General features: G+C 72.4%; 49 protein-coding genes, 1 tRNA gene and 1 pseudogene (2 of these 51 only partly in view). 13 read left to right on the top strand and 38 right to left on the bottom strand.

The features are described 5' to 3' along the window. Positions 1–434, bottom strand: the beginning of a protein-coding gene (gene dacB / locus ACFWYM_RS14015) for a D-alanyl-D-alanine carboxypeptidase/D-alanyl-D-alanine-endopeptidase (protein WP_384835066.1). The gene continues 1063 nt to the left of window position 1, outside the view; 434 of the gene's 1497 nt are visible here — the first part of the coding sequence; the start codon lies at positions 432–434; the stop codon falls past the left edge of the window. Between the two features lie 112 nt (positions 435–546). Between dacB and ACFWYM_RS14010 the strand changes: the two genes are divergently transcribed. Further along, entirely contained in the window at positions 547–1038 is a 492-nt protein-coding gene (locus tag ACFWYM_RS14010) for an inorganic diphosphatase (protein WP_055568469.1), read from the top strand. Positions 1039–1172: 134 nt separating this feature from the next. Next, entirely contained in the window at positions 1173–2846 is a 1674-nt protein-coding gene (locus ACFWYM_RS14005; protein WP_384835063.1) for a threonine/serine exporter ThrE family protein, read from the top strand. A gap of 127 nt (positions 2847–2973) precedes the next feature. Here ACFWYM_RS14005 and ACFWYM_RS14000 read toward each other — a convergent pair. Further along, a pseudogene (locus ACFWYM_RS14000) lies at positions 2974–3636 on the bottom strand (DedA family protein); the annotation flags it as partial. Positions 3637–3788: 152 nt separating this feature from the next. Between ACFWYM_RS14000 and ACFWYM_RS13995 the strand changes: the two are divergent. Beyond that, positions 3789–4157 carry a YbjQ family protein gene (locus ACFWYM_RS13995; protein ID WP_384835060.1) on the top strand — a complete coding sequence of 123 codons (369 nt, stop codon included), beginning with the start codon at positions 3789–3791 and terminating at the stop codon, positions 4155–4157. Between the two features lie 42 nt (positions 4158–4199). Here ACFWYM_RS13995 and ACFWYM_RS13990 read toward each other — a convergent pair whose 3' ends face one another. The 6 genes from ACFWYM_RS13990 to ACFWYM_RS13965 form a co-directional block, all read right to left on the bottom strand. Continuing rightward, positions 4200–4367, bottom strand: coding sequence for a hypothetical protein (locus tag ACFWYM_RS13990; RefSeq protein WP_384835057.1), 168 nt, complete (start codon positions 4365–4367; stop codon positions 4200–4202). Between the two features lie 82 nt (positions 4368–4449). Next, positions 4450–5208, bottom strand: coding sequence for a MerR family transcriptional regulator (locus tag ACFWYM_RS13985; RefSeq protein WP_384835054.1), 759 nt, complete (start codon positions 5206–5208; stop codon positions 4450–4452). Between the two features lie 94 nt (positions 5209–5302). Next, complete coding sequence (locus tag ACFWYM_RS13980) at positions 5303–5944, bottom strand: PadR family transcriptional regulator (protein ID WP_384835051.1); 642 nt, start codon at positions 5942–5944, stop codon at positions 5303–5305. Between the two features lie 53 nt (positions 5945–5997). Next, positions 5998–6543, bottom strand: coding sequence for a DinB family protein (locus ACFWYM_RS13975; protein WP_384835048.1), 546 nt, complete (start codon positions 6541–6543; stop codon positions 5998–6000). Positions 6544–6659: 116 nt separating this feature from the next. Then, positions 6660–8117: an aldehyde dehydrogenase family protein gene (locus ACFWYM_RS13970; protein ID WP_384835045.1), complete on the bottom strand. Its 1458-nt coding sequence runs from the start codon at positions 8115–8117 to the stop codon at positions 6660–6662. 68 nt (positions 8118–8185) lie between these two features. Further along, positions 8186–9043, bottom strand: coding sequence for a helix-turn-helix domain-containing protein (locus ACFWYM_RS13965; RefSeq protein WP_384835042.1), 858 nt, complete (start codon positions 9041–9043; stop codon positions 8186–8188). A 342-nt stretch (positions 9044–9385) separates the two neighbouring features. Between ACFWYM_RS13965 and ACFWYM_RS13960 the strand changes: the two genes are divergently transcribed. Next, on the top strand, positions 9386–9871 hold the full coding sequence (locus ACFWYM_RS13960) for an ATP-binding protein (protein ID WP_384835039.1): 486 nt from the start codon (positions 9386–9388) through the stop codon (positions 9869–9871). A gap of 92 nt (positions 9872–9963) precedes the next feature. Here the strand turns inward: ACFWYM_RS13960 and ACFWYM_RS13955 are convergent, their stop codons facing one another. The 4 genes from ACFWYM_RS13955 to ACFWYM_RS13940 all read right to left on the bottom strand — a co-directional run bounded on the left by ACFWYM_RS13955 (position 9964) and on the right by ACFWYM_RS13940 (position 11614). Next, positions 9964–10203, bottom strand: a complete 240-nt coding sequence (locus ACFWYM_RS13955) for a DUF397 domain-containing protein (RefSeq protein ID WP_384835036.1) — start codon at positions 10201–10203, stop codon at positions 9964–9966. A gap of 140 nt (positions 10204–10343) precedes the next feature. Further along, positions 10344–10826 carry an SRPBCC domain-containing protein gene (locus tag ACFWYM_RS13950; protein WP_384835227.1) on the bottom strand — a complete coding sequence of 161 codons (483 nt, stop codon included), beginning with the start codon at positions 10824–10826 and terminating at the stop codon, positions 10344–10346. A gap of 59 nt (positions 10827–10885) precedes the next feature. Beyond that, positions 10886–11230: an ArsR/SmtB family transcription factor gene (locus tag ACFWYM_RS13945; RefSeq protein WP_384835033.1), complete on the bottom strand. Its 345-nt coding sequence runs from the start codon at positions 11228–11230 to the stop codon at positions 10886–10888. Positions 11231–11236: 6 nt separating this feature from the next. Further along, positions 11237–11614, bottom strand: a complete 378-nt coding sequence (locus ACFWYM_RS13940; protein ID WP_384835030.1) for a VOC family protein — start codon at positions 11612–11614, stop codon at positions 11237–11239. 179 nt (positions 11615–11793) lie between these two features. Here ACFWYM_RS13940 and ACFWYM_RS13935 point away from each other — a divergent pair, with 179 nt between their 5' ends. After that, positions 11794–12315, top strand: a complete 522-nt coding sequence (locus ACFWYM_RS13935) for a hypothetical protein (RefSeq protein WP_384835027.1) — start codon at positions 11794–11796, stop codon at positions 12313–12315. A gap of 47 nt (positions 12316–12362) precedes the next feature. Here the strand turns inward: ACFWYM_RS13935 and ACFWYM_RS13930 are convergent, their stop codons facing one another. Both ACFWYM_RS13930 and ACFWYM_RS13925 read right to left on the bottom strand, forming a co-directional pair. Continuing rightward, complete coding sequence (locus tag ACFWYM_RS13930) at positions 12363–14636, bottom strand: FUSC family protein (RefSeq protein WP_384835024.1); 2274 nt, start codon at positions 14634–14636, stop codon at positions 12363–12365. Between the two features lie 36 nt (positions 14637–14672). Continuing rightward, complete coding sequence (locus ACFWYM_RS13925; RefSeq protein WP_384835021.1) at positions 14673–15929, bottom strand: DUF2786 domain-containing protein; 1257 nt, start codon at positions 15927–15929, stop codon at positions 14673–14675. Positions 15930–16072: 143 nt separating this feature from the next. On the opposite strand from ACFWYM_RS13925, the gene ACFWYM_RS13920 reads away from it, so the two are divergent. Next, positions 16073–16897, top strand: coding sequence for an ABC transporter ATP-binding protein (locus ACFWYM_RS13920; protein WP_384835018.1), 825 nt, complete (start codon positions 16073–16075; stop codon positions 16895–16897). Next, entirely contained in the window at positions 16897–19155 is a 2259-nt protein-coding gene (locus ACFWYM_RS13915; protein WP_384835223.1) for an FtsX-like permease family protein, read from the top strand. The genes ACFWYM_RS13920 and ACFWYM_RS13915 overlap by 1 nt, the downstream gene beginning before the upstream one ends. A gap of 31 nt (positions 19156–19186) precedes the next feature. Here the strand turns inward: ACFWYM_RS13915 and ACFWYM_RS13910 are convergent, their stop codons facing one another. After that, the gene (locus ACFWYM_RS13910) at positions 19187–19678 is read right to left on the bottom strand and encodes a hemerythrin domain-containing protein (RefSeq protein WP_384835015.1); all 492 of its coding nucleotides are present in this window, start codon (positions 19676–19678) and stop codon (positions 19187–19189) included. Between the two features lie 375 nt (positions 19679–20053). Next, positions 20054–20893, bottom strand: coding sequence for a nitrilase-related carbon-nitrogen hydrolase (locus tag ACFWYM_RS13905; protein ID WP_384835012.1), 840 nt, complete (start codon positions 20891–20893; stop codon positions 20054–20056). Between the two features lie 142 nt (positions 20894–21035). Between ACFWYM_RS13905 and ACFWYM_RS13900 the strand changes: the two genes are divergently transcribed. Then, a complete protein-coding gene (locus tag ACFWYM_RS13900) occupies positions 21036–22787 on the top strand; it encodes a bifunctional 3'-5' exonuclease/DNA polymerase (protein WP_384835009.1) in 1752 nt (583 codons plus the stop codon). Between the two features lie 65 nt (positions 22788–22852). On the opposite strand, the gene ACFWYM_RS13895 is transcribed toward ACFWYM_RS13900, so the two are convergent. Together ACFWYM_RS13895 and ACFWYM_RS13890 are read right to left on the bottom strand one after the other, a co-directional pair. Continuing rightward, on the bottom strand, positions 22853–25960 hold the full coding sequence (locus ACFWYM_RS13895) for a BTAD domain-containing putative transcriptional regulator (RefSeq protein ID WP_384835006.1): 3108 nt from the start codon (positions 25958–25960) through the stop codon (positions 22853–22855). Between the two features lie 235 nt (positions 25961–26195). Further along, complete coding sequence (locus ACFWYM_RS13890) at positions 26196–26720, bottom strand: hypothetical protein (protein ID WP_384835003.1); 525 nt, start codon at positions 26718–26720, stop codon at positions 26196–26198. Positions 26721–26861: 141 nt separating this feature from the next. Here ACFWYM_RS13890 and ACFWYM_RS13885 point away from each other — a divergent pair, with 141 nt between their 5' ends. Next, positions 26862–28550: a sensor histidine kinase gene (locus tag ACFWYM_RS13885; protein WP_384834999.1), complete on the top strand. Its 1689-nt coding sequence runs from the start codon at positions 26862–26864 to the stop codon at positions 28548–28550. A 62-nt stretch (positions 28551–28612) separates the two neighbouring features. Then, entirely contained in the window at positions 28613–29308 is a 696-nt protein-coding gene (locus ACFWYM_RS13880) for a response regulator (protein WP_384834996.1), read from the top strand. A 24-nt stretch (positions 29309–29332) separates the two neighbouring features. Here ACFWYM_RS13880 and ACFWYM_RS13875 read toward each other — a convergent pair whose 3' ends face one another. After that, complete coding sequence (locus tag ACFWYM_RS13875; protein ID WP_384834993.1) at positions 29333–29725, bottom strand: hypothetical protein; 393 nt, start codon at positions 29723–29725, stop codon at positions 29333–29335. Between the two features lie 94 nt (positions 29726–29819). On the opposite strand from ACFWYM_RS13875, the gene ACFWYM_RS13870 reads away from it, so the two are divergent. After that, positions 29820–30737, top strand: a complete 918-nt coding sequence (locus tag ACFWYM_RS13870; protein WP_384834990.1) for a pirin family protein — start codon at positions 29820–29822, stop codon at positions 30735–30737. Positions 30738–30810: 73 nt separating this feature from the next. On the opposite strand, the gene ACFWYM_RS13865 is transcribed toward ACFWYM_RS13870, so the two are convergent. After that, positions 30811–31548: a TetR/AcrR family transcriptional regulator gene (locus ACFWYM_RS13865; RefSeq protein ID WP_384834987.1), complete on the bottom strand. Its 738-nt coding sequence runs from the start codon at positions 31546–31548 to the stop codon at positions 30811–30813. A 191-nt stretch (positions 31549–31739) separates the two neighbouring features. Between ACFWYM_RS13865 and ACFWYM_RS13860 the strand changes: the two genes are divergently transcribed. Continuing rightward, the gene (locus ACFWYM_RS13860) at positions 31740–33332 is read left to right on the top strand and encodes an MFS transporter (RefSeq protein ID WP_384834984.1); all 1593 of its coding nucleotides are present in this window, start codon (positions 31740–31742) and stop codon (positions 33330–33332) included. 69 nt (positions 33333–33401) lie between these two features. On the opposite strand, the gene ACFWYM_RS13855 is transcribed toward ACFWYM_RS13860, so the two are convergent. From ACFWYM_RS13855 to bldG, 11 genes are all read right to left on the bottom strand, one after another. Next, a tRNA-Thr gene (locus ACFWYM_RS13855) sits at positions 33402–33475 on the bottom strand. Positions 33476–33609: 134 nt separating this feature from the next. Then, complete coding sequence (locus ACFWYM_RS13850; RefSeq protein ID WP_384834981.1) at positions 33610–35199, bottom strand: alpha/beta hydrolase; 1590 nt, start codon at positions 35197–35199, stop codon at positions 33610–33612. Positions 35200–35310: 111 nt separating this feature from the next. After that, complete coding sequence (locus ACFWYM_RS13845) at positions 35311–36516, bottom strand: DNA polymerase III subunit delta' (RefSeq protein ID WP_384834978.1); 1206 nt, start codon at positions 36514–36516, stop codon at positions 35311–35313. Positions 36517–36641: 125 nt separating this feature from the next. Further along, positions 36642–39842 carry a dTMP kinase gene (gene tmk, locus ACFWYM_RS13840; protein WP_384834974.1) on the bottom strand — a complete coding sequence of 1067 codons (3201 nt, stop codon included), beginning with the start codon at positions 39840–39842 and terminating at the stop codon, positions 36642–36644. Positions 39843–40008: 166 nt separating this feature from the next. Next, positions 40009–42846: a type I DNA topoisomerase gene (gene topA / locus ACFWYM_RS13835; RefSeq protein WP_384834971.1), complete on the bottom strand. Its 2838-nt coding sequence runs from the start codon at positions 42844–42846 to the stop codon at positions 40009–40011. Between the two features lie 214 nt (positions 42847–43060). Then, the gene (locus ACFWYM_RS13830) at positions 43061–43258 is read right to left on the bottom strand and encodes a hypothetical protein (RefSeq protein ID WP_384834968.1); all 198 of its coding nucleotides are present in this window, start codon (positions 43256–43258) and stop codon (positions 43061–43063) included. Positions 43259–43620: 362 nt separating this feature from the next. Beyond that, a complete protein-coding gene (locus ACFWYM_RS13825) occupies positions 43621–45153 on the bottom strand; it encodes a methyltransferase (RefSeq protein ID WP_384834966.1) in 1533 nt (510 codons plus the stop codon). Between the two features lie 177 nt (positions 45154–45330). Next, complete coding sequence (locus ACFWYM_RS13820; RefSeq protein WP_384834963.1) at positions 45331–45918, bottom strand: small secreted protein; 588 nt, start codon at positions 45916–45918, stop codon at positions 45331–45333. A gap of 226 nt (positions 45919–46144) precedes the next feature. After that, positions 46145–48553 carry a sodium-translocating pyrophosphatase gene (locus tag ACFWYM_RS13815; RefSeq protein WP_384834959.1) on the bottom strand — a complete coding sequence of 803 codons (2409 nt, stop codon included), beginning with the start codon at positions 48551–48553 and terminating at the stop codon, positions 46145–46147. A gap of 582 nt (positions 48554–49135) precedes the next feature. Then, positions 49136–49585 (bottom strand): ATP-binding protein, encoded by a 450-nt coding sequence (locus ACFWYM_RS13810; protein WP_384834956.1) that lies wholly within the window; start codon positions 49583–49585, stop codon positions 49136–49138. Positions 49586–49695: 110 nt separating this feature from the next. Then, a complete protein-coding gene (bldG, locus tag ACFWYM_RS13805) occupies positions 49696–50037 on the bottom strand; it encodes an anti-sigma factor antagonist BldG (RefSeq protein ID WP_003975386.1) in 342 nt (113 codons plus the stop codon). A gap of 81 nt (positions 50038–50118) precedes the next feature. Here bldG and ACFWYM_RS13800 point away from each other — a divergent pair, with 81 nt between their 5' ends. Further along, complete coding sequence (locus ACFWYM_RS13800; protein ID WP_384834952.1) at positions 50119–52791, top strand: DEAD/DEAH box helicase; 2673 nt, start codon at positions 50119–50121, stop codon at positions 52789–52791. A gap of 115 nt (positions 52792–52906) precedes the next feature. On the opposite strand, the gene ACFWYM_RS13795 is transcribed toward ACFWYM_RS13800, so the two are convergent. The 7 genes from ACFWYM_RS13795 to ssd form a co-directional block, all read right to left on the bottom strand. After that, entirely contained in the window at positions 52907–53299 is a 393-nt protein-coding gene (locus ACFWYM_RS13795) for an Rv3654c family TadE-like protein (RefSeq protein WP_384834949.1), read from the bottom strand. Further along, positions 53296–53727, bottom strand: coding sequence for a TadE family type IV pilus minor pilin (locus tag ACFWYM_RS13790; RefSeq protein ID WP_384834946.1), 432 nt, complete (start codon positions 53725–53727; stop codon positions 53296–53298). Before ACFWYM_RS13790 ends, ACFWYM_RS13795 begins: the two co-directional genes overlap by 4 nt. Then, the gene (locus ACFWYM_RS13785) at positions 53714–53851 is read right to left on the bottom strand and encodes a DUF4244 domain-containing protein (protein ID WP_234362807.1); all 138 of its coding nucleotides are present in this window, start codon (positions 53849–53851) and stop codon (positions 53714–53716) included. Before ACFWYM_RS13785 ends, ACFWYM_RS13790 begins: the two co-directional genes overlap by 14 nt. A 119-nt stretch (positions 53852–53970) precedes the next feature. After that, positions 53971–54792: a type II secretion system F family protein gene (locus ACFWYM_RS13780; protein WP_384834941.1), complete on the bottom strand. Its 822-nt coding sequence runs from the start codon at positions 54790–54792 to the stop codon at positions 53971–53973. Next, positions 54789–55637 carry a type II secretion system F family protein gene (locus tag ACFWYM_RS13775; RefSeq protein WP_384834939.1) on the bottom strand — a complete coding sequence of 283 codons (849 nt, stop codon included), beginning with the start codon at positions 55635–55637 and terminating at the stop codon, positions 54789–54791. The genes ACFWYM_RS13780 and ACFWYM_RS13775 overlap by 4 nt, the downstream gene beginning before the upstream one ends. Then, positions 55634–56830, bottom strand: coding sequence for a TadA family conjugal transfer-associated ATPase (locus ACFWYM_RS13770; protein ID WP_384834936.1), 1197 nt, complete (start codon positions 56828–56830; stop codon positions 55634–55636). The genes ACFWYM_RS13775 and ACFWYM_RS13770 overlap by 4 nt, the downstream gene beginning before the upstream one ends. After that, on the bottom strand, positions 56827–56965 hold the 3' end of the coding sequence (gene ssd / locus ACFWYM_RS13765; protein WP_384834933.1) for a septum site-determining protein Ssd. Its footprint extends 977 nt past the window's final position; 139 of the gene's 1116 nt are visible here — the last part of the coding sequence; its start codon lies beyond the right edge, outside the window; it ends in the stop codon at positions 56827–56829. Before ssd ends, ACFWYM_RS13770 begins: the two co-directional genes overlap by 4 nt.

The following is a 56965-nucleotide window of genomic DNA, read 5'->3' as shown; positions in this document are numbered from 1 at the left end:
GCCGCGCCCGCCTCCTTGCCGTAGATCCGCTTCCCCGTGGCCGCGTCGAGGACGACCGCCGAGCGGTGCGGGCCGAGGGCACGGTTCTTGAGGAGGGGGTCCAGGACGTCCGCGAGGGCGCGGCCCGTCGGCGCGGGCGCCGAGCCCGCGGGGGCGCCGAGCCCGCTGAGCACGGAAGGAGCGCTCGGGGCCGCTTTGGGTGCCCCCGCGGACGTACCGCCGTCGTGATCTGCGCCACCCCCGGCCTCCTGGGAGGCCGCCCGGTCACGCTCCGCCGTACGCTGACCCGAGGAGTCCCAGGGACCGGCCGCGGCCACAGCCCCGGCCGCGATCACCAGCCCGACACCGGCGGCACCCGCCGTGAGCTGCCAGGTCTTGAGCTTTACGGCGCGCTCCGACAGCTTCCGGACAGGAGGCTTCGGAAGCCGACTCAAGAGCTGCGATGGTTTGAGCTCGGGCACGACGACCAGCCCCTTTCGCGATCACACACGTGCGTGAGGGACACTTAACCACCCGAAGTATGTGCTGATCATGGAGGAGCCACCCGTGGAGTTCGACGTCACCATCGAGATTCCGAAGGGTTCGCGGAACAAGTACGAGGTGGACCACGAGACCGGCCGCATCCGCCTTGACCGTCGACTCTTCACGTCCACCAGCTACCCCGCGGACTACGGCTTCGTCGAGAACACCCTCGGCGAGGACGGTGACCCGCTGGACGCGCTGGTCATCCTGGACGAGCCGACGTTCCCCGGCTGCCTCATCAAGTGCCGCGCCATCGGCATGTTCCGGATGACCGACGAGGCGGGCGGCGACGACAAGCTGCTGTGCGTCCCGGCCTCGGACCCGCGCGTGGAGCACCTGCGCGACATCCACCACGTCTCCGAGTTCGACCGCCTGGAGATCCAGCACTTCTTCGAGGTCTACAAGGACCTGGAGCCCGGCAAGTCCGTCGAGGGTGCCGACTGGGTCGGCCGCACGGACGCCGAGGCCGAGATCGAGCGTTCCTACAAGCGCTTCAAGGACGAGGGCGGCCACTGAGAGCCGAGCCACTTCCTGGCCGACGGGCCGCTCGACCTCTGGGGTCGGGCGGCCCGTTCGCGTATTCGTGCGCATACTGACGTACGAGACGTACGTGGGGTACGCACGCGCCAAGTGAGGAGCGAGGGCAGGTCGTGGCGGAGCCGGACGCGGAAGACCGCAAGCCGCAGTCGGACGAGGCGCGCAGCGCCTTCAGCCAGCCCAGCGGGGTGATCGCACAGACACCCGCGCCGGAGGACGAGTCGCAGACGACGTCGGAGTTCGCCCTCCCGGACGGGCTCGCCACACCCGCCTCGACCACCCAGGAGACGGAGCGGTCGGCCTTCAGCACGCCGCACACCTACAGCTCGCGCAATCCTCCGCCCGCGTTCACCCCGGCGCAGGGCATACCCATGGTGCGGCTCACCAAGGACGTGCCCTGGCAGGACCAGATGCGCACGATGCTGCGCCTGCCGGTCGCCGAGCGGCCCGCGCCCGAGCCCTCGCAGAAGCAGGAGGACGACGCGGGGCTCCCGGTGCCGCGCGTGCTCGACCTGACGCTGCGTATCGGGGAGCTGCTGCTCGCGGGCGGCGAGGGCGCCGAGGACGTGGAGGCCGCGATGTTCGCGGTCTGCCGCAGCTACGGGCTCGACCGGGTCGAGCCGACCGTGACGTTCACGCTCCTGTCGATCTCGTACCAGCCGTCCCTGGTGGACGACCCGGTCACGGCGTCCCGGACGGTGCGGCGCCGCGGCACCGACTACACGCGGCTCGCGGCCGTCTTCCAGCTGGTCCACGACATCAGCGACCCGGAGGTCGACGTCTCCCTGGAGAACGCGTACCGGCAGCTCGCGGAGATCCGCCGCAACCGCCACCCCTACCCGGGGTGGGCCCTGACGGCGGCCAGCGGGCTGCTGGCGGGCGCGGCGTCCGTGCTGGTCGGCGGTGGGGTCCTGGTCTTCGTGATCGCGGCGTGCGGCGCGATGCTCGGCGACCGGCTCGCCTGGCTGTGCGCGGGGCGCGGGCTGCCGGAGTTCTACCAGTTCGTGGTGGCCGCGATGCCGCCCGCGGCGCTCGGCGTCGCGCTGAGCCTCTCGCACACCCAGGAGGTACGGGCGTCCGCGGTCATCACCGGTGGGCTGTTCGCGCTGATCCCGGGGCGGGCGCTGGTGGCGGGCGTGCAGGACGGCCTGACCGGCTACTACATCACCGCCGCCGCACGGCTCCTCGAGGTCGTCTACCTGATCGTGGCGATCGTCTGCGGCGTGCTGCTCGTGCTCTCGCTCGGCGTGATGCTGGACGCGACGGGGCTGAAGCCGGAGACGACCTTCGAGCAGGTTCCGACGCGGCCCGTCGTGCAGATCCTGGCGTCGATGGCGCTGAGTCTCGCCTTCGCGATCCTGCTTCAGCAGGAGCGCAACACGGTGCTCGCCGTGACGCTCAACGGGGGCGTCGCCTGGATCATGTACGGGGCGCTGGCGCAGACCAACCTGAAGCTCTCGCCGGTCGCGGCGACGGCGATCGCGGCGGGGCTCGTGGGGTTGTTCGGGCAGCTCTTCGCTCGGTACCGGTTCACTTCGTCGATGCCGTATGTGACGGCGGCCATCGGGCCGCTGCTGCCCGGTAGCGCGACGTATTTCGGGCTGTTGGCGCTGGCGCAGAACGACATGAACCGGGGGCTCGGCTCGCTCACCAAGGCGGTGGCCACCGCCCTGGCGATCGCGATCGGCGTGAACCTGGGAAGCGAGATCTCCCGGCTGTTCCTCACGGCGCCGGGGGCGACAGCGGCTGCCAGTCGCCGGGCGGCGAAGCGTACGAGGGGTTTCTGAGCCCCGGGCCCGCCCCTTGCCCCCATCGGCGCTGCGCGCCTCGTCCCCACGTCCTCAAACGCCGGACGGGCCGGCAGACCGCCAGAGCGGGCTGGAAGCGCTATCGCTTCGCGTGCCTGCCTCGGACCGGCTGCGGAGCCGCCTCCTCGCCCGCCGCCGGACCTGCCTTCTTCGCCTTGCTGCGCGCCCGCAGGAACTCGACGGCGATAGGGACCACCGAGATCAGGACGATCAGGACGAGGATCGCCTCGATGTTCTTGTGGACGAACTCGATGTTGCCCAGCCAGGCGCCGAGGAGGGTGACGCCGGCGCCCCAGAGGATGCCGCCGAGGATGTTGAAGGTGATGAAGGAGCGGTAGCGCATGCCGCTGACGCCCGCGATGATCGGCGTGAATGTGCGCACGATCGGCACGAAGCGGGCCAGGACCAGGGACTTCGCGCCGTACTTCTCGAAGAACTCGTGGGCCTTGACCACGTTCTCCTGCTTGAAGAGCTTGGAGTCCGGGCGGTTGAAGAGCGAGGGGCCGACCTTCTTGCCGAACAGGTAGCCCGCCTGGTCGCCGACGATCGCAGCCACGCAGATCAGCACGACGGCCAGCCAGAGCGGGAAGTCCAGCTTGTTCGTCGTGATCAGCAGGCCCGTGGTGAACAGGAGCGAGTCGCCCGGCAGGAAGAAGCCGATGAGCAGGCCCGACTCCGCGAAGACGATCAGCAGCAGGCCCCAGATGCCGAACTGGTTGAGCAGGTAATCCGGATCCAGCCAGCTTGGTCCGAGCGCAAGCGTCGTCACGGTTCCGGGCTCCTGAGGGTGAGGGGGCGATGCCGCCAGCGGGGCGTTGCGGCCGGTGTGGCCGCCCAAAACTATCAACGCCAGGTGTCGCCACCAGGTTCCACTGCTCTTCCCAGGGTGCACTCTGCGCCGACCAGGACAAAGCTGTGCTCATGAGCATTGACGATTTCGGCGGCGGCCTGAACCCCCAGTCCGACGTCCTTGTGGTGACCACCAACGACGTCCCCGGCTTCCGCGTGCAGCGCGTCATCGGGGAGGTCTTCGGCCTCACGGTGCGGTCGCGGCACCTCGGGAGCCAGATCGGCGCGGGCCTGAAGTCCATGATCGGCGGCGAGCTCAAGGGGCTGACCAAGACCCTCGTGGAGACCCGCAACCAGGCCATGGACCGGCTCATCGAGCAGGCACGCGCGCGTGGGGCGAATGCCGTGCTGATGTTCCGCTTCGACGTCACGGAGGCGATGGACGGGGCGGCGGAGGTCTGCGCGTACGGCACGGCCGTCGTGATCGAGGCCCAGCCGTAGCCCCGCCGGGACCGGCTGCTCCCTCCGCCCCGCCGGGACCCGCTACTTCTTCCCGCCCTTCCCACTCTTTCCGCCCCGCAGCCTGCCGATGAGCCGCTTCGCCTCGGCCCGGTTCTTGGGGTCGTCGGCGGCGCGGCGGGCTTCACGCATCGCCCGCCGCCCCTCGGGGCTGCGGGCGAACTTCGTGACGCGGGAGAGCAGTCCGGACATGACGCCTCCTTGGAGTCGGTGCGAACCCCCGTACCCCCGCAGTGTCGACCCGCCGCGCCGTCCTGTCACGGGGCGGCGCCCCTCAGGCCGCCCGCGCCTCGTTCGCGAGGATCGCGTCCCGCATGAAGACGGCGAGGCCCGGCCGGATCGCCTCGTACGTGGCCGTGAAGCGCTCGTCGTCCACGTACATCCTGCCGAGGCAGGAGTGCAGCTCGTGCGAGCACGCGTAGTGGGACCGCGTGATGAAGAGGCGGTGCTCCTCGGCGACGTCCATCGCCTCCGTGGAGTCCGCGGCCAGGCCGCGTGCGAGGACGTCGGCCATGCGCGCGTGGATGGCCTCCATCTCCGTGTTGATCCGCTTCCAGTCCTCCTTCGTGTAGGAGGCCGCCTTGCGCTGCGACTCGCGGTACGCCTCGGTGTCGCCCCAGCGCTCGGCGACCTCCTCCGCGTACTGGTCGGGGTCGTGGTCCCCGAAGACCTCGAACTTCTCCTCGGGCGTGAGGTTGATGCCCATCTTCCGCGCCTCCATGGCGTTTTCGACGGCGGCGGCCATCTTCTGGAGCTTCTCGATGCGGGCGGTCAGCAGCTCGTGCTGGCGCCGCAGATGCGCCCGCGGATCGGCCCGCGGGTCGTCGAGCAGGCTCGCCACCTCGTCGAGGGGGAAGCCGAGCTCCCGGTAGAACAGGATCTGCTGCAGCCGGTCCAGGTCCGCGTCGCTGTAGCGGCGGTGGCCCGCATGGCTGCGCTCGCTCGGGGCGAGCAGGCCGATCTCGTCGTAGTGGTGCAGCGTGCGCACCGTGACCCCGGCGAATCCGGCGACCTGTCCCACGGAGTAGCTCATGGCGTCCGGTCCCTCTGGCTCGTGTTTCTTCGTACGCGCTTCAGCCTGGGTCCTCACGTCGCGTGAGGTGCAAGTCCAGTCGCCACGAGACCTTCTAGCGCTCGTCCCCGGGGTGCCGCTCTCCCGTCGCGTACGGGTTCTCCTCGCCCTCCGCGAGCACCCCCACGAAGGGCTCGCCCTCGCCCGCGAAGGTGTAGGCGCCGCCCTCGATGCGGGCGATCAGCTGCTCGGTCCACTCGGCGCCGTTGTCCGCCGAGCTCACCCAGAAGTTCATGATCTCGCCGATGTGGCCCAGCTGCTCGGGGCCGTCCTCGGGCGTGTAGTACTCGGTGACGGAGGTGCGCCAGGCCGCGATGCGGCGCACCCGCTCCTGGAGCAGGCCGACGACCTCCGCGCGCGGCAGGTCCACCATGAAGCCGAGCGCCGCCGCGAGGACGTCGGGCTTCTGGCCGTACGCGGTGAGGGACTCGCGGAGCAGGGCGAGGAACTCCTCGGTGCCCTGCTCCGTGATCTCGTACTCCGTGCGCGGCGGGCCGCCCACCGTGGACGGGGCGATCTCGTGGGCGCGCAGCAGTCCCTGCTTCGCCATCTGCTTCAGGGCGTGGTAGATCGAGCCCGGCTTGGCGTTGGACCAGTCGTTGGCGCCCCAGTACTCCAGGTCGTTGCGGACCTGGTAGCCGTGGGCGCGGCCGTGCTGGCGCACCGCGCCCAGGACCAGGAGCCGGATCGCTGACATCTCGTAACCCTTCGTACCCCTCAGTCTTCAACTTTGACTAGGGTACGCCGGAGCTAGCCCGCCTGTCCGCGCTCCTCGTCGACCAGCTCGAAGGCGGTCCTGCCGTCCAGGGACTCCCGGATGATGTCGGCGTGGCCCGCGTGCCGGGCCATCTCCTCGACGAGGTGCAGCATCAGCCAGCGCATCGACACGGCGCCGTCCTTGGGGAACCAGGGCGCCGGCGGGAGCGGGAAGGTGTCGTCGAGGCTGGGCACCTTGCGGATGAACTCATCGGTCTCCTGGGCGACTTGGTCCCAGAAGGCGAGGACACCGGCGACCGTCTCGGCACCCGTGAGCACGAAACCCTCGCTCCAGGTCTCCTCGGTGCGCTGCCGCTCGTTCGGACGCTGCTGCGCCATGCGCAGCCAGTTCAGCTCCACCTCGGCGACGTGCTTGACGAGCCCCGAGAGGGACAGCTCACTGGCGCTCGGCTTCCGCGCCGCCTGCTCGTCCGTGAGGCCGAGCACGGACCTGCGCAGGCCGCCGCGCTGGGCCTCCACGAAGTTGAGGAGCGCGCCGCGCTCGTCGCCGTGGGCCTCTGCGTTGACGTGAGTAGGCATGGTGACCTCTCCCTGCTCGGGTGCTGCCGGGCTTTCCGACACCACCCACGTTACGAACCCTTGCGGTCAGGTTCTGTCCGCAAGTCCGTACGGGGATCGAGGAGGCCGGGGAGAGCTCAGAACGGGAAGCGCGAGCGCCCGTGCTGCACCGAGATCCACTTGTGCGTGGTGAACGCCTCCACCGTCGCGTCCCCGTTCAGGCGGCCGATGCCGGAGCGCTTCTCGCCGCCGAAGGGCACGATCGGCTCGTCGTGGACGGTGCCGTCGTTGATGTGGACCATGCCGCTGTGCAGGCGCTTCGCGAGCCGGACACCGCGCTCGACGTCGCCGGTGTGGACGGCGCCGCTCAGGCCGTACGGGGTGTCGTTGGCGATGCGGACGGCCTCGTCCTCGCCGTCGAAGGGGACGATGAGGGCGACCGGGCCGAAGATCTCCTGGGCCAGGACCGGGGAGTCGGCGGGGACGTCGGTGAGGACCGAGGGGGCGACCAGATTGCCGTCCGTACGGCCGTGCAGCAGGGCCGTCGCGCCCGCCTCCACCGTCTGCTTCACCACCGACGAAACAGCGTCCGCCTGCGAGGAGTTGATGAGCGGGCCGATGTGTGTCGCCGGGTCCGCCGGGTCGCCGACCTTCAGCGTCTTCACCTTGGCGACGAACTTCTCGGTGAACTCCGCCTGCACCGAGCGGTCCACCAGGACGCGGTTCGCGGCCATGCAGACCTGGCCCTGGTGGACGTAGCGGCTGAAGACGGCCGCGTCCACCGCGTAGTCCACGTCCGCGTCGTCGAGGACGATCAGGGCGCTGTTGCCGCCGAGTTCGAGGACGGAGCGCTTGAAGTTCGCGGCGCAGACCGTGGCGACGTGGCGGCCCACGGCGTCCGAGCCGGTGAAGGAGATGACGCTCGGGACGGGGTGCTCGATGAGGGCGTCGCCTATCTCGGCTATGTCCGTGATCACCACGTTGAGCAGCCCGCCGGGCAGGCCCGCCTGCTCGAAGATCTGGGCCACCAGGCTGCCGCCGAGCACCGGGGCGTTCTGATGCGGCTTCAGGACGACCGCGTTGCCGAGGGCGAGGGCCGGGGCGACCGACTTCAGCGAGAGCAGGAAGGGGAAGTTGAAGGGGCTGATGACGCCGACGACACCGACCGGGACGCGGTAGAGGCGGTTCTCCTTGCCGTCGTCGGGCGAGGGCAGGATGCGCCCCTCGGGGGCGAGCGCCAAGTGCACGGCCTCGCGCAGGAATTCCTTGGCGAGGTGCAGCTCGAAGGCCGCCTTGAGGAGGGTGCCGCCCAGCTCCTGGACGATGGCCTCGGTGATCTCCGCCTCGCGGTCCTCGACGATGCGCAGGGCGCGCTCGAAGACGGCTCGTCTGGCATACGGATTGGTGTTCGCCCAGGCTTCCTGTGCGCGCTCGGCCGCGCGGTACGCCTGGTCCACCTCGTCGGCCGTCGCGACCGTGACGGAGGCGAGCTTCTCCCCGTCGTACGGGTTGAAGTCGATGATGTCCCAGGAGCCCGAGCCGTCCCTCCACTCACCGTCTATGTACTGGTAAGCCAAGTCAGTGAAGAAGGACATGTGACGGACCCCTTGCCGCAGACGCAGACTGAAGCAGAAACCTGAGATTCCGTCATACTACTTGCGTTCTACGTGAGTTGGAGTAGACCACGGAGCAGATCGCGGCTGTCGGCCGGATTCGGACTGTCCTTCTGCAGCTGGCTCACCACCCGCTCGTACTGGGCGACTTCCTCCCTCTTGTCGAGGTAGAGGGCGCCGGTGAGCTGCTCCAGGTACACGACGTCGGAGAGATCCGACTCCGGGAAGCTCAGCATCGTGAACGCCCCGCTCTCGCCCGCATGCCCGCCGAAGCTGAACGGCATCACCTGAAGCGTGACATTCTCCCGCTCCGAGATGTCGATGAGGTGCTGGATCTGGCCACGCATCACCTCACGGGACCCATACGGGCGCCGGAGCGCGGACTCGTCGAGCACGCAGTGGAACTTGGGGGCGTTCTCGGAGACGAGGAGCTTCTGGCGCTCCAGGCGCAGCGCGACGCGGCGCTCGATGTCGGCCTTGCTCGCACCCTTCATGCCGCGCGCGACGACCGCGGCCGCGTACGCCTCCGTCTGCAACAGGCCGTTGATGAACTGGACTTCATAGACACGGATGAGGGAGGCGGCGCCCTCCAGACCGACGTACGTCTGGAACCAGCCGGGCAGGACGTCCGAGTAACTGTGCCACCAGCCCGTGAGGTTGGCCTCCTTGGCCAGCGAGAGGAGCGCGTTCCGCTCGGACTCCTCCGTGACCCCGTAGAGCGTCAGCAAGTCCTCCACGTCCCTCGACTTGAAGCTCACCCGTCCCAACTCCATGCGGCTGATCTTCGATTCGGAGGCCCGGATCGAGTAGCCGGCCTCTTCGCGGGTGATGCCGCGCGACTCCCGCAGGCGCCGCAGCTGTGAGCCGAGCAGGATGCGGCGCACCACCGATCCACCGCCACTGCTCAAAGCCTGGGCGGAACCCCACGACTCCCCTGCGGCCACTGCCCTCAGTCCTCCCCATCGGTTCCGGAAGCCAGCAGTCTGCCATTAAACGCTTCGGGCCGTACACGATCGGTTACGGAAAGGGAAAGCCTTCGAACGCTCTCCACAAGAAGTCGTAGGAAGAAATGGGCAAGAACTGGCGCGTGAGTGCCCAAGTCGGGCGCGTGCACGTGCATCTGCCCTTGCATCTGCTGTACGCATTCGGAACCATGGTCCGCGCGCCACTGCTGTACTGACCGCACCATCGCTGTACCGACCGCGCCACCGCTCCATCGCTATGTACCGCGAAACCGGGGAGTGCCTCGCATGGGGACGAATGGATCGACCATGCTCGAGCCGTTACGGCAGGGGCTACCCCCACTCGACCCCTCGGCCGTGTCGAGCGCGGCCGCCTGCTCCCTGCCCGCCCGCTATGAAGCGGTGGGCAGCGCACGGCAGTTCACCCGCTCGACGCTCTGCCAGTGGGGACTCGAGGAGCGGTTCGACGACATAGCGCTCGTCGTCTCCGAACTCGTCACCAACGCCCTGCGCCACGCCCTGCCCTCGGACACCCCGCGCGAGCAGGACCCGCCCGTGCGGCTGCACTTGATGCACTGGACCGAGCGGCTGGTGTGCGCGGTGCGCGACCCCAGCGAGGAGAGCCCGGTGGCGCGCGAGGCGAAGGAGGACTTCGCCGCCGAGTCGGGGCGCGGGCTCTTCCTCGTCGACTCCTTCAGCGACAGCTGGGGCTGGCACCCGCTCGCGGGCACGCTCGACGGCAAGGTCGTGTGGGCCCTCTTCAGGCTGGCGTGACCAGGCTGGTGTGACCAGGCTGACATGACCAACTCGCTTGACGATCGGTCAAGTTGCGACCGAGGGCTGCCCCTTTGGGACCAACTTCAGGGTCAGCTGCTGATCAAGTGGTCGAACTCGCCGTCCTTCATGCCGAGCAGCATCGCCTCTATCTCGGCGCGCGTATAGACGAGCGCGGGCCCGTCGGGGAACCGTGAGTTGCGCACGGCGACATCGCCGCCCGGCAGCTTCGCGAACTCCACGCACGAGCCCTGCGAGTTGCTGTGCCTGCTCTTCTGCCAGACCACCCCGTGAAGTTCCGTGGCCGCCATGCCGTTGAACACGTGGTGCACAGGTCGCTCCCCGGTGGTGCCGTGGCTGTTGTTGCAGCCGCCAACTGGTCCGGATCATAGCTGTGTTCACATGCCGATGCATGGGCAGATGCACGTGCACGCGGGGTGGTCTCTTGGTTACAGCTTTGCCTAGACCTTCGCTAGATCCCCGCAAGCACCTGCCCCAATGCCCGCATGACATGCGAACGCCAGCCCCCGTCCATGATCTTCCGCGCCATCTGCTGCGCCGGATCGTCCGGATCGAACCCCTCATGTACTAGGAACAGACGCGTGCCACGCCCTTCTGGCTCCACCGTCCACGTAATGGTCCAGTCCGCGGGGTTCGCAGCCCCGGGGTCCGGCTCCGCGTCGGCCCAGCGGACGCTGAGCATCCGCCCCGGCTCGTACGCCAGGACCTGGACGTCGATCGTTCCCGAGAAGTTCGTGTTGGGGCGGGGCACGGAGGTCAGCACGTACCGGTGGCCCACCTCCAGGCGGAAGCCGTCCGCGCCGGGCATCTGCCACTGGGCGAGGAGCTCCGGGTCGGTGAGGGCGCGCCAGACCTTCGCCGGCGGGTGGGGGAAGAACTGGTCGACGCGGAGGGTCGTGAGGTCGTCGTCGGGGGCGGCGCCAGGGGCGTTCAGGCCATCGGGGGCGGCGAGGTCGTCGGGAGCGCCGTGGGCGGCGGGGTCGTCAGGAGTGCTCATGACGGGTCATCGTCGGGCATCCGGTCGAGCAGGTCGCCGAGCCCCTTCAGCCGGTCGCGCCAGAACCGCTCGTACGGGCTGAGCCAGTCCTGCACCTCGGCGAGCGGCACCGCCTCGAGACGGTAGATGCGCTGCCGTCCGGAGCGCTCCTCCGACACGAGGCCCGCGTCCCGGAGCACCTTGAGGTGCTCCGAGAGGCTGGGCCTGCGCATGTCGAAGTGGTCGGCGAGCGCCTGCACGGGCTGCGGGCCCTCGTCGCGCAGGAGGCGCAGGACCTCGCGCCGGGTGCCGTTGGCGAGCGCGGCGAACAGCCGGTCCTCGCGCTCACCGGTGGTGACCATGGGGTGTCAGTCGCCTTCCGTCGTCTCCGTCAGCAGCATCAGACCGTTGCCGTCGGGGTCCTGGAAGGCGGCCATCCGGCCCCAGGGCAGCTCGTCCGGGCCGCTGACCTCGGCACCGGCCGCCGTGAGCCGTGCGCAGTCGGCGTCGACATCGGTCGTGAGGAGCATGATCCCCCGCGCGGAGCCGGGCACGAAACCGCCCATGCCGGGACCGGAGAGCGTGAAGACCGTCTGCGCGCCCTTGGGCGCGACCTGGAGCCAGCGGCCCGGGGGCATCTGACGGTCGGCGGTGACCTCGAAGCCGAGCACGTCCACGTAGAAGCGGAGGGCGCGGTCCTGGTCGGAGACGGGGAGGGTGACGAAGGAGGCGTGGGTGATGTTCATGGGCACGAAGATAGGTAGGCATTTCCCTACCTGTCAAACGTAGGGAAATGCCTACCTATCTTCTCCGTCTGGCTGCGGGGGTGGGCGAGGGGCCTGGTAGCTTGGCGCGCGATTCGCCATGGCGTATCGACAGCACGTCCCGCACCACCAGCAACACACCGCGATATAGGGGGACTTCTGTGCGCAAGCACGTACGTAACGCTCGTAAGGTCCGTATCGGAGCGGCGGCCGTCGTGGCGGCCGCGGCCCTCGTCCTGACGGGCTGCAGCAGCGACAGCGACGACGGCGACAAGGGCAAGGACTCGTCCGCCTCCGACAGCGGTTCGTCCGCGGGCAGCAGCGGCGAGTCGTCGGCGCCGGGCGACGGCGGCGACAGCGGCTCGCAGGGCGGCAGCCTCGACGGGTCCTGGGTCACGACGGCCGACGGGAAGCCGCTCGCGCTCGCCGTCACCGGCAAGACCGCGTCGCTCGTCGGCGAGAACGTCCTGTGCACGGGCACCGTGAGCGGCGGCTCGGGTTCGCAGATGCTCATGCTCAAGTGCGCGAAGGGCAACGACGACCGGTCCATGGGCAAGGTCACGTCCGTCGACGACAAGACCCTGAAGGTCGACTGGGACGCGGTCGGCACGGACACCTTCACGAAGACCGAGGGCGGGAAGCTGCCCAGCGGGCTGCCGACGGCGGATCTGCCGACTTCCTGACCTGGCGTCAGTCAAGCGCGGAGCGTCAGCCAAGCGCGGAGCGTCGGTCAAGCGCGGGCCGCGGGACCCTGAGGGTCTCGCGGCCCGTTCTGCTTGCCCTCGTCCGGTGGGGCGGCCTGCGGCCCGGTGCCGTCGACCAGCATCGGCGCGGGTGCGGTGTCCAGGGCGTCGGAGAGCTCTTCGAGGGTGGTGAGGAGCAGGCCCGCCCCTCTGCGGACGACACGGTCGGGGACGCCCTCGCCGTCCCACGCGTCGATGGCCTTCTCGACGGCGTCCCACTTCGGCACGCGGCGCTCGCGCACGGCCTTGGCGCCCTGTTCGGTGGCGGTGCGCAGGGCCTCGGCGAGGCGGGCGGCGGCCGGGACGGGGGTGGCGCCGCGGTCCGGGAGGTGGGCCTCCATCAGCATGGCGACGCGGGCGAGTTGGGCGAGGGCGTGCTCGGCGTCGTCGGCGGCGGAGCGGGAGAGGCCGCGGTGGCGCACCGGCTCGTTCTTGGCGCGGGCCACGGCGTCCTGCCAGGCGACGCGGGCGGCGCGGGCGTCGAGCAGCGCCTCGCGGACGTCGGGGCAGGTGCGGCCGGCGGGGTGGGCGTAGTGGCCGACGACCGCGGCGGCGTACCGGCCGTCGGCGATCAGCCAGTCGGCGAGGCGGGTGCGCAGGCGCGGGGTCTCCCAGGCGGGGTAGAGGGCGTACGCGATCATCCCCAACAGGCCGCCGAGCAGGGTCAGTTCGACCCGGTCCGGCACCGTCTGCGTCCACTCCTGGCCGCCCATGCCGAGCAGAAAGACGACGTACGCGGCGACGCACGCCTGGGCGGCGACCTGGCCCGTGCGCATCAGCAGGTACATCATCCCGGCGCAGAGCACGGCGAGGGCGCCGGAGAGCGGCGGGCCCGGGTCGGTGAGCTGGACGACGCCGGTGGCGAGGGCGACGCCGACGAGGGTGCCGCCGAAGCGGGCCACGGCGCGCGAGTAGGTCTGGGAGAAGTCCGGGCGCATCACCATGACCGAGGCCATCGGGGCCCAGTAACCGTGGCCGAGCGGGAGCCAGTGCCCGATGAGGTAGCCGGTGGCGGCCACGGCGGTGACCCGGATCGCGTGCCGCGTGACGGGCGACTCGTGCCGCAGCTCGGCCCGCATGGCGCGCAGGACACCGGGGACCAGGGCGGGGAGGGTGGGGCGGGTGCGGTGGGGGGCGGGGGTGGTGGTGGGTGTGGGGGCGGCGGCGTCCGTGCCGGTGCCCGTGCCGGTGCCTGTGCCGGTGCCCGTGCCCGCACCCGCACCCGCACCCGCACCCGCACCCGTGACCGTTTCCGTGTCCGGTGGGGCGGGGGCGACGGGGCTGCCCGCCGTCTCGACCACGTCTCCGAGCAGGGCCACGAGGCGGGTCGCCGCCCGGTGCGGGGGGCCCGAGAGGATGGCGCCGGTGTCGGGGGTGCGCAGGGCGGCGAGGGCCTGCGGGGGGATCTTCACCGGCTCGCCCTGGCGGATCGCGCGGGCCGCCGCGTCCAGGACCGAGGCCGCCGCGGCGAGGAGTTCACGCACCCGGTCGCGCTCCCTGCCCTCCTCGGGCACGCCCACCGAAGGGTCGGCGAGGGAGGCGAGCACGGGGCGGATGCGCTCGGCGACGCCCCGGGCGCCGTGCAGTTCGGCGGGGCGCGTGCGGGCCTGGCGCGGGGTGAGCGCGGCCGCGGCGCGGGCCGCCATCAGGGGCTCCGGGTCGAAGGGCGCGACCGGGTCGTGGCGCAGCCGCCGGGCGTAGTCCGCCTCGGCCGCCAACGCGTCGGCCAGCGCGTCCCGGTGGGCTCCCCATCTCCGTACCGGAAGCAGGATCACGAGCGCCGCCTGGACGCCACCGCCCACCACCATCATCGCGGCGTGCCCGGCCGCCGTGGCGACCGAGGTCGGGAGCGTGACCGTCACCAGCATGATCGCGACGTTCGACGAGGCGATGATGCCGACGGTCGGGCCCGCCGCCCAGCTCAGCCCCGCGAGGAACGTCCACAGGCACAGCAGCGCGAGGAAGAGGAGCAGGTGGGCGCCGGTGAGATAGCCGAGGAAGGTGGAGACGGCGAGGCTCACACCGGAGGCGAGCGCCAGTTCGGGGCGGGGGCGCCAGCTGCGCTGGAAGGTGGCGATGGCTGCCTGGAACGCACCGAAGGCGGAGCTCGCGGCGACGGCCGGGCCGAAGAGGGTGAGGCTGAGGCCGATGACGATCGCGAGGCCGAGCGCGCCGCGCAGCGCCACCAGGGGTTCGAGACGCTTCCGCTCGACCGACAGCCCCGAGCGGGTGGTCTCCTTCAGCGCCCGGAACCAGCTCACCTCGCCAGGATACGGGGCAAGCAGCCCTTAGCTCTCTTAGCTGTCTTTTCTTCGCTTATCACCCAGCTCGGCCCGCCGCTCGCCTCTCCTGCCCCCTCCCCTGCCCCCTCCGCTTCCCCGGCCGCCCACCTCCGCCCGGTCCGCGGCCGCCGCGCCCTCCGTCCAGCCCGCGCCGTCCGTCACGCCGCGCACCCGGGCCGTCGTCGTCTCGGGGAACATGCGTTCCGCGTGTGCGGTGACCGCGATGTCCCGGGCGGCGAGGGCGGGGAGCAGTGAGCCGGGCGGCCCGGCGGCCGCCCCCTCCTCGGCGGTGTGTTCCGTGACGTGCTCGGTGACGTGCTCGCTCACCGCCGCGAGCCGGGTGCCGATCCGATGCGCGTACGCCGTCAGGAACGACTGCCGGAACGTCTTCGTCCGCTTGCGGCCCCCGGCCCGCTGCCGCGCCTCCGCCTTCGTCATCGCCGCCGTGCCCTGGACGAGGAGCGAGGTGTGCAGCAGCTCCACCGCCTCCAGGTCGGACTCGAAGCCGACGACGGTGGAGAAGCCGAACTCGCTGTTCCAGACGGCCCGGCAGCGGTTGGCGCGCGCGACCGCGTCCAGGAGCGTCGCCTTCGCCGTCTCGTACGGGGCGTCCACGCCGATCCGGCAGGCGCCCGGGGTGTCCTTCGCGTGCGTGCGGGCCGCGAGCAGCGCCTCGTCGAGGGAGTGCCGGGCCATCAGCTCCTGGGCCTTCGCCGTGAGGGCCTCGGCCTCCTCCGGGTAGCCGGTCGCCTCCGCCTTGGCGAGCAGGGCGCGGATGCGGGTGAGGGCGCGGGGCTCGCCCTCGGCGGGGGCGGGGAGGGGGGTGCCGGGCACCGGCCCGACCGGCTCGATCGGAGGCAGCCGGACCAGGAGTCGGTACAGCTCCAGGGTCGCCGTCGCGCGGGAGAAGCGGTCCGGGGGCGGGGGCGGGCCAGCAGGCGGGCCGACGGGCAGGTCGGCCAGCTGGGACTGCCAGCGGGGCGGGAGCGGGGCCGGGTACGCGCCGGTCTCGGCCCTGATGAGGTCCGCCGCCAGGGTGACGTGGACCGGGTCCAGGTCGCGCACGACCAGGCGTACGACGTCGGCGGGCTGCCAGCCGCGCTCCCACGCGCGGCGCACGAACTCCCGTCCCCTGCGGGCGAGTTCGTCGTCCGACGACGGGGCGGCGGCGAGGCGGGAGGCGGCCGCGTCCAGGGCGGTGTCGTCGTCCGAGTAGAGCGCGGAGCCCAGCGCCCTCTCGACCGGGGTCTGCGGACCGTCGTTCTCGCTCATGGGTCGATGATCTCAGGGGGCCCGTACGGGTTCGGGAGAGACCTTACGGGTTCGGGAGAACCCTTACGGGTAGGGCTGGCCCTACCTCCAAGACGCCCTCCAGTGGTCGTGATCGGCGCCGCCCCGGACGGTTCGCTGGAGCCATGACCTCAACAGACTCCCGTATCGCTGCCGTACGGCTCAGCGGCGTCCACCGCCGGTACGGCGACCTCGCCGCCCTCGACGGCGTCGACCTGACCGTCCCCGCCGGGACCTTCACCGCGATCATGGGCCCCTCCGGCTCCGGCAAGTCGACGCTCCTGCAGTGCGCGGCGGGGCTCGACCGGCCCACGTCGGGGTCCGTGGAGATCGGCGGGACCGAGCTGAGCGGGCTGAGCGAACGGCGGCTCACGCTGCTGCGGCGGGAGCGGATCGGCTTCGTCTTCCAGTCCTTCAACCTCGTCCCGTCGCTGAGCGCCGCCCAGAACGTCGCGCTGCCCCTGCGGCTGGCCGGGCGCCGCCCCGCGCGTACGGAGGTCCGGGGCGCCCTCGCCCGCGTGGGCCTCGCCGACCGCGCCCGGCACCGGCCCGCCGAGCTCTCCGGCGGCCAGCAGCAGCGGGTCGCGCTCGCCCGTGCGCTGATCACCCGGCCCGCGGTGCTGTTCGGGGACGAGCCGACGGGCGCGCTCGACACCGTGACCAGCCGTCAAGTCCTGGGGATGCTCCGGCAGTTGGTGGATGAGGAGGGGCAGACCACCGTGATGGTGACGCACGACCCGGTGGCGGCGTCGTACGCGGACCGGGTGGTGTTCCTGGTCGACGGGCGGGTGGCGGACGAGCTGCGGGCGCCGGAGGCGGAGGGGGTGGCGGAGCGGATGGCCGCGCTGGAGACGGCCGGGGCGGGCGCCGTGCGCGGGGCGGACACTGTGCGCGGGGCGGGCGCCGTTCCCGGCCCCGGCTCCGCCGTCGTCGAGGTGGCCGGACGATGATGATGGTGCTCTCCTCCCTGCGGGCCCGCTGGACCAGCCTCATCGGGGCCTTCCTCGCCGTCGCGATCGGTGTCGCCCTCGTCGCGGGCATGGGGCTCGGGCTCGCCGCGGCGGCCGACGCCCCGGGCCGCGCCCCCGAGCGGTTCACCTCGTCGCCCGTGATCGTCATGGGCCACGACACGCTGCGGGTCGGCGACGACCGGCAGCGGCTCACTCATCCACACCCTGTGGATATCGAACTTCTGCGCGACCTTCGCGCCCTCGGCCCCGTCGAGCGGGACGACCGGGGCGGGCGGGGCGGGCGGGACGACCGGGGCGAGCGGGGCGGGCAGGGCGAGCAGGGCGGGCGCCCCGACGCCGTCGGTGTCACCGCGCCCGCGGCGCAGGTCCGCGCCGTCGTCGGCGACCGCGCCCAGGTCCTGACCGGTGCCGACCGCGCCCGCGCCAACCCCGACCCGGACCGGGACGAGCGCGCCCTCGTGGCCGTCAACTCCTTCCTCGGCACGGCGGGCGGCGTCGCGGCCTTCGTGTCCGTCTTCGTCACGGCGGCCACGTTCGCCTTCGTCGTGGCGCTGCGGCGGCGGGAGTTGGGGCTGCTGCGGATGGCGGGGGCGACGCCCGGGCAGGTGCGGAGGCTGCTGCTGGCCGAGGCCGTGACGGTCGGGGGCGTGGCGGCCGTGGCCGGGTGCGCGGCGGGGGCGTGGGCGGCGCCGCTGCTCGGGGACGCCCTGGTGGAGGCGGGGATCGCCCCGTCGTGGTTCTCCGTGCCGGCGCTCACCTGGACGGCCTGGCCGTATCAAATGGCCTTCTGGACCGGGCTGTTGGTGGCGTTCAGCGGTGCGTGGACGGCGGCGCGGCGGGCCGGGCGGACCGGCCCCGTGGAGGCGCTGCGGGAGGCGTCGGTCGACACAGGCGTCATGCCGGCCGGCCGCCGCCTCGTGGGTGCGGCGCTGCTCGCGACGGGGATCGGGCTGCTCGCGTGGACCCTGTGGACGGACCCGTCGGACCTGCTGAAGCGCAAGACCTACACGACGCAGCCGATGATCCTGATCACGGCCGTCGCCGCGCTCGCGCCGCTCCTCGTCCGCCCCCTGGTGCGCGCCGTGCGTCTGCCGGGCGCGATCGGACTCCTCGTACGGGAGAACGCCGCGACCTCCGTGCGCCGCACCGCAGCCGTCGCCGCCCCGGTCCTGGTCACCGTCGCCCTCGCGGGCTCGCTGCTCGGCTCGGCGACCTCGGTGGGCGAGGCGAAGGCGGCGGAGGCGCGGGAGCGGACGCGGGCCGAACTGGTCGTGACGGGCGGCGACTTGGACACCAACTCGAGCACCGGCTCAGGCACCGACGGCTCAGGCACCGGCGGCTCAGGCACCGGCTTGAAGGTCCCACCACGCCCGGTCCAGGGCGTACGGGTGCTCTCCCCCTCCGTCTCGACCCCCGTCCACGTACGCGAGGAGGGCACCGCCCTGATCCGCTCCGAGGCCCGCGCGGTGTCCGACCCGGCGGCCCTCGCGCGGACGGCCCGCCTCCCCGTGGTCGCGGGCGACGTGCGCGACCTCGACGACCAGTCGATCGTGGTGAACGAGGAGTGGGCACACCACCGGGTCGGCGAGCGCGTGCGGGTCTGGCTGGGCGACGGGCGCCCCGTCACGCTGCGGATCGCGGCGGTGCTCGCGCAGGGCACGGGCGACAACGGGGCGTACGTGACGTCAGCCAACTCAGGTGCCGGCGGCGGCGGTTCGGGTGCTGCGGTGGACCGTATCGACGTACGCCTGGACGCGGGTGCCGACCGGGCCGCGGTGGCGCGGGCGCTGCGCGCGGCGACCGGCGGCGAGGTGCGCACGGCGGACGCGTGGCTGGCGGCCACGCATCCGCGCACCAAGGAGCAGACCCGCCTCGGCCTGCTGATGCTCCTGGGCATCTCCCTCCTCTACACGGCCATTTCACTGGCGAGCACGCTGCTGATGGCCTCGTCCGTACGCGGCCCCGAGCTGCGGTCGCTGCGCCTGGCGGGCGCAACACGGGCACAGATACGCCTGGTCGCCGCCGGGGAGGCCACCGTGGCGGTCGCGGTCGGCGCCCTGCTCGGCCTCGCCGTGACCCTGGTCAACCTGGGCGGCCTGAACACAGCCCTCACCCGGCTCTCGGCCCCGGTCGCCGGCTTGGCGGGGGTGCCGTGGGGGACGGTGGGGGCGTGTGCGGCGGTGTGCTGGGTGGTGGCCCTGGTCGCGGGGGTGGCTACGGCTGCGCGTGGGCTATAGCCGTGCGGGGGGGCTATGACTGCCCGTGGGGCTACGGCTGCGCGGGCGGCGGGAACGGGACGTCGGTGAGCACCGGGACCAGCCACTCCTCCTCGTAGTCGAGGTGCGCGGTCAACTCCTTGGTGAGCCGGTCGATGTGCGCGAGGAGCTCGTCCGGTGCGGGCGTCGCGAGGTCGGCGAGGAGAGCGAGCAACTCCTCCTTGATGCGGGCCACTTCGCGGTGCTCGGCCCGGAGCCGGTCCAGGACGGGGATCAGCTCCGGGTGATGCCGCTCGACCCCCGGGAAGACGGCGCCGTCCTCGCCGGTGTGGTGAAAGGTCAGGGCGTCGCAGAAGGCGAGACAGCGCCGGCGGATCTGGAAACCGAGGCCGGGGGGAGGCAGTTCGGCATCGGCTTCGTGGTCGTGGGCGGCCCGCGCATCGAGGTGCGCGGCCGCCTCGTCCCGCATCTCGGCCAGCTGCTCACGCAGCCAGGTGTGCACTTCGAGGAGTTTGTCGGCGAGGGTGGTGACGGGTGTGGGCATGGGGTTCTCTGGTCTCCATGAGGTGATGGGGCGCCCTGCCAGGGGCGCGGGGAACTGCGCGACCAGCCACGACGAACCCGCGCAGACCAGCGGCGGGATTCATGGCGGACGCGCACGCCGCAGGATCGGCGAAGCGAAGCTGAGCGAGCCGGAAGGAAACCCGCGGCCTACAGGCGCACGGAGCGCAAACGCGCGAAGAAGAAGGAACTCAAGGCGTATCCCTTGGTGAAGGCGCTCGCCCGGCCACCGGTCTGCCCACTGCTCTTTGACCGGTGCCACGCGGCACGTGCCCCATTAGAGACAGCGATCCCACCCCCTGTCAAAGGGTCCAGTGTCAAAGGATCCAGCTGTCCCCGCCGCCCCCGCCCGAAGGGTCTAGCTGTCCCCGCCCTCGTCGATGAGCCTGCGTACCTCCCGGTCGACCAGACCGAGACGCGCCTCCGCGACCAGCGGAACCGCGCGGCGCCTGCGCCGGGCCTCGCTCACGTCGATGTCGACCGTGACCAGGCCCGGCTCCCACTTCGGAGCCTGGGCGACGACCGCGCCGCGCGGATCGACGACGCGGGAGCCGCCCCAGAAGGACGCCCCGTGCTCGTTGCCGACCCGGTTCACGAAGACGACCCAGCACTGGAGCATGCGGGCGGTGTACGAGAGCAGCGTGTCCCAGTAGAGGCCGGTGTCCATGGCCTCCGGGTCGAGGCTCGCGGCACTGTTGGTCGGCACGACGATGACCTCCGCGCCGTCCTGCACGGCCAGCCACGGCAGGACCGGCTGCCACGCGTCGTTGCAGACCAGCGTGGCCGCGCGCCCGTGCCCGCCCGGCAGGTCGTACGCGCGCAGGTGCTGGCCGGGGCTGACGTGCTTGCGCTCCTCCCAGGCCAGGTAGTTGGGTAGGTACAACTTGCGGTGGGCGTGCAGGAGTTGGCCCTCGGAGTAGTACGCCGACGTGTTGTACGCGCGCAGGCTCGTGTGCTCGTGCAGGCCGACCAGCACGTCCGGGCCGAGCCGGGAGAGGGCCAGCAGGCGCGGGTCGCGGGCGTCGACGGAGGCGTCCCGCTTCAGGGCGCCCAGGTGGTAGCCGTGCAGGCTCAGCTCGGGGAAGACCACGAGGTCGGCGCCCTGGGCCGCCGCCTGGCCGATCTGCTCCTCGGCCACCGCGATGTTCTCGTCCACCTCACCGAGCGCACAGTCGGTCTGTGCCAGCGCCACTCTCATGGGGCGAGCCTCGCAAAGGCTCGCCCCTCCGGCATCCGGTGACCGGCCGATCAGGCGCCGGGGCGGGCGCCGGGGCAGGCGCCGGGTCCGGCGCCTGTGCGGAATCCGGTGATTGTCAGTGCCGGGTGCCACACTCGCGCTCATGACCGAGAGGTGGGCCCTTGCCGCCACCGAGGGCGGCGGGGCCGAGCTCGCCGCCCTCGGGGACGACGGGCTGCCCGCCGGGCCCGTGCTGCGCGAGCCGGACCTGGTCGAGGCCGTGCGGGCGCGGCCCGGCGTCGACCGCTGGATCTGGCGCTCGACCCCAGCGGTGTACCCCCGCCTGCTCGCCGCCGGCGTCCGCGTCGAGCGGTGCTACGACATCGAGGCGGCCGAGCTGCTCCTGCTCGGCCACGAGGGCCGCCTCGGGGAGCCCCGCTCCGCGGCCGCCGCCCTGGCCCGGCTGCACCACCGCCCCGTACCGCCCGATCCGCCCCCGCGCACCGCCGAGCCCGGCTCCCAGTCCTCGCTCTTCGAGCCGCAGTCGGTCCCCGTCACGCTCGCGGAGCTCCTGGAGGTGTACGCGGACCAGCAGCGCCGCCATGACGCGAGCGCGCACCCGGGCCGGCTGCGGCTGCTCACCGCGTCCGAGTCGGCGGGCATGCTCGTCGCCGCCGAGATGAAGGCGGCGGGACTGCCCTGGCGTGCCGACGTGCACCGGCAGGTCCTGGACGAGCTGCTCGGCGAGCGGTACGCGGGCGGCGGCGAGCCCCGCCGCCTCGCCGAGCTGGCCGACGAGGTCTCGGCCGCGTTCGGCCGCCGCGTCCGCCCGGACCTGCCCGCCGACGTGGTGCGGGCCTTCGCGCAGGCCGGGATCAAGGTGCGCTCGACGCGCCGCTGGGAGCTCGCGGAGGTCGACCACCCCGCGGTCGCCCCGCTCATCGAGTACAAGAAGCTGTACCGCGTCTGGACCGCCCACGGCTGGGGCTGGCTGCAGGACTGGGTGCGTGACGGCCGCTTCCGCCCCGAGTACACGCCGGGCGGCGCCGTCAGCGGCCGCTGGACGACCAACGGCGGCGGGGCGCTGCAGATCCCCAAGGCCATCCGGCGGGCGGTCGTGGCCGACCCCGGCCGGCGTCTCGTCGTCGCGGACGCCGACCAGCTGGAGCCGCGCGTGCTCGCCGCGATCTCCCGCGACCGGGGCCTGATGGAGGTCGCGGGCAGCAGCGGCGACCTCTACACCACCCTGTCCGACCGGGCCTTCTCCGGCGACCGCGAGCATGCGAAGCTCGCGCTCCTGGGCGCCGTCTACGGCCAGACGTCGGGGGACGGCCTGAAGAACCTCGCCGCGCTGCGCCGCCGCTTCCCGCTCGCGGTGGCGTACGTGGACGACGCCGCCCAGGCGGGCGAGGAGGGCCGCCTGGTGCGCACCTGGCTGGGCCGCACCAGCCCGCCCGCGGTGACCTCGGGCGACCCGGACGAGGCGGCGGGCGAGGCGGGCCTCCCCCAGGAAAGCCCGGGGAGCCCTGGGAGCCCTGGAAGTCCTTGGAGCCCCGGGGGCTTCGGGGGCTCCGAAGTACCCTCCGCCAACGGCGAGTTCACACCGGGCTACGCCTCGACCAACACCCGCGCGCGGGGCCGCTTCACCCGCAACTTCGTCGTGCAGGGCAGCGCCGCCGACTGGGCCCTGCTGATGCTCGCCGCACTCCGCCGCGCCACCGCACAGATGGCCGCCGAGCTGGTCTTCTTCCAGCACGACGAGGTGATCGTGCACTGCCCGGAGGAGGAGGCCGAGGCGGTGGTGGCGGCGATCCAGGAGGCGGGAAACCTCGCGGGGCGCATCGCGTTCGGCGAGACGCCGGTGCGGTTCCCGTTCACGACGGCGGTGGTGGAGTGCTACGCGGACGCGAAGTAGGGAAGTAGGAGGGTCTCCCGAGAAGCAGGAGGGCCCCCTACAAGCAGGAGGGCCCCAAAGGGCCCCTAGAGAGGACGGTTGCCGCCACCGCCCCCTGGGGAGTTCAGCAACTCCCGCAGCTCCCCCACCACTTGGCTGCTGTCCGTCCCGTCCAGCGCCGCCAGGGCCGCGCGCCAGTCCTCGTACGCCTCCTCGGCGCGCCCCTCGGCGTGCAGCAGGTGTCCCCGCTGGTGCCGGGCGAGGCCCTCCATGTGGGCGTCGGCGCGCTGCCCGGCGAGCTCCAGCAGATCGTCGCAGGCGCGCGCCGCGTCGGCCGGGCGTGCGACCTCGCGCAGGGTGCGGACCAGGCCGAGGCGCGCCTGCGACTCGTTGTGCCAGTTCTCGAAGCTGCCGTGGACGCGCAGGCACTCCTCGAAGTGGTCGAGCGCGGCCTCCGGTTCGCCGAGCGCGAGCCGGGCGATGCCGATGTTGCGGTGGGCGTGCTGGCAGATGTTGATGTCGCCGATCTCCGCGCCGATCTCCAGGCACCGCTCGTGCAGGGCGATCCCGGAGCGCGGGTCGGTGTGCTCGTACAGATTGCCGAGGTGGCTGAGGGCGAACGCCTCGCCCAGCAGATCGCCCTGGGCCTTCGACAGCTCGAGGCTCTCCCGCAGCGCGTCGGCGGCCTCCTCGTCGCGGCCGAGCGCTTCGAGCAGCAGGCCGCGGTTGGTGGAGCCCCGGTGGACGCACGACACCAGGTCGAGCTTCCGGTACAGGGCCAGTGCCTCGTCGTTCAGCTCGAGCGCCGCGCCGCTGCGGCCCGAGATGTAGTGCAGCCCGGCGAGGTCGACGAGGGCCTGCGCCCTGGCCTCGTCGTCCCCGAGCCGGCCCGCGACGGTCAGGGCGATCCCGCCGAGCGCCTCCGCCTCGGTGATCCGCCCGCGCCGCACGAGGTAGGACCACAGACACCGGACGAGGACGGACACCAGCGGCGAGTCACGGCGCTCGCGCTCCTCCCGCCCGGCGAGGGCAAGGATGTTGGCGAGCTCGGTGTCGCACCAGTCGAAGGCCCCCTCGGTGGTCATCTCCGGTGGCCCGCCCATGAGTTGCTCGGACCCGCACCCCCCGGCCAACCGCTCCACCACCCCCCGCAACCGGTCCTCGCGGTCCAGCCCCTCCTCCATGATCGCCAGCAGGCTCTGCCGCGCCGACCCCGCGTACCAGCACAGCGCCGCCGCCACGACGACGTCCGCGCCGCCCTCCTCGCGCGCCGTCTCCCGGGCGAACTCGCGCACCAGGTCATGCGGGGCGTAGCGCCCGTACGCCGTCTCGTCGAGCAGGGCGACGTCGACGAGCCGGTCGAGGGCCGACTCGGCGGCGCGCTCGTCCGTGCCCAACAGGGCGGCCAGCAGCGGGACTCCGTACGTCGGCAGGTCGAGCGCGCCGATGCGGACCAGCGCGGCCGCCGCGTCCCGGTCGGCCCGCCGGTCCGAGGCGCGCAGCGCGTCCAGAGCGACGGCCAGCGAACGGCGCACGCTCAGGTCGTCGTACTCCAGGTGGTGCAGCCGGCCGCCACGCGCCGTGAGCAGGTCGGCGAGCGCGTCCGGGGTGAGCGCCCGGCGCGCGGCGAGCCGGGCCGCGAGGATGCGCAGCGCGAGCGGCAGCCGCCCGGCGAGCCCGACGAGCGGGTGCCCGGCGTCGAGCCCGCCCCGCCCGGAGACGGCGCGCAGCAGCGCCGCGCTGTCCCCGTCGGTGAGCGGCTCCAGCGGGAAGCGGGTGGCGCCGTCGAGCGCGGCGAGCGGCGAGCGGCTGGTCACGACGACCGCGCAGCCGGACCCGCCGGGCAGCAGCGGCCGCACCTGCGCGGCGCTCTCGGCGTCGTCCAGGACCATCAGGGTGCGGGTGGGCGCGAGCAGCGAACGCAGCAACGCGGCCGCCGCGGCCGGATCTTCGCCGTGCTCGGGGACCCGCCTGGTGTCGGCGCCGACGTCGCGCAGCAGCGCAGTGAGGGCCTGTTCCGGGGTGAGCGGCGTCATGCCGGGCGTCGCACCGCGCAGGTTCACGTACAACTGCCCGTCCGGGAACGCCTCGCGCAGCCCGTGCGCGACGTGCAGGGCGAGCGCGCTCTTGCCGACCCCGGCCATCCCGGAGACCACGGCGACGCGGGGCACCCCGGGCCCGCCGCCCCCGGCGAGGACCTCGCCCACCCCTCGTACGACAGCGTCCCGGCCCGTGAAGTGGGCGGGCGCAGGCGGCAGTTGAGCGAGCGGCGGCCGACCCGACAACGGCGATGACGAAGACGAAGACGAAGATGAGGACGAGGACGACGCTGAGGCCGACGCACCGGACGCGCCGGAGTCAGCGGATGCGCCGGATGCGCCGGAGTCGGCGGACGCGGCGGATGGGGCGAGTGCCGTCGCGGGTGCCGCGACACCCACCGCCCCCGTCGGCGTCCGCAGCACCTCCCGGTGCGCCTCCCGCACGCCCGTGCCCGGCTCGATGCCCAGCTCCTCCACCAGGCGGGCGCGCAGCTCGCGGTGGACGGCGAGGGCCTCCGCCTGGCGGCCGGTGCGGTGCAGGGCGAGCATCAGCTGGCGGTGGAACGCCTCCCGCAGCGGATGCTCGGCGACCAGTTCCGCCAACTCCGTTGCCAGGCGCGCCACTTCAAGACCGCGCGCCAGATCCGCTTCGTGCCGCCATTCGAGGGCGAGCAGCCGCGCCTCCTCCAGCCGCGGTACGAGGGCGTGGCCCGCCAGGTCCTCGGGCAGCCCGCACAGCGGCGTGCCCCGCCACAGCGCGAGGGCGTCCGAGGCGGCCTGGGCGGCCCCGGCCCAGTCCTGTGCGGCGTGCGCGGCCCGGGCCCGGCCGATCAGCCGCTCGAAGACCCGTACGTCCAGCTCCCCCTCGCCGACCCGCAGCTGATACCCGGGTGGCACCGCGCGCAGCCGGTCCGGGTCGTCCAGGAGGCGGCGCAGGCGGGTGGCGTGGTTCTGCAGCGAGGCATGCGCGGAGACCGGCGGGGCGCCGCTCCACAGGGCGTCCTTGAGGAAGTCGACCGAGACCACCCGGCCCGGTTCGAGCAGCAGCGCGGCCAGCAGGGCGCGGACCTTGGGGCTGCGCACCGGGCGCGACTCGCCCCCGGAGTCATGGATCACGACCGGGCCGAGCAGTCCGAACCGCAGTCCGCCCGCCATGTCTGATCCCCTTCGAAACCCCTTCGAAGCCTTCCGCAGGCCATTACGTGGGGAACATGTTAGCGATCTGTTGGCGGCGCCTGATGTGCTCTGTTCATCGGATCCGGCCGCCGCCGCTCGCGTCACGCGCAAAGCTCGGGGGAGTGCCGCAACGGCGGCCGGATCCGCTCACTTTCTGCGCTGTTCCTGCGCCGTTCCTGTGCCGCTCCCGTGCCGCTCCTGCGCCACTTCTTCGCTACTTCTGCGCTGCATCTCCGCTGTCGCTCCGCGGTGCGAGCTCGCCGTTCGTCCACGCGTACACCTGCTTGCCCTGGACCGCGACGCGGTACGCGAGGTGGTCGCCGCACTGCGGCCGGGACTTCTTGATCACACTGTCCCGCCACCAACTGGCCCCCAGGTCAGGGGCGTCCACGTACTTGCCCTTGCACCCACCGTCCCCCGGCAGCGACTCGGCGCCCAGCGTGAACCGGATCAGCTTGGCGTCACCGGTCGTCCTGACCTTGACCTTGATGTTCTTGGCGTCCTTCGGCATCCACTCGGGCAGCACGAACGCCAGGTCGCCCTTCCTGGGGGCGTCGGCGGCGGTCGCGAAGGACTTCGTCTTCTCCTTGAAGACGTGCTCGCTCACGGCGTCCGGCACGAACGCACTGTTCCTGAGCCCCGGCCCCGCGAACGCGACGGCACCACCGGCCGCGGCCACGGCGGCGAGCGTGACGGTGGCGACGACGGCGGTGCGGGACTTCTTCTTCTCAGCGGGCATACGTCCAGTCTTCGGCCCGCCCGGCCCCGTTTCGTACGGCCGTGGGACGAATCGCGGCCACCCCGGCCTCTGCCCTAAGGCAGAGGCCATCCGCCTCAAGATGTACGAGAAGGCGGCATTCCCTGTCCAATACTTGGCGTTATGTCCGCCCCGAGCCCCGAGCCCTTCCCCCCTGATCCCGCCCCGCGCCCCGGCCCACGGCCCGCTCCTCACCGCCTGCTGCGCATCGCCCTGGAGGTCTTCGCCTCCGGGCTTCTGCTCCTCCTCGCGTATGAGGGCGCCACCATCGGCGCGGGCGCCCTGCCGCACTCGGTGAAGATCGCGCTCGGCGTCACCGCGATCGTCGCCCTCGTGGCCCGGCGCCGCTTCCCGACCCTCGGCCTGCTGTTCCTCGCCGCGCTCGCCGGGCTGTTCCCGCCCGCCGGACTCCTGGTCGCCGTCGCCGCCTATCTGGCCGCCCGCCGCCAGGCGAACCCGCACCGCCGCCTCATCACGCTGCTCGGCGCCACCGCCCTGCCCATGCTGGTGGCCGCGGCGACGGCCCGGTCGCTGTCCATGGGGAGCTGGCAGTTCGGGCTCGCGCTCGGGGCGGTGCTCGCGGCCGTGACAGTGATCGTGCCGGGCCTCGTCGGCACGGCGGCGGGCCAGCAGGACCGTCTCGTACGGGCGCTGCGCGAGCGCACCGCCGCGGCCGAGGAGGCCCGCCGCCTCGCCGAGAGCGAGTCCCGCATCCACGAGCGCTCCCGCATCGCCGCCGAGATGCACGACCTGGTCGGCCACCGCCTCAGCCTGATCTCGCTGCACGCGGGCGGCCTGGAGCTGGCCCTCTCCGGCCAGTCGCCCGAGCTGCGCGAGGAGGCCAGCCTGCTGCGCGGCGCGACCCGCGACGCGATGCGCGAGCTGCGCGAGGTCCTCGGCGTGCTCGGCCCCCTCGGCCGCGACACCGGCACCGATGCCCTCACCGACGCGACCGGCACCCGCTCGGACATCGAGGCCCTGGTCGAGGAGTCACGCGGCGGCGGCATCCCCGTGACCCTGACCTGGCAGGGCCCCGACCTGGACCCGGCCGACGGCCCCTCGGTGCGCCGGGCGGTGCACCGGGTGGTGCGCGAGTCCCTGACGAACGTCCACCGGTACGCGACGGGGGCCCCGGTCGCGGTGACGGTCACACACACGCCCGAGCACGTCGGCATCTCCGTACGCAATGAGGAGCCGCCTGCCGAGCCCGCCGCCACCACCGGCCTCGGCACCGGACGCGGGCTGACCGGCCTGCGCGAGCGCGTGACCCTGCTCGGCGGCACCTTCGAGGCGGGCCCGGCGCCCGAGGGCGGCTTCGCGGTGGCGGCGGCGATCCCCACGGGCCCGGAGGCGCGCGGTCCGGTCCCTGTTTCACATGAAACCAAGGAGCCGGAGCTGCCCCCGGAGATCACCGCCGTCGACAGCCCCGGCGGCGACCTCCAGCGCAGGCTCGCGGGCGTCCTGACGACCGGACTCGGCATGGCGGGCGTGGCCCTGATGCTCGGCCTCGGTCTGAGCCTGGTGGACGAGGCGAAGCCGGGCCCCGACATCCCGCCCCAGCACGACCTCGCGGTCGGGATGACGAAGGCCGAGGTCGAGCGGGCGGTGCACGGGGACAACGAGGCGGTGCGGGCGGCGGCGGCCGGGCACGGCCCCGCGTACCCGAAGGGGACGACGAGCTGCCTGTACCCGTGGGGGAGTGGCTCGACCGGCACCACTGACGGTGACCGTTTTGAGGTGACCCGTTACTGTTTCAACGGAGATGTTCTTACGGCCATCGACCACTTCACAGTGCCGCTGGCCCACCCGTAGGAGCGCCTGGGGAGCACCCACAGGAGCCCGCCCGCAGGAGCCCGCCCGCAGGAGGAGCGCCCATGCCGAACGAAGAGCAGCCCGGCCCCGGCCCCGTCCGTGTTCTCCTCGCCGACGACGAGGAGATGATCCGCCGCGGCGTCGGCATGATCCTGCGGCACGCGGACGGCATCGAGGTCGTGGGCGAGGCGGTCAACGGCGCCGAGGCGGTGACCCTCGCGGCCGAGCTCCGCCCGGACGTGGCTCTGGTCGACATCCGCATGCCCGTCCTCGACGGCCTCGCGGCGATCGCCCCGCTGGTCGCGCTCGACCCGAAGCCGCAGGTCGTCATGCTCACCACGTTCGGCGACGAGGAGAACGTGATGCGCGCGCTCCAGGCCGGGGCGGGCGGCTTCCTGCTCAAGGACGAGGGCCCCGACGAGCTGATCCGCGCCGTGCGGGCCGCGGCCGCCGGGGACGCGGTCCTCTCCCCCGGCGTCACCGGAACGGTGATCAAGCGCATGCTGGCGGGCGGCACCGCCCCGGGCTCCCCGGCGGGCGCACCCGCCCCCGAGGACCGCCTCGCCACCCTCACCGCCCGCGAACGCGAGGTCCTCTCGATGCTCGGCGCGGGCCTGCCCAACGTGGAGATCGGCCTCCGTCTCGGCATCGGCCTCGGCACGGTGAAGACGCACGTCGGCGCGATCCTCGACAAGACGGGCAGCGACAGCCGGGTCCAGGCGGCGCTCCTCGCACACCAGGCGGGGCTTGCCAGTTGAGGCGCCGGCGGTCGTCTTGAGGCGCTAGCGGCCGTCGCCGTACGGCACGACCACGACCTGCACGTCGTCCTCGTACACCACCCGGCCGGGGTCGTCCGAGCGCACCATCCGGCACTCGACGCCGTGCGCGGCGAGAATCTCCAGATAGCCGGGGACCCGCTCCAGGAGATGGGTGGCGGTGGGCTTGAACCAGGCCACGGCGCCCGGGTTGATCTCACGGTCGTAGACGGTGTCGTCCACGTGCATGGGGTTCTGGTACGCGGCGTCGTACCAGTCGTTGTTGGCCCGCCGGAACCGCTCCTGCTCCTCGGTCAGGAGCCCGTCCCTCGCCAGCCCGTTGACGAGGACGAACACCCCTGGAAAATGGCCGCGTTCATGCCGGACGGTCCCCTGGAAGCGCACATACGTCGAGGTCATCACGGCAGTATCGACGACGGCTCCTGTGGCCGAAGACGCCCCCTCCCCCGAAACTGAAGAGAGCCCCTCCCTCGTACCTCCGAAGGAGCCCCGGATGTCCCCCACGGCCCCCGTCCCCGAGCCGGGCACCGACCCCGTCGCCACCCGCACCGTCGACCGCATCGAGCGCCGCCTGGTCGCGGGCCCCGACAGCCAGGTCGACAACAAGGCCCTGGTCATCGCGCCCGGCGACTTCCGCCGCACGGATCCGTTTCTCCTCATGGCCGAGGACTGGTTCTCCCAGACGGGCTTCGACTGGCACCCGCACCGCGGCCTGGAGACGGTGACGGTGGTTCTCGGCGGCGTCCTCGAACACGGCGACAGCCTCGGCAACGCGGGCGCCCTGGAGGAGGGCGACATCCAGTGGATGACGGCGGGCCGCGGCATCATCCACCGCGAACTCGCCTACAAGAACGAGTACGTGCACACCCTCCAGCTCTGGCTGAACCTCCCCGCCACGTCGAAGCTGACCGAGACGCACTACCAGGACCTGTACGCGAAGACGTACGCGACGTACACCGAGCCCGGCGTCACCGTGAAGGTCGTCTCGGGCGAGACGGGCGGCGAGCGCGGCCCGGCCATCAACCAGCACCCGGTCCTCGGCCTGCTGATCACCCTCGACCCGGAGACCGACTACATCCAGCTGCTCGCCGCCCACGACCGGGCCTTCGCGTACGTCATCTCCGGCGAGGTCACCATCGGCGGCCGCCGGGTCGCGGAGGGCGAGACGGCGTGGACGGACCCGGTCGAAGCGGCGGACGACGGCGGCGTCAGCGCCCTCTGCCTCGCCACGGGCCGCGCCACCGCGCAGAGCCGCCTGCTCCTCTTCGCGGGCGAGCCCCTGCGCGAACCGGTCGTGGCGGGCGGCCCGTTCGTGATGAACAGCGAGTCGGAGATCTACCAGGCATACGTGGACTACGAGCACGGAAAGTTCGGCCCGGTCCCACGCCTGGGCCGCCTCCAGACCCGCTAGCGACGCCCGGCCAGGGCCCTGCCCAAGGGATCCAAGGGATCCAAGGGGTCTGAAGGGCCCAAGGTCTGAGAGCTCAGTCCGCCTGCTTGGCCAGCAGCGACTCGAGCCCGTCCAGCACCCGGTTGAGCCCGAACTCGAAGTTGTCGTCGCGGATCTGCCGGGGGTCCTGGTCCTGCACGGCCTCGAAGCCGGTGCGCACCCTCGGGTGCCCCTCGGTCGCCTCGCGGACCACCGGGCGCAGGCTGTGCACCCACTCCTCCTCGGTCATCCCGCTGCGGGCGAGCAGCGACAGATACGCGGCCTCGCTGGTGACCGTCCCGACGACGTACGCGATGACGGTGTTCATCGACTGGTCGGCGACCTTCAGCTCGAAGCCCGCCTTCTCGAAGACGGCGAGCAGCCGCTCCGACATCCCCATCAGGTTCGGCCCGAGGTCCGAGAAGCCGATCTGGCCGAGCACGGAGGCGAGCCAGGGGTGGCGCAGCGCCATCGCGCGCAGGCTGCACGCGGACTCGGCGACCGCGTCGCGCCAGTCCGCGGGGTCGTCGATGGCCCGCACCTCGAGCTCGCCGTACACCTCGTCGACGACCAGCTCGATGAGCTCGTCCTTGTTGGCCACGTGCCGGTAGAGCGAGGTGGCACCGGCGTTGAGCCTGATGCCGAGCTTGCGCATGCTCAGCGCCTCGACCCCTTCGGCGTCCAGGAGCCGGACCGCCTCGGCCACGATCTGCTCCTGGCTCAGCGCCTGCTGCTCCCGCCGACGCGGCCGGGTCCACACCGATGAGATCGTCTGCTGCTTGTCGGCTGACACGTGGCCTCCTCCTTCTTCCTGGTCACCGTAGGGGACACCGTACGCAGGGGATGAACGGCCGAAAGACAACGGCCATCAAGCACAGCGTACGGCATTGCGCACAACGTTCCAAGCTGCGTACAGTGTTCGCATCGAGGGAACGGCGTACGGGCCGCCCCTCCGACCTCCGACCGGAACCCGAGAGGTGCACGATGAATTCGGCACAAGCGGCACAATCAGCACAAACGACCCAGGCAGCACGGAACCCGCGCCGCTGGCTGATCCTGATCGTGCTGTGCCTGAGCACGCTGGCGCTGATCATCGACAACATGGCGCTGACGGTGGCCATCCCGTCGATGTCCGAGGACCTCGGCGCCGGCGCCCAGGACACCCAGTGGATCCTCGAGTCCTACATGCTGGTCTTCGCGGGCCTGCTGCTCACGGCGGGCAGTCTCTCGGACCGGTTCGGACGCCGGAAGGTCATGATCATCGGCCTCGCGTCCTTCGGCCTCTCCTCGCTGGCGGCCACCTTCGCCGCCACCCCCGGCCAACTCATCGCGGCCCGCGTCGTCATGGGCATCGGCGGCGCGCTCGTCATGCCCAGCACCCTCTCGATCCTCATCACCGTCTTCGACGACGACGAGCGCCGCAAGGCCATGGCGGCCTGGAGCGCGGTCGCGATGCTCGGCCTGGTGGGCGGCCCGGTCCTCGGCGGCGCACTGATCGCCTGGTTCTCCTGGAGCGCCATCTTCTTCATCAACGTGCCGATCGCGGCCGTGGCCATCCTCGCGGCGGTCCTCCTGATGCCCGAGTCCAAGGGCCCCTGGCAGAAGCCGGATCCGATCGGCGCGATCCTCTCGGTCATCGGCATGACCGCCCTGGTCTGGACGATCAACGAGCTCCCGAAGCACGGCCTGACGGCCCCCGCGACCCTCACCACGGCGGCCATCGCAGTCGCCGCCCTTACCGCCTTCATCTCCTGGGAGATCCGCACCGGCTCCCCGATGGTCCCGCTCGGCCTCTTCCGCAACCGCAACTTCACCGGCGGCAGCCTCTCCCTGACCCTGGTCCAGATCGGCAACGGCGGCCTGCTCCTCATCCTGACCCAGTACCTCCAGTCCGTACTCGGCTACTCCCCCACCGAGGCCGGCCTCGCCTTCATCCCGCTGGCCGTCGCGTCGCTCCTCTTCAACACCCTCGCCGCCACCCTGGGCGCGAAGATCGGCAACCGCTTCCTCGCGGTCAGCGGCCTCGTGGTGACCGCGATCGGCTTCGCCGTCCTCGCGACCCTCTCTGCCGGCGACGGCTTCGCCCTCCTCGCCGTCGCGCTCTTCCTGCTCGGCGCGGGCGGCGGCCTAGCGGCCCCGGCCGCCATCGCGGCCCTGATGGCCACGGTCCCGGAGGAGCAGGCGGGCGTCGGCTCCGCGCTCAACGACACCATCCAGCAGCTCGGCGCCGCCCTCGGCGTGGCCATCCTCGGCTCGGTCGTCACCAGCACGTTCGCGAACTCGATGCCCGCCGACACCCCCGAGTCCGCCACCCACTCCATCGGCGACGCCCTCGACACGGCCGCCAGGACCCACGACACCGGCCTCGTCGACTCGGCCCGCGACGCCTTCTCCTCCGCGATGTCGACCGGCTTCACGGTCGCAGCGGCAGCGGTCCTCGCGGCAGCGGCCCTGGCCCTGTTCGTCATGCGGGACAGCAGGCCCACGAACGAGACGGCCCCGACGACGAACCCGGAGCCGAAGCCGAAGCCGGAGCCCACGAACGAGACCGAGACCGACCTGGTCACCACAGCCTGACCCCACAGCACCGACCGGCCCACACAAAGAACCCCAGGTCACGGTTTCCGTGACCTGGGGTTCCAGTTGAGCCGCCTTCGGGATTCGAACCCGAGACCTACGCATTACGAGTGCGTTGCTCTGGCCATCTGAGCTAAGGCGGCACGCCGTCCGCACCTATGGTGCGATCAGCAACGTCGCCAAGTCTACACAGTTTCCGGGGGTGCTCCGCACACCCCCGTCCCGCTCGACCGGCGGGCCCCCGGCGGGCCGCCGACGGGCCGCCCTCAGTCCGCTCTCACCCCTGCGAGCAGCGCTTTCCGTCCGCGGGTGGCGTGCCCTTCAGCAGGTAGGTGTTGATCGTCGAGTCCACGCACTCGCTGCCGCGCCCGTACGCGGTGTGGCCGTCGCCCTCGTAGGTGAGGAGCTTGCCGGAGGAGAGCTGGGCGGCGAGGGAGCGGGCCCAGCGGTAGGGGGTGGCGGGGTCGCGGGTGGTGCCGACCACCGTGATGGGGGCCGCCCCGTCCGCCTCGATGCGGTGGGCCTCGCCGGTGGGCTTCACCTTCCAGTACGCACAGTTCAGGGACGCCCAGGCCAGGCCCTCGCCGAAGACGGGGGACGCCTTCTCGAATTCGGGGAGGGCGGCGCGGACCTCGTCGGGGGACGTGAAGGAGGGGGCCAGGTCCAGGCAGTTCACGGCGGCGTTGGCGTACATCAGGTTCCCGTAGGAGCCGTCGCCGTCGCGCTCGTAGTAGCTGTCGGAGAGGGCGAGCAGGCCCGCGCCGTCCTTGTCGCGCATCGCGGCCGCGAGGGCGTCGCGGAGCTGGGGCCAGGCCGCCTCGTCGTACATCGCGGCGATCACGCCCGTGGTGGCCAGGGACTCGCCCAGTTCGCGGCCGTCGCCGCCGGGGACCGGCTTGCGGTCCACGTCCTTGAAGAAGGCTTTGAGGCGGGTGCCCGCGTCCGCCGCGCTCCCACCGCCCAGCGGGCAGTCCGCACGCTTCACGCAGTCCGCCGCGAACGACCGGAACGCCGTCTCGAAGCCCGCCGTCTGGTCGCGGTTCATACGGCGGGCGGACAGGGCCGGGTCCATCGCGCCGTCCAGGACGAGGCGGCCCACCCGGTCCGGGTAGAGGCCCGCGTACGTCGCGCCCAGGAAGGTTCCGTAGGAGGCACCCACGTAGGCGAGCCTGTCGTCGCCGAGCGCCGCGCGCAGCACGTCCATGTCGCGGGCCGCCTCCACCGTCGACACGTGCGGGAGGATCTTCGCCGAGCGCTTCTCGCAGCCTGCCGCGAACTCCTTGAAGGACCTGGTCAGTTCGGCCGTCTCGCGCGCGTCGTCGGGGGTCATGTCGGTCTGTGTGTACGCGTCCATCTGCTTGCCGTCGAGGCAGGTGACGGGTTCGCTGCGGGCCACTCCGCGCGGGTCCACGGCGACCATGTCGTAGCGGGCGCGGACCTCTTCGGGGTAGCCGAGCGCCGCGTACGACTGGAGGTAGCCGACCGCTGAGCCGCCCGGGCCGCCGGGGTTCACCAGGAGCGAGCCCAGCGGCTTGCCCTTGCCGGTGGCCTTCTTGCGGGCCACGGCCAGCTCGATGTCGCCGGAGCCGGGGTCCGCGTAGTCCAGCGGGGCCTTCATCGTGGCGCACTGGAAGCCGGGGACGCCGCACTCGCGCCAGCTCAACTGCTGTTCGTAGTAAGCCGACAGCTCGCGGGGGGTCGAGCGGGGCAGCGCGGCCATCGAGGCGTCCGCCGTCGAACCCCCCGCCGAGCAGCCGGAGATGAGCAGGCCGGCGGCGAGGGGGAGGGAGAGGAGGGCGGTGGCGGGGGTGGTGCGGAGCCGCCGGGTACGGAGCCGCCGGGCGCGGCGGAAGCCTTTGGTGCGCATCACGCGAGCGTAACCGTCCGCGACCGGGCGGTCACCATGAGCGCTCGTACGAGTGACCTCGTCAACCGGCCCGTGCGACCGGGCCGTTGAGGGCCCTCCCCCCTGCGGGAGCTAGCCCGCCCGCAGCGCCACCGTCATCGCCTCCACCGCGAGCAGCGGCGCCACATTGCGGTCGAGTGCCGTGCGGCACGCGCCGATCGCCTCGATGCGGCGGAGCGTGGACTCGGGTGACGTGCCGACCGCCATGCGCTGGAGCATGTCCTGCACCTCCGTGTTGGCGAGGGCCAGGTGAGAGCCCAGCTGGAGGGCGAGGACATCGCGGTACAGGCCGGTCAGGTCGATGAGGGCGAGGTCGAGGCTGTCGCGCTGCGTGCGGGTCCTACGGCGCTTCTGCTTGTCCTCGAGCTCCTTCATCACGCCCGCCGTGCCGCGCGGCATCCGGCCGCCCTGCGCCGCGCCGAGCGCCGCCTTCAGCTCCTCGGTCTCCTTGGTGTCGAGCTCCTCGGCCATCTGCTTCGCGTCCTCCCCGGCCGAGTCGATGAGCTCCTGGGCGGCCCGCAGACAGCCGCCGATCTCCTCGACCCGCAGGGGCAGCTTGAGGACGGCGGCGCGGCGCGCGCGGGCCCGCTCGTCCGTCGCGAGGCGGCGGGCGCGGCCGATGTGGCCCTGCGTCGCGCGCGCGGCGGCGGCCGCGGCCTCCGGCTCGATGCCGTCCCTGCGCATCAGGACGTCGGCGACCGCGTCGACCGGAGGTGTGCGCAGTGTGAGGTGGCGGCAGCGGGAGCGGATCGTGGGCAGCACGTCCTCGATGGAGGGGGCGCACAGGAGCCAGACCGTGCGCGGAGCGGGCTCTTCCACCGCCTTCAGCAGGACGTTGCCCGCGCCCTCCGTGAGGCGGTCGGCGTCCTCCAGGACGATGACCTGCCAGCGCCCGCCCGCCGGGGAGAGCTGGGCCCTGCGGACCAGGTCGCGGGTCTCCTTGACGCCGATGGACAGCAGGTCCGTGCGGACCACTTCCACGTCCGCGTGCGTGCCGACGAGGCTGGTGTGGCAGCCGTCGCAGAAGCCGCAGCCGGGGGCGCCGCCGAGTGCGCGGTCCGGGCTGACGCACTGGAGCGCGGCCGCGAAGGCGCGCGCCGCGGTGGAGCGGCCCGAGCCGGGCGGGCCCGTGAACAGCCAGGCGTGGGTCATCTTGGACGCCTCGGGCGGCGGGGCGTCCGTGCCCGCCGCCGTCACCAGAGCGTCCGCGTCACGGGCGGCGGCGTCGAGCTGCGCGCTGACGCGCTCCTGACCCACCACGTCGTCCCATACGGTCATGGGTCACCGCCCTCACTTCGCCCCGTCGATCCCGCGACGCCCGGTTCGCGCCGCGGGATTCATTGTGGAGCACGGCACTGACAACGCCGCTCCACGCCTCCTGCGCCCGGCCACTGAGCCCCGGGTCAGCGGCGGCGACCCCGCCGCCCGCTCTCGTCGTCCTCGTCCGGCGAGCCGAGCAACTCGTCCGCCAGCGACGGGAGATCGTCCAGCGGCGTCTCCTCGGCCCAGTCCGAGCGGGGGCGCCTGCGCGGCGTCCCCTCGGCGTCGACCTGGGGCAGCTCGCGCGTCCGGTCGTTCCCGTCGGCCGCCGGCTGGGCCGGGGCGGCGGGCCGCTCGTCGCGGAAGTACCCCGGCGGGACCTTGTCGGCCGGAGGCTCGTCTCGTACGGGGGGACGCTCTTCCCGTACGGGACGACGCTGATCCCGTACGGGAGGCAGCACCGCCGTCTCGTCCGCCGCACCGGACGGCGCACCCGGCGCGGGAGGCTGCGGCAGCACCTCTGTCTGCTCCGCGTCGGGCTGCACGGAAGGCAGCACCGTGGTCTCGTCCGCCGCACCGGACGGCGCGGGCGGCTGCACGACCGGCGTAGGCACCGTCGTCTCGTTGTCGGGGTGCGACGTGTCGGGGTGCGACGTGTCGGGGTGCGACGTGTCGGAGTGCGACTTCTCAGGGCGCGGCTTGTCGAGGTGCGGCTTGTCGAGAGGCGCCGCACTCCGGGACTGCGCGGCCGCGGCCGCCGAGGCCGCAGCCGCCTCCGCGAGGCGCCGCGCCTCCTCCGCGCGCAGCAGCGCCTCCTCCGCCTTGCGCTGCTTCTCGACCCGACGCTCCTCGGCCTCGGCCCGCAGCCGCGCCTCTTCCTCCTGCTCCCGGCGGCGGCGCTCCTCCTCGGCCTTGCGCACCTTCTCCTCGGCGAGCAGGCGCGCCTGCTCCTCCTCGGCCCGGCGCCGGGCCTCCTCGGCGCGCTGCCTGGCCTCTTCGGCCTGACGCTCGGCCTCGCGGCGCTGCGCCTCCTCCAACTCGCGCTGCTTGCGCTCCTCTTCCTCGGCGCGGAGCTTGGCGAGCTGCTCCTGACGCTCGCGTTCGAGGCGCTCCTCCTCGGCCTTGCGCGCGGCCTCTTCCTCGGCCTTGCGGCGCGCCTCTTCCTCGGCGGCCCTGCGCGCCTCCTCCTTGGCCTTGATCTCGGCTTCGGAGAGGGGCAGGACGACGTCGAGCCGGTGCCGGACCACGGTGGTGACCGCCTCCGGCTCCTGGGCCGCGTCCACCACCAGGTAGCGGCCGGGGTCGGCAGCGGCGAGGGTCAGGAAACCGGAGCGCACGCGCGCGTGGAACTCGGCGGGCTCCGACTCCAGCCGGTCCGGCGCCTCCGTGAACCGCTCCCGCGCGGCCTCGGGCGCCACGTCGAGCAGCACCGTCAGATGCGGCACGAGCCCGCCCGTGGCCCACCGGTTGATGCGGGCGACCTCGGTCGGGGACAGGTCGCGGCCCGCCCCCTGGTAGGCCACCGACGAGTCGATGTAGCGGTCGGAGATGACGACGGCACCGCGCTCGAGGGCGGGCCGCACCACCGTGTCCACGTGCTCGGCGCGGTCCGCCGCGTACAGCAGGGCCTCCGCGCGGTGCGAGAGTCCGGCGCTCGACACGTCCAGGAGGATCGACCGCAGCCGCTTGCCGACGGGCGTCGCCCCCGGCTCGCGGGTCACCACGACCTCGTGGCCCTTGGCGCGGATCCACTCGGCGAGGGCCTCCGCCTGCGTCGACTTGCCCGCTCCGTCGCCGCCCTCCAGGGCGATGAAGAAGCCCGTGGCGGCGGGCGCCTGCGCCGGGTCGTCGCCGCCGCGCAGAGCGTCGAGGAGGTCCTGGCGCAGCGGTACGCCCTGCCGGTCGTCGGCCTTGGCGAGGACCAGGGCGGCCACCGGGAGCAGCAGCGCGCCCACCAGCATCAGCGTGAAGGCGGCGCCCCCGTGGTCGAACACGAACTTGCCGTTGACCAGCCGGTGCGGCCCGATCAGCGCGGCGAGCACCGGGGCGGCCAGCGCGCCGAGCGCGATGAACAGCCGTACGACGGCCTGGAGGTGCTCCGTCGTGCGCACCCGGCGGTAGTCCTCGACCTCCTGGTCGAGCAGCGCGTGCCCGGTGTGGGCGGCGACACCGGCCGCGACACCCGCGAGCGTCAGGATCAGCAGCACCGTCGTCGGGTCGGGCACCAGGCCCCCGGCGAGCAGCGCCACACCGGTGACGGCGATCGCGAGCGAGAGGAGGCGCCGACGCGACAGGGAGGGCAGCACCGACGGCGCGGTGCGGATGCCGACGACGGTGCCGCCGGTCAGTCCGAAGACGAGCAGGCCGTACGTGACGGGCCCGCCCTCCAGGTCCTTGGCCTCCAGCACGGCGACGGCGACGGCCGCCGCGATGGCTCCGGCGACGGCGGCGCAGGCCGCGACGAGCAGCGGGATCGCGCCGGTGCGGCCCTTGTCGGTGCCGCTGCCGGTGCGCGGCCGGCGCAAGCCCTCGAGCGGGCTCCGCGCGCGGGGCGTCTGCGCGTCGGGCAGCTCCAGGAAGTAGACGATCGACAAGGAGGCGGCGAACAGCCCGGCCGCGACAAAGGAGGAGAGCCCCGCCTGGTGCAGCTCGAACCAGTCGAGCCCCGAGCCGAGCAGGTTGTTGACGAGGGCGACCGCGATCAGCGTGGCGGCCGCGAGGGGCAGCGCCACGAAACTCGTCCGCAAGGAGAGGCGCCGCAGCGCTTCCATGTGGTCCGGCAGCGGCCGCACCGTGGCGCCTTCGAGCGGCGGTGCGGGCAGCAGCGCGGGGGCCGCGCTCTCCTTGGCGACCGTCCAGAAGCGCTCGGCGACGCCGACGACGAAGGCGGTGACGAGGAGCATGGCGAGCGCGTCGTCAGGGGTCCAGTCGATCCACAGCGGGGCGACGATCAGCAGCGCCGCCCGCACCCCGTCCGCGCCGACCATGGTCCAGCGCCGGTCGAGGGGACCGTCGGGCGACGTCAGGGAGGTCAGCGGCCCGAGCAGCACCGCCCCGAAGAGCAGCGTCGCGAGCACGCGCGCCCCGAACACGGCCGTGACCGCGAAGGCCACACCTCGGTAGCCGCCCCCGAAGGAGCCCTCGGCGATGGCCGATTGGAGGGCCAGGATCACCAGGACGAACAGGCCGAGCGCGTCACCCACCCCGCCCACGAGCTGTGCGCTCCACAGCCGCTTGAGCTGCGGCACCCGCAGCAGGGCGCGGACGGCACGCTCTCGGGAATCTGCGACCAGGGCGTCGTCGGGGGCCGGGTCTGAGACCGGTGGCTGCTCGGCACGCGTCATCCGTCCAGCCTATCTGGAGGGGATGCCTCCCCGAAGAGGCGCCCGAACATACGGGCACCCCTTCGGTGGCGACGATTCCGGCGTACGAGACGTACGCGTACGAGGCGTACCGCTCGCTCTGCTCGCCCTCGGCCGACGCAGTCTGCTCGCCCTCGGACGAAGCCGTCTACTCGCCGTCGGACGAAGCCGTCTTCGCGGCGGCCGTCGTCTTGGCAGCGGCCTTCTTCGTAGTCGTCTTCTTCGCGGCCGTCGTCTTCTTTGCCGCTGTTTTCTTGGCCGTCGTCTTCTTGGCGGCGGTCTTCTTCGCAGCGGTCTTCTTGGCGGGCGCCTTCTTGGCCGTCTTCTTCTTGGCGGGCCCCTTCGCCCGCTTCTCCGCGAGCAGCTCGTAGCCCCGCTCCGGAGTGATGTCCTCGACGGAGTCCGCCGCCCGCAGCGTCGCGTTCGTCTCGCCGTCCGTGACGTACGCGCCGAAGCGGCCGTCCTTCACCACGACGGGCTTGCCGCTGACCGGGTCCTCACCGAGCTCCTTCAGCGGCGGCTTCGCGGCCGCGCGCCCGCGCTGCTTGGGCTTGGAGTAGATCTCCAGGGCCTCTTCGAGCGTGATGGAGAAGATCTGGTCCTCGGTGTCGATCGACCGCGAGTCCGTGCCCTTCTTCAGGTACGGGCCGTAGCGGCCGTTCTGCGCGGTGATCTCGACGCCCTCGGCGTCGGCGCCCACGACGCGCGGCAGCGACATCAGCTTCAGGGCGTCCGCGAGCGTCACCGTGTCCAGGGACATCGACTTGAAGAGCGAGGCCGTGCGCGGCTTCACCGCGTTCTTGCCGGTCTTCGGGGTGCCCTCGGGGAGCACCTCGGTGACGTACGGGCCGTAGCGGCCGTCCTTGGCGATGATCTCGCGGCCCGACTCCGGGTCGGTGCCGAGCGCGAAGTCGCCGCTGGGCTTGGCGAGCAGCTCCTCCGCGTACTCGACGGTGAGCTCGTCCGGCGCCAGGTCGTCGGGGACGTCCGCGCGCTGGTGGTTCTCGGAGTCGCGCTCGCCGCGCTCGATGTAGGGGCCGTAGCGCCCGACGCGCAGCACGATGTCGTTGCCGACCGGGAACGACGACACCTCGCGGGCGTCGATGGCGCCCAGGTCGGTGACGAGTTCCTTGAGGCCGCCGAGGTGGTCGCCGTCGCCGTTGCCCGCGTCGGCGGCGCCGCCGGTGCCCTCGCCCTCACCGAAGTAGAAGCGCCGCAGCCACGGCACGGCCTGCGCCTCACCGCGCGCGATGCGGTCGAGGTCGTCCTCCATCTTGGCGGTGAAGTCGTAGTCGACGAGCCGCCCGAAGTGCTTCTCCAGGAGGTTGACCACGGCGAACGACAGGAAGGACGGCACGAGCGCCGTGCCCTTCTTGAAGACATAGCCCCGGTCGAGGATCGTCCCGATGATCGACGCGTACGTCGACGGGCGGCCGATCTCGCGCTCTTCCAGCTCCTTGACGAGGCTGGCCTCGGTGTAGCGGGCCGGCGGCTTGGTCGCGTGGCCGTCCACCGAGATCTCGTCGGCGGACAGCGCGTCGCCCTCGCTGACCTGCGGGAGCCTGCGCTCGCGGTCGTCCAGCTCCGCGTTCGGGTCGTCGGCGCCTTCCACGTACGCCTTGAGGAAGCCGTGGAAGGTGATGGTCTTGCCGGACGCGCTGAACTCGGCGTCGCGGCCGTCGGCGGCGCGGCCACCGATCTTGACCGTGACCGAGTTGCCGGTCGCGTCCTTCATCTGGGAGGCGACGGTCCGCTTCCAGATCAGCTCGTAGAGGCGGAACTGGTCGCCGGTCAGGCCGGTCTCGGCGGGCGTGCGGAAACGGTCCCCCGAGGGGCGGATCGCCTCGTGCGCCTCCTGGGCGTTCTTGACCTTCCCGGCGTACGTGCGCGGCTTGTCCGGCAGGTAGTCGCTGCCGTACAGCTGCGTGACCTGCGCCCGGGCGGCGGTGACCGCCGTGTCGGACAGCGTCGTGGAGTCCGTACGCATATAGGTGATGAAGCCGTTCTCGTACAGCTTCTGCGCCACCTGCATCGTCGCCTTCGCGCCGAAGCCCAGCTTGCGCGATGCCTCCTGCTGCATCGTCGTCGTGCGGAAGGGGGCGTACGGGGAGCGGCGGTAGGGCTTGGACTCGACCGACCGCACGGAGAAGTTCGTGTCCTGCAGCGCGGCGGCGAGCGCGCGGGCGTTCGCCTCGTCCAGGTGCAGGGTGTCGGACTTGAGCTGCCCGACCGAGTTGAAGTCGCGGCCCTGCGCGATGCGCTTGCCGTCGACCGTGGTGAGGCGGGCGACGAGCTGCGAGGGATCGCTGGCGTCACCGGCGCGGCCGGTGCCGAAGGTGCCCGTCAGATCCCAGTACTCGGCGGAGCGGAAGGCGATGCGCTCGCGCTCGCGCTCGACGACGAGCCGGGTGGCCACGGACTGGACGCGCCCGGCCGAGAGCCGCGGCATGACCTTCTTCCACAGCACCGGCGAGACCTCGTAGCCGTACAGGCGGTCGAGGATGCGGCGGGTCTCCTGGGCGTCGACCATGCGCTTGTTGAGCTCGCGCGGGTTGCGGACGGCGCCCTGGATGGCGTCCTTGGTGATCTCGTGGAACACCATGCGCTTGACAGGGACCTTGGGCTTCAGGACCTCGAGGAGGTGCCACGCGATGGCTTCGCCCTCGCGGTCCTCATCGGTGGCGAGGAAGAGCTCGTCCGAGTCCTTCAGGAGGTCCTTGAGCTTCTTGACCTGCGCCTTCTTGTCGGCATTGACGACATAGATGGGCTCGAAGTCGTTCTCGACGTCGACACCGAGGCGGCGCACCTCGCCGGTGTACTTGTCCGGCACCTCGGCGGCGCCGTTCGGGAGGTCGCGGATGTGCCCGACGCTCGCCTCGACTACGTATCCGGGGCCGAGGTAGCCCTTGATCGTCTTCGCCTTGGCAGGCGACTCGACGATGACGAGTCGGCGGCCGCCCTGTGCGGTCTCGCTGGTCGGGGACAACTTCGCTCTTCTCTCCGGTCGACGCTCGGTGGCAGGCGTACGGCGCTGCGTACGCGGTATGCGTTGCGCTGTCGCTGCGGAGTGTGACGGTACATCCCGCCCCCGTGTCAAACGGGAAAAGCCCGCAACGGCCACTCGAACGGTAACCCGACTACCGCCATTCCTGCCGCCCGGAGTGGCGACCCGTGGAGTCGGCCCCGGCCCGCGGCCCCGGTCAGAGCCGCGTGAAGCACCACGCCCCGAGGACCAGCGCCCCCGCCCCGGCCAGCGCGGCGAGCGTCGCCGACGCGACCGGGCTCACCCCGTGCGCGACCGGCGAGCGATGGGCCACGCGCACCCCCGTCCAGAGCAGCAGCGCCGCTCCGAACAGCGCGAACACCGTTCCGGCGAAGATCGCTGGTGCGCTCTCCATGGCCTGCACTCCCCCTCTGACGCCGCTGCGGGTTCCCCGGCCTGGGAGGCTGACACGGCGGGACGGCGGGAGCGCGAACTCGGGGTGAACGGCGGGAGGCGCCGGTGGCGACTGTGGCGCACGTATCTTTTCTGCGCACGGACCCGCGCACGTCTGTGCACCGGCGTATACGGCCTGCCGCTTCCCGCGTACGGTCCCACCCCCGATGCGCGTACGCGTGATGTTGGCCGGATTCCCCCGCCGCCCCGGCCCGAGGGACCACCGGGCCCGGGGGTGGTCCCCCGCCGCCCGAACCCAAGGAACCACCCCGAGCCCGAGGGACCACCCCGGGCTCCGAGGAGGCGCCCCGGGCTCCGAGGGGCTCAGCCCTCGACCGGCTCCAGGAACCCCTGCTCGACCAGGAGGCGGATCTGCGCCGGAGTGCGCTCCCGCAGCAACGCCGGGTCCTCGCCCACCAGTTGGGCGATCGCGTCGATGATCCGGCCCGCGCTCAGCGTCCCGTCGCACACGCCCGCGAAGCCGGCGCCCACCGTGTCCACCTGCGTCGCCCGCCGCATCCCGCGGTGCTGGCGCAGCACCACATGCTCCGGGTCCTCGGCGCCGGGCAGCCCGACCTGCTCCTGCACGACGGCGTCGGCGAGCTTGAAGTGCCCGGCGAGCAGCGCCGCGTCGTCGTGGCTCCGCAGGTAGTCCTGGCGCTCGAAGAACCCGCGCACCACCTCGCCGAGCGGCTGCTCCACGGGGTGCGGCCACTCCTCGACGGTCACGGACGGCTCGGCCGCGCCGGTCCTGCGCAGCGTGATCCACCCGAAGCCGACGGCCCGCGTGCCGCTCGCCTCGAACTCGTCCAGCCAGGCGTCGTAGCGGGCCGCGTACTCGGCGGGGTCCGTGCGGTGGTCGCCCGCGTCCCGCAGCCACAGCTCCGCGTACTGCGTGATGTCCTGCACCTCGCGCTGCACGATCCACGCGTCACAGCCGCGCGGCACCCAGGACCGCACCCGGTCCTGCCACTCCTCCCCTTCCACGTGCTGCCAGTTGGCGAGGAACTGCGCGTACCCCCCGTCGTTCAACCGCTCCCCCGCTCCCTGAACGAGCGAGCGGCACAGATCGTCCCCGCTCATCCCGCCGTCGCGGTACGTGAGCCGCGCCCCCGGAGAGATCACGAAGGGCGGATTGGAGACGATCACGTCGTACGTCTCCGTGGCCACCGGCGCGAACAGCGAGCCCTCCCGGAGGTCGGCCTCGGGCGCACCCGACAGCGCGAGGGTGAGCCGGGTCATGTGCAGGGCACGGGGGTTGAGGTCGGTCGCGGTCACCCGGGTCGCGTGCTGGGCGGCGTGCAGGGCCTGGATCCCGGAACCGGTACCGAGGTCGAGCGCGCTCGCGACGGGCGTGCGCACGGTGATCCCGGCGAGCGTCGTGGACGCCCCACCGACTCCGAGCACGACTCCTTCGTCCCGGCTCCCGATCCCCCCGGCGCCGCCGACGGCACACCCCAGGTCGGAGACGACGAACCAGTCCTCCCCATCGGGCCCGCCGTACGGCCGCACATCCACGCCGGCCCGTACGCCGTCACCGTCGCCGTCCTCGGCGAGCCACCCGCTCTCCAGGCACGCGTCCACCGGCAGAACGCCCTCCACGCGCGCGCGTGGAACGGCCTGCTGCAACAAGAAGAGCCGGACGACCGCCTCAAGGGCCCCGTCCCCCCGAGTCGCCCGCAAGGCAGGCACGGTCTCGCTCCGCGCGAGCGCGGCATAGGCGGGCGCACCGAGCAGTTCGAGCAGACCGTCGGCGGTGAAGTCGACGGCGAGAAGCGCTTCGCGCAGCTGGGCGGCTGCGTCGGGGCTGTCGGACGAGGGAAGAGAGGAGGGGCTGCTGTTACTCACGTCGCCCATTGTGACGCGCAGCTGCCCCTGCTGCGGGCAATCGTGCCGCAGGGCGGCACGGGTGGGCGCAGCACCCCGTCGCCGGTCAACCCCCCGACACAACGCCGCCCCCGTCGCCGGGAAGGGAACACCGACGACAGGGGCGACGAAGCAAGAAGGGAGCCCAACTCCCCGTAAGGGAGCGCCCTAGCTCTTGGCCGAAGGCGTGGCCGAAGCGCTCTTGCAGCTCTCCTGCTTGCCCATCGCCTTCCCCACGTCCCCGTCCTGCAACTTGTCCAGCGCCTCGTTCCCGCTCTTGCTCAGCTTGTCCAGCTCGCCCGCGACCCCCTTGAGGCCGTCGGCGAACGCGGCCTGGTCCTTGGTGTCCAGGCCGTCGACCTTCTTCTTCAAGTCCCCGTACGACTTGGAGATGTCGTTGAGCTCCTTGACCGCGTCGTCCATCTTCTTCTGGCCGCCGTCGACCGGCGGAGCACCCGCGTTCTTCACGGAGGTGCCCATCGCCTTGTAGGCGTCGGACATGTCCTGGAACGCCTTGGAGTCGGTCTTCTGGACGTCGGCCGGCGCGCTGTTGTCCGAGGTCTCCTTCTGGATCGCGGCGTTGGCGTCCGCGATCTTCTTCGACTGCGGCTGCACCTGGTCGCAGACCTTCTTGGCCCAGTCGTCGAGCTTCTTGTTGCCGTCGTCACTGCTGCATCCCGACAACGCCAGTACCAGTACCGCACCGCCGGACAGTGCGGCCGCGAGCTTCTTGTTCACCGGATTGGTCCCTTCCATGGCCTCTCGGCCCCGGAACTTACACGCCAACTGGGCGACCTTTGCACGACAGGGGTCCGGTACAACCGCTATTGCAGCCATTTGCACCAAGGGGCGGCGGGGCGTGCGAGGCGAGAGAAGGCTCACGGGAGGGAAACGCACGCGGGCGGACGGCGCCTCAAAAAGCGCCGCCCGCCCGCGTGTTGGGCCGTACCCGGGTCTTGCCCCGGGTCTTATACGGACCCGCTCACGACACCACCGCTGGATCGGCTGACGACTTGTTGGCGACCCGGTCGGAGTCACCTTCGTCACCCACGGCGATCCCGCGCCGCTTGGACACGTACACCGCGCCGATGATGACCGCGATGGAGAGCACCGCGATCAGCACCCGCATCCCGACGCTCGCGTTGTCCCCGTAGCTGAACTTGATGACCGCGGGCGCGATGAGCAGCGCCACCAGGTTCATCACCTTCAGCAGGGGGTTGATGGCCGGGCCCGCGGTGTCCTTGAACGGGTCACCCACGGTGTCGCCGATGACGGTCGCGGCGTGGGCCTCGGAGCCCTTGCCGCCGTGGTGACCGTCCTCGACGAGCTTCTTCGCGTTGTCCCACGCGCCACCGGAGTTGGCGAGGAAGACCGCCATCAGCGTGCCCGTGCCGATGGCGCCCGCGAGGAACGAGCCGAGCGCGCCGACGCCGAGCGAGAAGCCGACCGCGATCGGCGTGAGCACGGCGAGCAGGCCGGGGGTGGCCAGTTCGCGCAGCGCGTCCTTGGTGCAGATGTCGACGACGCGCCCGTACTCGGGCTCCTCGCTGTAGTCCATGATCCCGGGGTGCTCGCGGAACTGCCGCCGCACCTCGTAGACCACCGCTCCGGCGGACCTGGACACGGCGTTGATCGCGAGCCCCGAGAAGAGGAACACGACCGCGGCGCCGAGGATCAGGCCGACCAGGTTGTTGGGCTGCGAGATGTCCATGACGAGGTTCATGGGCGCCCCGTCGCCGAGCTTCTCGCCCACGTCCTTGGCGGCGGTGGCGATGGCGTCCCGGTACGAGCCGAAGAGCGCCGACGCGGCGAGCACGGCCGTCGCGATGGCGATGCCCTTGGTGATCGCCTTCGTCGTGTTGCCGACGGCGTCCAGGTCGGTGAGGACCTGCGCGCCCGCGCCCTCGACGTCGCCGGACATCTCGGCGATGCCCTGCGCGTTGTCGGAGACCGGCCCGAAGGTGTCCATGGCGACGATGACGCCGACCGTGGTGAGCAGGCCGGTACCGGCGAGCGCCACCGCGAACAGCGCGAGCATGATCGACGTACCGCCGAGCAGGAACGCCCCGTACACACCGAGCCCGATCAACAGGGCGGTGTAGACGGCCGATTCGAGCCCGATGGAGATGCCCGCGAGCACAACCGTGGCGGGACCGGTCAGCGAGGTCTTGCCGATGTCCTGGACGGGACGCCGGTTGGTCTCGGTGAAGTACCCGGTGAGCTGCTGGATCAGCGCGGCCATCACGATGCCGATGGCGACGGCGACGACCGCGAGGATCCGCGGGTCCCCGTCCTTGGCCTTGATCGCCGCGTCCGTGACGCCGTCCAAGTCGGCGTACGTGGACGGGAGATAGACGAAGACGGCCGCGGCCACCAGCACGAGCGAGATCACCGCGGAGATGAAGAAGCCACGGTTGATGGCGCTCATGCCGGAGCGGTCGGCCCTGCGCGGGGCCACCGCGAAGATGCCGATCATCGCTGTGACGACACCGATCGCGGGCACGATCAGCGGGAACGCGAGCCCGGAGTCACCGAACGCCGCCTTCCCGAGGATCAGGGCGGCGACCAGGGTCACCGCGTACGACTCGAAGAGGTCAGCGGCCATACCGGCGCAGTCGCCGACGTTGTCGCCCACGTTGTCGGCGATGGTCGCGGCATTGCGCGGATCGTCCTCCGGAATGCCCTGCTCGACCTTGCCGACCAGGTCGGCGCCGACGTCGGCGGCCTTGGTGAAGATGCCGCCGCCGACACGCATGAACATCGCGATCAGCGCGGCCCCGAGGCCGAAGCCCTCGAGCACCTTCGGCGCATCGGCCGCGTAGACGAGCACCACACAGGAGGCGCCCAGAAGACCGAGCCCCACCGTGAACATGCCGACGACGCCGCCCGTGCGGAAAGCGATCTTCATGGCTTTGTGCGAGACGGCGGTGAGATCCTTTTCGGGCTCACCTTCCGCAGGGGTCGCTTCCCTGGCGGCCGCCGCCACACGGACATTGCTGCGCACGGCGAGCCACATGCCGATATAGCCGGTGGTCGCCGAGAACGCCGCACCGATCAAGAAGAAGATCGACCGTCCGGCGCGCTGATTCCAGTCGTCCGCGGGTAGCAGCATGAGCAGGAAGAACACCACGACGGCGAATACGCCGAGGGTGCGCAACTGCCGCCCCAGATAGGCTTTTGCGCCTTCCTGGACCGCCGCTGCGATCTTCTTCATGCTGTCGGTGCCCTCGCCGGCCGCGAGCACCTGGCGTACGAGCACCCAGGCGACGGCGAGCGCCGCCACCGCGACGGCCGCGATGACCATCACGATGAGGCGGTTGTCGTCGGTCAGTACTGCGGCTGCGAAGGTTGAGGGGTGGTCAAACTGTTGAGGGGTAGAAAGCCCCGCCATTCGTCCTCCTTGACGCTTGGGCTGAGCTCAAGATGTGGACGGATTGTAGGGAGCGGAACCTGATCAAAACAGTGCGCCACAAACGGAATTGGCGCGAGCTTGCTACTCAGCAAATGATCGACGCCACCGACTACCCCCCGAAAGCGGTAATGCCCCAAAAGCGTTGACGAAAGATCAACGATCTAGGTCGATGCGCCGGGCAAAGTCCAAAAGCAATTTCCGAACCCCGGCCACCAGCAGGAATACCCTGCTCATCGACACGATGCGCGTCCGCTCCGCACGGCACAACGATCAAGCAGGCTTACGGAGTTGGGGCCTCGTCGCGGTCCACCGGACCGTCGCACGGCCGCCCCCGGCCCGCGGGAGACACCCTCTCCACCGGGCGAGAACAGGTCAGTCACAGTCCGGCATCGGCCCACCCGGGACCGGGGACTTCGGGACGCTCAGGGCACGGAAGGTGCTGCGGACGCCCGACGCACGGAAGACGCCGCCGGATACTCAGCGCACGGAGGGTGCTGCGAGACGCTCAGCGCACGGAAGACGCTGCCGGACGCTCAGCGCACGGAAGGCGCTGCCGGACGCTCAGGGCAGCAGCGTCGCCGGAGTCGTCGGCCAGCTCATCCGGATCAGGCCGCCGCTCTCGCCCGCGGTGACCTCCACGTCGTCCACGAGTCCGCTGATGACGGCGAGGCCCATCTCGTCCTCGCCCTCGCTCTCGGCGGCGTCCGGTTCGTCGGCGCCGTCGGCCCTGGCCCCCGGCACCCGCTCGCCGGCCGTGGCACGGGGAGCCTCGTCGCCCACCTCGATGGAGAACTGCTTCTCGTCCTCGATCAGTGCGACGCGCACCGGAGCGGAGATCCCGCTGCTCTGGTGCAGTCCGACGGCGCGGGTGCAGGCTTCGCCCACCGCGAGCCGGACCTCGTCGAGGACCGCCTCGTCCACTCCGGCCCTGCGCGCGACCGCGGCCGCCACCAGGCGGGCGGTCCGGACGTGCTCGGGCAGCGCGCTGAAGCGGAGTTCAACGGTGGCCATGCATCCCCCTCGGACTTACGCGCGTGCTGTCAGGGGGCCGGGCCAGCGGCCCGGTCCCCTGCTGCTGTGCCGCCCCGGGCCGAGGCCCGGGGCATCCCACTCGGTCGGCCTCAGTCAGTGGCCGCGACCGCTTCCTCGACCGAGGTGTGAATGGGGAACACCTTGGTCAGGCCAGTGATACGGAAGATCTTGAGAATGCGCTCCTGGTTGCAGACCAGGCGCAGCGAGCCCTCGTGGGCACGCACCCGCTTCAGTCCACCGACCAGCACGCCGAGCCCGGTCGAGTCCAGGAAGTCCACGCCTTCCATGTCGACGACCAGGTGGAAACTGCCGTCGTTCACCAACTCGACCAACTGCTCGCGCAACTTGGGCGCGGTATATACATCGATTTCGCCACCGACCTCGACGACCGTACGATCGCCGACGGTACGGGTCGACAGGGACAGGTCCACGGATCCTCCAGCACCTTGCTATCGAGCGGTCGTCCCTCGGGACACCTCGGCCCACGCCCCCGGGACGGATCGCCAGCCGCGATGGCATTCAATCACTTACCGGCAGGCGAGCACGACGCCTTGGGACCATTGTCCATCCCGCCAGTGACACACTCGGGGTCGATGGCCAACTTTTCCCCTACCGGCGGACCCTCGGCGGACACCCCGGCACGCCCCTCTCCGAGGACCGTCCTCGACCGGCTGACCTCGGGGCCGAGCCGTGCTGCGCGCGTCACTCATACGGAGCACTTGCCCCCACGGGCGGCCCGGTATGCCGTCTGGCCCGACCGCATCCGTGCCGAGGTCATCGCCGCCGTGCAGTCGGCCGGAATCGAGCACCCCTGGGCCCATCAGGCCCGCGCCGCCGAGCACGCCCTGGACGGGGAGTCGGTCGTCGTCGCCACCGGCACCGCGTCCGGCAAGTCCCTGGCCTATCTCACCCCGGTGCTCTCCGCCCTCCTCGACGGCTCCGAGGCCCCCAACGGCAGGGGCGCCACCGCCCTGTACCTGGCCCCGACCAAGGCCCTCGCAGCCGATCAGCGCCGCGCGGTCCGCGAGCTCGCGAACCCCCTCGGCAACGCGATCCGCCCCGCGGTGTACGACGGCGACACCCCCGTCGAGGAGCGCGAGTGGGTCCGGCAGTACGCCAACTACGTCCTGACCAACCCCGACATGCTGCACCGCGGGATACTCCCGTCCCATCCGCGCTGGTCCTCCTTCCTGCGCGCCCTGCGCTACGTCGTCATCGACGAGTGCCACACCTACCGCGGCGTCTTCGGCTCACACGTCGCCCAGGTGCTGCGGCGCCTCCGCCGCCTGTGTGCCCGCTACGGCTCCGAGCCCGTCTTCCTCCTCGCCTCCGCCACCGCCGCCGAACCGGCCGTGGCCGCCCGCCGCCTCACCGGCCTGACCGTCCACGAGGTCGCCGACGACGCCTCGCCCCGCGGCGACCTGGTCTTCGCCCTCTGGGAGCCCCCGCTCACCGAGCTCCACGGCGAGAAGGGCGCCCCCGTCCGCCGTACCGCCACCGCCGAGACCGCCGACCTCCTCACCGACCTGACCGTGCAGGGCGTCCGCTCCGTCGCCTTCGTACGGTCCCGCAGGGGCGCCGAGCTGATCTCCGTGATCGCCCAGGAGCGGCTCGCCGAGGTCGACCGCTCCCTGGCCCGCCGCGTCGCCGCCTACCGGGGCGGCTACCTTCCCGAGGAGCGCCGGGCTCTCGAGCGGGCCCTGCACTCCGGCGAGCTCCTCGGACTCGCGGCCACCACCGCCCTCGAACTCGGCGTCGACGTCTCGGGGTTGGACGCCGTCGTCATCGCGGGCTACCCCGGCACCCGGGCCTCCCTCTGGCAGCAGGCGGGCCGCGCGGGCCGCTCCGGGCAGGGTGCCCTCGCGGTCCTCGTCGCCCGCGACGACCCGCTGGACACGTATCTCGTCCACCACCCCGAGGCCCTGTTCCAGCAGCCCGTGGAGTCGACGGTCCTCGACCCGGACAACCCGTACGTCCTCGCGCCCCACCTCTGCGCGGCCGCAGCGGAACTCCCCCTCACCGAAGCCGACTTCGGCCCGGAGCTCTTCGGCCCGGCCGGGGCGGAGCTGCTGCCCCAGCTGGAGGCCGCCAAGCTGCTGCGCCGCCGCACCAAGGCGTGGCACTGGACCCGCCGGGAGCGCGCCGCCGACCTCACCGACATCCGCGGCGAGGGCGGCAAGCCCGTCCAGATCGTCGAGGAGGGCACGGGGCGCCTCCTCGGCACCGTGGACGCCTCCGCCGCGCACACCACCGTCCACGAGGGCGCGGTCCACCTGCACCAGGGCCGCACGTATCTCGTCCGCCACCTGGACCTGGAGGACTCGGTGGCCCTCGTCGAGGAGGCCGCCCCGCCCTACTCCACGACGGCCCGCGACACCACCGCCATCTCCGTCCTGGAGACCGACGTCGAAGTCCCCTGGGGTGCGGGGCGGTTGTGCTACGGCTCCGTCGAGGTCACCAATCAGGTCGTCTCCTTTCTGCGGCGCAGGCTCATCACGGGCGAGGTGCTCGGCGAGACCAAGCTGGACCTGCCGCCCCGCACCCTGCGCACCCGCGCGGTGTGGTGGACGGTCACCGAGGACCAGCTGGACGCCGCCCGTGTGAACCCGGAGATCCTCGGCGGCGCCCTGCACGCCGCCGAGCACGCCTCGATCGGCATGCTGCCGCTCTTCGCCACCTGTGACCGCTGGGACATCGGCGGCGTCTCGGTGCCCCTGCACCCGGACACCCTGCTGCCGACCGTCTTCGTGTACGACGGGCATCCCGGCGGGGCGGGCTTCGCCGAGCGCGCCTTCCACACGGCGCGGGAATGGCTGACGGCCACCCGCCACGCCATCGCCTCCTGCGAGTGCGACGCGGGCTGCCCCTCCTGCATCCAGTCCCCCAAGTGCGGCAACGGCAACGACCCACTGCACAAGCGCGGCGCGGTCCGCCTCCTCTCGGTCCTGCTCAGAGACGCCCCGGACGTCGACCCGGACCCGGACTCGGACTCGGACTCCGCCCCGGACCTGGACCCCGGCCCGGACTCGGACCCGGACTTGGACTCGGACTTGGACTCGGGCTCCGCCCCGGATCTGGAACCCGCCCCGGACTCGGACCTGAACCCCGCCCCGGACTCAGATCCCGACCCGGGCCCGACCCCCGGCCAGCCCACCGACCCGGCACCCGCCACCCCGGGCCCTTGAGAGCCCCAACTGGCCCTCCCGCCTAGCCGGTTCAGCCACGCCCGGCCCTGCCCAGCCCTGCCCACCTCGGCCCCCTCACCAGCCCCGCAGGCTCCGCAGACCCCACGCCCCTGGCCTACCTCCTCTCTGGCTCCATCTGCCCCATCTGCCCTACCCGCCCCACCTGCCCCACCGGCCCCGCAGGCCCGGCCCGCGCCCTGACCCGCGCCACGAACGGCCCGAACTCCGCTGCGGCCTCCACATCCGAGACCTCTCCCACAACCGCGCACCGCACCACACGCGTCCCCTGCGCCGCAGCCACCTGTCTCGCCCGCGCACAGGCCCCCGCCCGCCCCTCCATCCAGTGATCCGCTGCCGCGAGCGCGGCCAGGTCCGCCGCGCCACCCGCCCGGTGCCGGGCCACCACGACCTGCCCCAGCGCAAGCCCGGCGCCGCACACCACGCACAGCGCGGCCATCACCACGACGACCCACACAGTCGCCGCTCCTCGGTCCCCCCTCCCCCTCACGGGCCCACCCCCACCGTCTCCTCCGCCAACGCCACCGCCTCGGACCTGAGCCGCAGCCCGAGCCCCAACGCCCTGGGCCCCGGGGCGTCGGCGATGACCTCGACGCGCACCAGATCGCCGGTTCTCCGCACCGACACCCGGGCACCGCCCGGAGCCGCCTGCCGGGCAGCCGCGACAGCCACCCCCTCCGGGTCCTGCCGGGCCACCGAGCGGGCCCCCGCCCTGGCCGCGTCCACGCACTGGATCTGCGCGGCCGCGGCCAACAACGCCCAGACCAGGGCCATCGCGAACAGCACCAGCGTGGGCAGCACCACGGCCGCCTCAGCCGTCACGAACCCACCGTCACCATCCCCGTCCCGCCCCGCACCAGCACCGAACTCAGGACCGGCCCCAGAACTGAGCCGAGAGCCGGCCTCAGAACTGAACATCGAGCGCCTTCTCCACCACCGCCTGCAGCGCCGCCCGGACCTGCCCACTCGTCACCACCTTGTAGAGCAGCCCGGCGAACCCCACCGCGGCGATCAACCCCATCGCGTACTCCGAGGTCACCATCCCCGCCTCTCGGCCCCGCGCACGGACCATCCGGCACCACACCGCTCGCACCCACCTGTTTGCCCGCATCCCAATCCCCCAGATTCCCGCAAATTTCTGCAGATTCCGGCCGAGTTGTCTCAGCCACCCGTCATGCCACCCAGCACTCCGCCGGCCAACCCGATCACCACCGGCAACACCCCGACCGCGATGAACGCGGGCAGGAAACACAGCCCCACAGGAGCCGTCATCAGCACCGCCGCCCGGCGCGCACCGGCCGTCGCCGCCCGCCCCCGCTCGGACCGGCAGTCCGCGGCGAGCCGCGCCACCGGCCCCGCCGCGGGCGCCCCCGAGTCACCCGCCCGCTCCAGGTGGCGGGCGAGCGGACCGGCGCCCGGTATTGCGCCCAACCACCGCCACGCCTCGGTCGGTTCACCCCCGAGCCGCACCTCCGCCGCACCCCGGGCGAGCCGGTCTCCCACCGGGCCCTCCAGCGACTCCCCCACGGCCTGCGCCGCCACGACCGGCCCCGCCCCCGCCGCCACACACGCGGCCAACAGGTCGGCCGCCAGGGGAAGTTGCCGCCCGGCCTCAGCGACGTCGAACCCGTCCTCCGGATCCGGGCCCCGACCGCGCCGCAGCCACCACACCCCGACTCCCGCGACCACCCCCACAAGCACCCCGGCACCACCGCCGACCAGCACGTACCCAGCGCACCCCACCCCGGCCGCAACGACCGGACCCCGCGCCCCGGCCGACCGAACAAGCCGCCCCAGCACCAGACTCGGCCCCGACCCCGACCACGACCACCATCGCCGCACCGGGGACCTCGCGAGCCCGAGCACCACCGCACCCCGCCGCCGCAGCACCCGCTCGCGCCGCGCGGCCGTCACCGTCAGGACCAGCCACAGCGCGGCCGTCACACCCCACACGACCACCCCCACCCTGTGGACAACGCTCATCGCTCCTCCGCTCCCCGCATGATCCGCAACGCCCACCACACACCGACCCCCTCAAGTGCCGCACCCACGGCCAGACAGCCGAGCCCCGCGCCCGTGTGCAGCAGCACCCGCAAGGGATCCGCGCCCAGGGCCGTGCCCATCAAGAGGCCCATCACGGGCAGCCCCGCGAGCAGCACCGCCGTCGAGCGAGCACCCGCCAACTGGGCCCGGAGATCGGACCGTTGATCGCGCTCGGTCCGCAGCACCTCCTCCAGCCGCTCGAGGCCCGCCGCGAGTCCGGCACCCCGGTCCACTGCGACCCGCCAGCACGCCGCGAGCCCCAACAGCCCCTCCGCACCCGGCTCCCGCCCCGCCGCACGCAGCGCCCCCGGCACATCCCCGCCGAACCGCACCGCCGCCAGGACCGCACCCCGCGCCGCCCCGAACGCGTCCCCCGCGACGTCACACAGCGCCTCCCCCGGCTGTCTCCCGGCGCGCACCTCGCCCGCGAGCGCCCCGCACACCGCGATCACCTGCTCGGCCCGCCGCTCCCGCTCCCGGCGCGCCCACCCGGCCTTCCGCGCCCGCCCGGCAACCGGTATCCCCAGCGCCCCCACGGCCAGCGGCACCAAGGACTCCCCCAGGAACGCGATCACCAACCCGCCGACCAGGCACCACAGTTCGGGCCGCAACCGATCCCGCACGACCGCGAGCCCCCGACGCCACCGCACCCCGACCGCCGCCGGACCGGGCTCCGCGGTCCCGGCCAACCCCCGAGCCCGCCGCAACACCCCATCCCGCCCACCCACCGTCAGCCAAGCCGCGCTCCCCGCACACAGCACCGCCGCACCGACCACCGCGCTCACAACCCCTCCCCCGGCTCCTCGAACTCCCCGGACTCCCCGGACTCCCCGAGCAAGGAGCTCAGTTGCTCCCAGCCCCGCTCACGGACGAACGCCTCCGCTCCCCACCGCAGCGCCGGAACCGTCACCACAAGCCCGGAGCCCTCCCGCTCCAGCACGTGCACCTCGGCGATGCGGCGCCGCCCGGCCCGGTCCCGTACGAGATGGAGCACCACCGACAGGGCGGCCGCCACCTGGCTGTGCAGGGCCGCCCGGTCGAGCCCGGCCGCCATGCCGAGGGCCTCGAGACGGGCCGGGACGTCCGACGCCGCGTTCGCGTGCAGCGTGCCGCAGCCGCCCTCATGGCCCGTGTTCAGAGCGGCCAACAGATGGACGACCTCCGTGCCCCGCACCTCGCCGACGACCAGGCGGTCAGGGCGCATCCGCAGCGCCTGCCGCACGAGGTCGTCCAGGCCGACCAGACCGGCGCCTTCCTGATTCGCCGGCCGGCCCTCCAGCCGTACGACATGGGGGTGATCGGGCCTCAACTCGGCTGAGTCCTCGGCGAGTACGATCCGCTCCCCGCGTCCGACGAGACCGAGGAGGGCGCTCAGGAGCGTCGTCTTGCCCGAGCCCGTCCCTCCGCTGATCAGGAAGGACAGCCTGGCGTCGAGGAGCGCCCGCAGCATCCGGTCGCCGCCAGGGGGCGCCGTCCCCGCCTCGACCAGCTCCGCGAGGGTGAAGGCCCGCGGCCGGACCACCCGCAGGGAGAGGCACGTCGAGCCGACGGCCACCGGGGGCAGCACCGCGTGCAGCCGCGTCCCGTCAGGGAGCCGGGCGTCCACCCAGGGGCGCGCGTCGTCCAGGCGCCGCCCCGCCACGGCGGCGAGGCGCTGGGCGAGCCTGCGCACCGCTGTCACGTCCGGGAAGGACACCTGGGTCAGCTCCAGACCACCGCCGCGGTCCACCCACACCCGGTCCGGCGCGGAGACCAGCACATCGGTCACGGACGGATCCGCGAGGAGCGGCTCCAGCGGGCCCGCGCCCACCAGCTCCGAGCGCAACTGGGCTGCCACACCGAGGACTTCGGCGTCCCCGAGGACACCGCCCTGGGCCCGGAGCGCCTCCGCCACACGCGCGGGGGTCGGCTCGATGCCCTTCTCCGCGAGCCACTGCCGCACGCCGTCCAGCAGGCGCGCCCCGACGACCGCGCTCATACGCCCCCTCCGGCGCTCTCCGCGACGACCGCCCGCTCCCAGAAGGCGGCGCCGAACCGGGCCAGCGGCCCACGCGCGTCGCCCCCGGGCGGCACCCCTGCGGCCTGCGCCTCCAACAGCCCCGACTCCATGGGC

Origin of the sequence: Streptomyces sp. NPDC059009 (genome assembly GCF_042740175.1) — a bacterium.
GTDB lineage: Bacteria > Actinomycetota > Actinomycetes > Streptomycetales > Streptomycetaceae > Streptomyces.
The sequence above is the reverse complement of the archived record's forward strand: the minus strand, read 5'-3'. Positions and strand labels throughout refer to the sequence as shown.

Coding starts and splice junctions, on each gene's coding strand:
- ACFWYM_RS13970 (WP_384835045.1), bottom strand. CDS start 8,117: ATGTCCTTCTTCACTGACTTGGCTTACCAGTACATAGACGGTGAGTGG.
- ACFWYM_RS13960 (WP_384835039.1), top strand. CDS start 9,386: ATGGGGACGAATGGATCGACCATGCTCGAGCCGTTACGGCAGGGGCTA.
- ACFWYM_RS13790 (WP_384834946.1), bottom strand. CDS start 53,727: ATGTTCAGTTCTGAGGCCGGCTCTCGGCTCAGTTCTGGGGCCGGTCCT.
- ACFWYM_RS13885 (WP_384834999.1), top strand. CDS start 26,862: ATGTCCGCCCCGAGCCCCGAGCCCTTCCCCCCTGATCCCGCCCCGCGC.
- ACFWYM_RS13780 (WP_384834941.1), bottom strand. CDS start 54,792: ATGAGCGTTGTCCACAGGGTGGGGGTGGTCGTGTGGGGTGTGACGGCC.
- ACFWYM_RS13890 (WP_384835003.1), bottom strand. CDS start 26,720: ATGCCCGCTGAGAAGAAGAAGTCCCGCACCGCCGTCGTCGCCACCGTC.
- ACFWYM_RS13785 (WP_234362807.1), bottom strand. CDS start 53,851: ATGGTGACCTCGGAGTACGCGATGGGGTTGATCGCCGCGGTGGGGTTC.
- ACFWYM_RS13915 (WP_384835223.1), top strand. CDS start 16,897: ATGATGGTGCTCTCCTCCCTGCGGGCCCGCTGGACCAGCCTCATCGGG.
- ACFWYM_RS13900 (WP_384835009.1), top strand. CDS start 21,036: ATGACCGAGAGGTGGGCCCTTGCCGCCACCGAGGGCGGCGGGGCCGAG.
- ACFWYM_RS13860 (WP_384834984.1), top strand. CDS start 31,740: ATGAATTCGGCACAAGCGGCACAATCAGCACAAACGACCCAGGCAGCA.
- ACFWYM_RS13810 (WP_384834956.1), bottom strand. CDS start 49,585: ATGGCCACCGTTGAACTCCGCTTCAGCGCGCTGCCCGAGCACGTCCGG.
- ACFWYM_RS13980 (WP_384835051.1), bottom strand. CDS start 5,944: ATGTCAGCGATCCGGCTCCTGGTCCTGGGCGCGGTGCGCCAGCACGGC.
- ACFWYM_RS13895 (WP_384835006.1), bottom strand. CDS start 25,960: ATGGCGGGCGGACTGCGGTTCGGACTGCTCGGCCCGGTCGTGATCCAT.
- ACFWYM_RS13815 (WP_384834959.1), bottom strand. CDS start 48,553: ATGGCGGGGCTTTCTACCCCTCAACAGTTTGACCACCCCTCAACCTTC.
- ACFWYM_RS13870 (WP_384834990.1), top strand. CDS start 29,820: ATGTCCCCCACGGCCCCCGTCCCCGAGCCGGGCACCGACCCCGTCGCC.
- ACFWYM_RS13850 (WP_384834981.1), bottom strand. CDS start 35,199: ATGCGCACCAAAGGCTTCCGCCGCGCCCGGCGGCTCCGTACCCGGCGG.
- ACFWYM_RS13920 (WP_384835018.1), top strand. CDS start 16,073: ATGACCTCAACAGACTCCCGTATCGCTGCCGTACGGCTCAGCGGCGTC.
- ACFWYM_RS13845 (WP_384834978.1), bottom strand. CDS start 36,516: ATGACCGTATGGGACGACGTGGTGGGTCAGGAGCGCGTCAGCGCGCAG.
- ACFWYM_RS13770 (WP_384834936.1), bottom strand. CDS start 56,830: ATGAGCGCGGTCGTCGGGGCGCGCCTGCTGGACGGCGTGCGGCAGTGG.
- ACFWYM_RS13925 (WP_384835021.1), bottom strand. CDS start 15,929: ATGAGCGAGAACGACGGTCCGCAGACCCCGGTCGAGAGGGCGCTGGGC.
- ACFWYM_RS13820 (WP_384834963.1), bottom strand. CDS start 45,918: ATGGAAGGGACCAATCCGGTGAACAAGAAGCTCGCGGCCGCACTGTCC.
- ACFWYM_RS13995 (WP_384835060.1), top strand. CDS start 3,789: ATGAGCATTGACGATTTCGGCGGCGGCCTGAACCCCCAGTCCGACGTC.
- ACFWYM_RS13975 (WP_384835048.1), bottom strand. CDS start 6,543: ATGCCTACTCACGTCAACGCAGAGGCCCACGGCGACGAGCGCGGCGCG.
- ACFWYM_RS13800 (WP_384834952.1), top strand. CDS start 50,119: ATGGCATTCAATCACTTACCGGCAGGCGAGCACGACGCCTTGGGACCA.
- ACFWYM_RS13940 (WP_384835030.1), bottom strand. CDS start 11,614: ATGAACATCACCCACGCCTCCTTCGTCACCCTCCCCGTCTCCGACCAG.
- ACFWYM_RS13880 (WP_384834996.1), top strand. CDS start 28,613: ATGCCGAACGAAGAGCAGCCCGGCCCCGGCCCCGTCCGTGTTCTCCTC.
- ACFWYM_RS13825 (WP_384834966.1), bottom strand. CDS start 45,153: ATGGGCGACGTGAGTAACAGCAGCCCCTCCTCTCTTCCCTCGTCCGAC.
- ACFWYM_RS13830 (WP_384834968.1), bottom strand. CDS start 43,258: ATGGAGAGCGCACCAGCGATCTTCGCCGGAACGGTGTTCGCGCTGTTC.
- ACFWYM_RS13990 (WP_384835057.1), bottom strand. CDS start 4,367: ATGTCCGGACTGCTCTCCCGCGTCACGAAGTTCGCCCGCAGCCCCGAG.
- tmk (WP_384834974.1), bottom strand. CDS start 39,842: ATGACGCGTGCCGAGCAGCCACCGGTCTCAGACCCGGCCCCCGACGAC.
- ACFWYM_RS13910 (WP_384835015.1), bottom strand. CDS start 19,678: ATGCCCACACCCGTCACCACCCTCGCCGACAAACTCCTCGAAGTGCAC.
- ACFWYM_RS13945 (WP_384835033.1), bottom strand. CDS start 11,230: ATGGTCACCACCGGTGAGCGCGAGGACCGGCTGTTCGCCGCGCTCGCC.
- ACFWYM_RS13905 (WP_384835012.1), bottom strand. CDS start 20,893: ATGAGAGTGGCGCTGGCACAGACCGACTGTGCGCTCGGTGAGGTGGAC.
- ACFWYM_RS13985 (WP_384835054.1), bottom strand. CDS start 5,208: ATGAGCTACTCCGTGGGACAGGTCGCCGGATTCGCCGGGGTCACGGTG.
- ACFWYM_RS13875 (WP_384834993.1), bottom strand. CDS start 29,725: ATGACCTCGACGTATGTGCGCTTCCAGGGGACCGTCCGGCATGAACGC.